The sequence below is a fragment of the Longirhabdus pacifica genome, assembly GCF_004115085.1.
GTDB classification, from domain to species: Bacteria; Bacillota; Bacilli; order Paenibacillales; family DSM-105158; genus Longirhabdus; species Longirhabdus pacifica.
The window spans coordinates 1-57,671 of the sequence record NZ_QXJP01000006.1 but is presented as its reverse complement, the minus strand read 5'-3'; the positions used below and the strand labels follow the sequence as shown (position 1 = coordinate 57,671).

The 57,671-nt window shown below is 37.1% G+C and carries 54 protein-coding genes (1 of these 54 running past the window's edge); 26 read left to right on the top strand and 28 right to left on the bottom strand.

The window, feature by feature from the left end; all coding sequences use genetic code 11:
* The 4 genes from D1Z92_RS06390 to D1Z92_RS06375 all read left to right on the top strand — a co-directional run.
* Window positions 1-553, top strand: the final stretch of a protein-coding gene (locus D1Z92_RS06390; protein WP_128894949.1) for an extracellular solute-binding protein. 695 nt of this gene lie to the left of the window's left edge; 553 of the gene's 1,248 nt are visible here — the last part of the coding sequence; the start codon falls outside the window, past its left edge; the stop codon is at window positions 551-553.
* 113 nt (window positions 554-666) lie between these two features.
* Window positions 667-1,884 carry a carbohydrate ABC transporter permease gene (locus tag D1Z92_RS06385; protein ID WP_128894836.1) on the top strand — a complete coding sequence of 406 codons (1,218 nt, stop codon included), beginning with the start codon at window positions 667-669 and terminating at the stop codon, window positions 1,882-1,884.
* A gap of 13 nt (window positions 1,885-1,897) precedes the next feature.
* Complete coding sequence (locus D1Z92_RS06380) at window positions 1,898-2,728, top strand: carbohydrate ABC transporter permease (RefSeq protein WP_128894835.1); 831 nt, start codon at window positions 1,898-1,900, stop codon at window positions 2,726-2,728.
* Window positions 2,729-2,751: 23 nt separating this feature from the next.
* Window positions 2,752-5,043, top strand: coding sequence for a glycoside hydrolase family 65 protein (locus D1Z92_RS06375; protein WP_128894834.1), 2,292 nt, complete (start codon window positions 2,752-2,754; stop codon window positions 5,041-5,043).
* 154 nt (window positions 5,044-5,197) lie between these two features.
* Here D1Z92_RS06375 and D1Z92_RS06370 read toward each other — a convergent pair whose 3' ends face one another.
* A complete protein-coding gene (locus D1Z92_RS06370) occupies window positions 5,198-5,761 on the bottom strand; it encodes a DNA-3-methyladenine glycosylase I (protein WP_128894833.1) in 564 nt (187 codons plus the stop codon).
* Between the two features lie 145 nt (window positions 5,762-5,906).
* Window positions 5,907-6,722 carry a hypothetical protein gene (locus tag D1Z92_RS06365; protein ID WP_128894832.1) on the bottom strand — a complete coding sequence of 272 codons (816 nt, stop codon included), beginning with the start codon at window positions 6,720-6,722 and terminating at the stop codon, window positions 5,907-5,909.
* A 189-nt stretch (window positions 6,723-6,911) separates the two neighbouring features.
* Between D1Z92_RS06365 and D1Z92_RS06360 the strand changes: the two genes are divergently transcribed.
* Window positions 6,912-7,739, top strand: a complete 828-nt coding sequence (locus D1Z92_RS06360; protein ID WP_128894831.1) for an isocitrate lyase/PEP mutase family protein — start codon at window positions 6,912-6,914, stop codon at window positions 7,737-7,739.
* Window positions 7,740-7,754: 15 nt separating this feature from the next.
* A complete protein-coding gene (locus D1Z92_RS06355) occupies window positions 7,755-8,807 on the top strand; it encodes a bifunctional transcriptional activator/DNA repair enzyme AdaA (protein ID WP_128894830.1) in 1,053 nt (350 codons plus the stop codon).
* Window positions 8,808-9,553: 746 nt separating this feature from the next.
* Here D1Z92_RS06355 and D1Z92_RS06350 read toward each other — a convergent pair.
* Together D1Z92_RS06350 and D1Z92_RS06345 are read right to left on the bottom strand one after the other, a co-directional pair.
* Window positions 9,554-10,279, bottom strand: a complete 726-nt coding sequence (locus tag D1Z92_RS06350; RefSeq protein WP_128894829.1) for a hypothetical protein — start codon at window positions 10,277-10,279, stop codon at window positions 9,554-9,556.
* Between the two features lie 122 nt (window positions 10,280-10,401).
* Window positions 10,402-11,148 carry a hypothetical protein gene (locus tag D1Z92_RS06345; protein WP_128894828.1) on the bottom strand — a complete coding sequence of 249 codons (747 nt, stop codon included), beginning with the start codon at window positions 11,146-11,148 and terminating at the stop codon, window positions 10,402-10,404.
* A gap of 212 nt (window positions 11,149-11,360) precedes the next feature.
* Here D1Z92_RS06345 and D1Z92_RS06340 point away from each other — a divergent pair, with 212 nt between their 5' ends.
* Window positions 11,361-11,609, top strand: coding sequence for a hypothetical protein (locus tag D1Z92_RS06340; protein ID WP_128894827.1), 249 nt, complete (start codon window positions 11,361-11,363; stop codon window positions 11,607-11,609).
* A gap of 156 nt (window positions 11,610-11,765) precedes the next feature.
* Here the strand turns inward: D1Z92_RS06340 and D1Z92_RS06335 are convergent, their stop codons facing one another.
* The 4 genes from D1Z92_RS06335 to D1Z92_RS06320 form a co-directional block, all read right to left on the bottom strand.
* Window positions 11,766-12,914, bottom strand: a complete 1,149-nt coding sequence (locus D1Z92_RS06335; RefSeq protein WP_128894826.1) for a thiolase family protein — start codon at window positions 12,912-12,914, stop codon at window positions 11,766-11,768.
* Window positions 12,915-12,929: 15 nt separating this feature from the next.
* Window positions 12,930-13,790 carry a 3-hydroxyacyl-CoA dehydrogenase family protein gene (locus D1Z92_RS06330; protein WP_276318864.1) on the bottom strand — a complete coding sequence of 287 codons (861 nt, stop codon included), beginning with the start codon at window positions 13,788-13,790 and terminating at the stop codon, window positions 12,930-12,932.
* Window positions 13,791-14,100: 310 nt separating this feature from the next.
* Window positions 14,101-14,397, bottom strand: coding sequence for a hypothetical protein (locus D1Z92_RS06325; protein WP_128894825.1), 297 nt, complete (start codon window positions 14,395-14,397; stop codon window positions 14,101-14,103).
* A 54-nt stretch (window positions 14,398-14,451) separates the two neighbouring features.
* A complete protein-coding gene (locus tag D1Z92_RS06320; RefSeq protein WP_128894824.1) occupies window positions 14,452-14,742 on the bottom strand; it encodes a hypothetical protein in 291 nt (96 codons plus the stop codon).
* 1,249 nt (window positions 14,743-15,991) lie between these two features.
* Between D1Z92_RS06320 and D1Z92_RS06315 the strand changes: the two genes are divergently transcribed.
* From D1Z92_RS06315 to D1Z92_RS06305, 3 genes are all read left to right on the top strand, one after another.
* Entirely contained in the window at window positions 15,992-16,753 is a 762-nt protein-coding gene (locus tag D1Z92_RS06315) for a hypothetical protein (protein WP_128894823.1), read from the top strand.
* A gap of 214 nt (window positions 16,754-16,967) precedes the next feature.
* Window positions 16,968-17,657 (top strand): response regulator transcription factor, encoded by a 690-nt coding sequence (locus D1Z92_RS06310; protein ID WP_128894822.1) that lies wholly within the window; start codon window positions 16,968-16,970, stop codon window positions 17,655-17,657.
* Window positions 17,654-19,471: a HAMP domain-containing sensor histidine kinase gene (locus tag D1Z92_RS06305; RefSeq protein WP_128894821.1), complete on the top strand. Its 1,818-nt coding sequence runs from the start codon at window positions 17,654-17,656 to the stop codon at window positions 19,469-19,471. The genes D1Z92_RS06310 and D1Z92_RS06305 overlap by 4 nt, the downstream gene beginning before the upstream one ends.
* A 112-nt stretch (window positions 19,472-19,583) precedes the next feature.
* Here D1Z92_RS06305 and D1Z92_RS17255 read toward each other — a convergent pair whose 3' ends face one another.
* Complete coding sequence (locus D1Z92_RS17255; protein ID WP_164931479.1) at window positions 19,584-19,748, bottom strand: hypothetical protein; 165 nt, start codon at window positions 19,746-19,748, stop codon at window positions 19,584-19,586.
* A gap of 337 nt (window positions 19,749-20,085) precedes the next feature.
* Between D1Z92_RS17255 and adh the strand changes: the two genes are divergently transcribed.
* From adh to nrdG, 7 genes are all read left to right on the top strand, one after another.
* Complete coding sequence (gene adh, locus D1Z92_RS06300) at window positions 20,086-21,606, top strand: aldehyde dehydrogenase (RefSeq protein ID WP_128894820.1); 1,521 nt, start codon at window positions 20,086-20,088, stop codon at window positions 21,604-21,606.
* Window position 21,607: 1 nt separating this feature from the next.
* The gene (locus D1Z92_RS06295; RefSeq protein WP_128894819.1) at window positions 21,608-21,940 is read left to right on the top strand and encodes a DUF779 domain-containing protein; all 333 of its coding nucleotides are present in this window, start codon (window positions 21,608-21,610) and stop codon (window positions 21,938-21,940) included.
* Between the two features lie 640 nt (window positions 21,941-22,580).
* On the top strand, window positions 22,581-22,964 hold the full coding sequence (nrdI, locus tag D1Z92_RS06290; RefSeq protein ID WP_128894818.1) for a class Ib ribonucleoside-diphosphate reductase assembly flavoprotein NrdI: 384 nt from the start codon (window positions 22,581-22,583) through the stop codon (window positions 22,962-22,964).
* Between the two features lie 7 nt (window positions 22,965-22,971).
* On the top strand, window positions 22,972-25,026 hold the full coding sequence (gene nrdE, locus D1Z92_RS06285) for a class 1b ribonucleoside-diphosphate reductase subunit alpha (RefSeq protein WP_240666597.1): 2,055 nt from the start codon (window positions 22,972-22,974) through the stop codon (window positions 25,024-25,026).
* 15 nt (window positions 25,027-25,041) lie between these two features.
* Window positions 25,042-26,037, top strand: a complete 996-nt coding sequence (gene nrdF / locus D1Z92_RS06280) for a class 1b ribonucleoside-diphosphate reductase subunit beta (RefSeq protein ID WP_128894816.1) — start codon at window positions 25,042-25,044, stop codon at window positions 26,035-26,037.
* A 169-nt stretch (window positions 26,038-26,206) separates the two neighbouring features.
* Window positions 26,207-28,159 (top strand): anaerobic ribonucleoside triphosphate reductase, encoded by a 1,953-nt coding sequence (locus tag D1Z92_RS06275; RefSeq protein WP_128894815.1) that lies wholly within the window; start codon window positions 26,207-26,209, stop codon window positions 28,157-28,159.
* The gene (gene nrdG / locus D1Z92_RS06270; protein WP_128894947.1) at window positions 28,159-28,668 is read left to right on the top strand and encodes an anaerobic ribonucleoside-triphosphate reductase activating protein; all 510 of its coding nucleotides are present in this window, start codon (window positions 28,159-28,161) and stop codon (window positions 28,666-28,668) included. Before D1Z92_RS06275 ends, nrdG begins: the two co-directional genes overlap by 1 nt.
* A 72-nt stretch (window positions 28,669-28,740) precedes the next feature.
* Here the strand turns inward: nrdG and D1Z92_RS06265 are convergent, their stop codons facing one another.
* Complete coding sequence (locus D1Z92_RS06265; protein ID WP_128894814.1) at window positions 28,741-29,547, bottom strand: DUF975 family protein; 807 nt, start codon at window positions 29,545-29,547, stop codon at window positions 28,741-28,743.
* Between the two features lie 235 nt (window positions 29,548-29,782).
* On the opposite strand from D1Z92_RS06265, the gene D1Z92_RS06260 reads away from it, so the two are divergent.
* Window positions 29,783-30,514, top strand: coding sequence for a VanZ family protein (locus D1Z92_RS06260; RefSeq protein ID WP_128894813.1), 732 nt, complete (start codon window positions 29,783-29,785; stop codon window positions 30,512-30,514).
* A 502-nt stretch (window positions 30,515-31,016) separates the two neighbouring features.
* Window positions 31,017-31,769 carry a hypothetical protein gene (locus tag D1Z92_RS06255; protein WP_128894812.1) on the top strand — a complete coding sequence of 251 codons (753 nt, stop codon included), beginning with the start codon at window positions 31,017-31,019 and terminating at the stop codon, window positions 31,767-31,769.
* A gap of 210 nt (window positions 31,770-31,979) precedes the next feature.
* Here the strand turns inward: D1Z92_RS06255 and D1Z92_RS06250 are convergent, their stop codons facing one another.
* The 4 genes from D1Z92_RS06250 to D1Z92_RS06235 are packed head-to-tail and all read right to left on the bottom strand — an operon-like array spanning window position 31,980 to window position 34,962.
* Entirely contained in the window at window positions 31,980-32,738 is a 759-nt protein-coding gene (locus D1Z92_RS06250; protein ID WP_128894811.1) for a LamB/YcsF family protein, read from the bottom strand.
* Entirely contained in the window at window positions 32,725-33,792 is a 1,068-nt protein-coding gene (locus D1Z92_RS06245; RefSeq protein ID WP_128894810.1) for a 5-oxoprolinase subunit C family protein, read from the bottom strand. Before D1Z92_RS06245 ends, D1Z92_RS06250 begins: the two co-directional genes overlap by 14 nt.
* On the bottom strand, window positions 33,789-34,520 hold the full coding sequence (gene pxpB, locus D1Z92_RS06240) for a 5-oxoprolinase subunit PxpB (protein ID WP_128894809.1): 732 nt from the start codon (window positions 34,518-34,520) through the stop codon (window positions 33,789-33,791). Before pxpB ends, D1Z92_RS06245 begins: the two co-directional genes overlap by 4 nt.
* A gap of 43 nt (window positions 34,521-34,563) precedes the next feature.
* The gene (locus D1Z92_RS06235; RefSeq protein ID WP_128894808.1) at window positions 34,564-34,962 is read right to left on the bottom strand and encodes a DoxX-like family protein; all 399 of its coding nucleotides are present in this window, start codon (window positions 34,960-34,962) and stop codon (window positions 34,564-34,566) included.
* Between the two features lie 335 nt (window positions 34,963-35,297).
* Between D1Z92_RS06235 and D1Z92_RS06230 the strand changes: the two genes are divergently transcribed.
* Window positions 35,298-35,738: a DUF3997 domain-containing protein gene (locus D1Z92_RS06230; protein ID WP_128894807.1), complete on the top strand. Its 441-nt coding sequence runs from the start codon at window positions 35,298-35,300 to the stop codon at window positions 35,736-35,738.
* A 141-nt stretch (window positions 35,739-35,879) separates the two neighbouring features.
* Here the strand turns inward: D1Z92_RS06230 and D1Z92_RS06225 are convergent, their stop codons facing one another.
* The 6 genes from D1Z92_RS06225 to D1Z92_RS06200 form a co-directional block, all read right to left on the bottom strand.
* The gene (locus tag D1Z92_RS06225) at window positions 35,880-36,911 is read right to left on the bottom strand and encodes a S66 family peptidase (protein ID WP_128894806.1); all 1,032 of its coding nucleotides are present in this window, start codon (window positions 36,909-36,911) and stop codon (window positions 35,880-35,882) included.
* A gap of 1,001 nt (window positions 36,912-37,912) precedes the next feature.
* On the bottom strand, window positions 37,913-38,989 hold the full coding sequence (locus tag D1Z92_RS06220; protein WP_128894805.1) for a hypothetical protein: 1,077 nt from the start codon (window positions 38,987-38,989) through the stop codon (window positions 37,913-37,915).
* Window positions 38,976-39,431 (bottom strand): anti-sigma factor, encoded by a 456-nt coding sequence (locus tag D1Z92_RS06215; protein ID WP_128894804.1) that lies wholly within the window; start codon window positions 39,429-39,431, stop codon window positions 38,976-38,978. The genes D1Z92_RS06220 and D1Z92_RS06215 overlap by 14 nt, the downstream gene beginning before the upstream one ends.
* Window positions 39,406-39,936, bottom strand: coding sequence for an RNA polymerase sigma factor (locus D1Z92_RS06210; protein WP_128894803.1), 531 nt, complete (start codon window positions 39,934-39,936; stop codon window positions 39,406-39,408). The genes D1Z92_RS06215 and D1Z92_RS06210 overlap by 26 nt, the downstream gene beginning before the upstream one ends.
* Window positions 39,937-40,129: 193 nt before the next feature.
* Window positions 40,130-41,413 (bottom strand): ABC transporter permease, encoded by a 1,284-nt coding sequence (locus D1Z92_RS06205; protein WP_128894802.1) that lies wholly within the window; start codon window positions 41,411-41,413, stop codon window positions 40,130-40,132.
* Window positions 41,410-42,309: an ABC transporter ATP-binding protein gene (locus D1Z92_RS06200; RefSeq protein ID WP_128894801.1), complete on the bottom strand. Its 900-nt coding sequence runs from the start codon at window positions 42,307-42,309 to the stop codon at window positions 41,410-41,412. The genes D1Z92_RS06205 and D1Z92_RS06200 overlap by 4 nt, the downstream gene beginning before the upstream one ends.
* A gap of 287 nt (window positions 42,310-42,596) precedes the next feature.
* Between D1Z92_RS06200 and D1Z92_RS06195 the strand changes: the two genes are divergently transcribed.
* Window positions 42,597-43,001 (top strand): acyl-CoA thioesterase, encoded by a 405-nt coding sequence (locus D1Z92_RS06195; RefSeq protein WP_128894800.1) that lies wholly within the window; start codon window positions 42,597-42,599, stop codon window positions 42,999-43,001.
* 219 nt (window positions 43,002-43,220) lie between these two features.
* Here D1Z92_RS06195 and D1Z92_RS06190 read toward each other — a convergent pair whose 3' ends face one another.
* Together D1Z92_RS06190 and D1Z92_RS06185 are read right to left on the bottom strand one after the other, a co-directional pair.
* Complete coding sequence (locus D1Z92_RS06190; RefSeq protein WP_128894799.1) at window positions 43,221-43,553, bottom strand: helix-turn-helix domain-containing protein; 333 nt, start codon at window positions 43,551-43,553, stop codon at window positions 43,221-43,223.
* 136 nt (window positions 43,554-43,689) lie between these two features.
* On the bottom strand, window positions 43,690-44,262 hold the full coding sequence (locus D1Z92_RS06185; protein WP_128894798.1) for a hypothetical protein: 573 nt from the start codon (window positions 44,260-44,262) through the stop codon (window positions 43,690-43,692).
* 423 nt (window positions 44,263-44,685) lie between these two features.
* Here D1Z92_RS06185 and D1Z92_RS06180 point away from each other — a divergent pair, with 423 nt between their 5' ends.
* Window positions 44,686-44,871, top strand: a complete 186-nt coding sequence (locus tag D1Z92_RS06180; protein ID WP_128894797.1) for an anti-repressor SinI family protein — start codon at window positions 44,686-44,688, stop codon at window positions 44,869-44,871.
* A gap of 68 nt (window positions 44,872-44,939) precedes the next feature.
* Window positions 44,940-45,776 (top strand): protein-glutamine gamma-glutamyltransferase, encoded by an 837-nt coding sequence (locus D1Z92_RS06175; RefSeq protein ID WP_164931478.1) that lies wholly within the window; start codon window positions 44,940-44,942, stop codon window positions 45,774-45,776.
* Window positions 45,777-45,931: 155 nt separating this feature from the next.
* On the opposite strand, the gene D1Z92_RS06170 is transcribed toward D1Z92_RS06175, so the two are convergent.
* The 5 genes from D1Z92_RS06170 to D1Z92_RS06150 all read right to left on the bottom strand — a co-directional run bounded on the left by D1Z92_RS06170 (window position 45,932) and on the right by D1Z92_RS06150 (window position 53,232).
* Complete coding sequence (locus tag D1Z92_RS06170) at window positions 45,932-47,416, bottom strand: glutamate synthase subunit beta (RefSeq protein WP_128894795.1); 1,485 nt, start codon at window positions 47,414-47,416, stop codon at window positions 45,932-45,934.
* Window positions 47,417-47,433: 17 nt separating this feature from the next.
* Window positions 47,434-52,053: a glutamate synthase large subunit gene (gene gltB, locus D1Z92_RS06165; RefSeq protein ID WP_128894794.1), complete on the bottom strand. Its 4,620-nt coding sequence runs from the start codon at window positions 52,051-52,053 to the stop codon at window positions 47,434-47,436.
* A gap of 429 nt (window positions 52,054-52,482) precedes the next feature.
* Entirely contained in the window at window positions 52,483-52,716 is a 234-nt protein-coding gene (locus D1Z92_RS06160; protein ID WP_128894793.1) for a hypothetical protein, read from the bottom strand.
* A gap of 35 nt (window positions 52,717-52,751) precedes the next feature.
* Entirely contained in the window at window positions 52,752-53,003 is a 252-nt protein-coding gene (locus D1Z92_RS06155; RefSeq protein ID WP_128894792.1) for a hypothetical protein, read from the bottom strand.
* A 4-nt stretch (window positions 53,004-53,007) separates the two neighbouring features.
* Window positions 53,008-53,232 (bottom strand): hypothetical protein, encoded by a 225-nt coding sequence (locus tag D1Z92_RS06150; RefSeq protein ID WP_128894946.1) that lies wholly within the window; start codon window positions 53,230-53,232, stop codon window positions 53,008-53,010.
* A gap of 233 nt (window positions 53,233-53,465) precedes the next feature.
* On the opposite strand from D1Z92_RS06150, the gene D1Z92_RS06145 reads away from it, so the two are divergent.
* Window positions 53,466-53,987, top strand: coding sequence for an Hsp20/alpha crystallin family protein (locus D1Z92_RS06145; RefSeq protein WP_128894791.1), 522 nt, complete (start codon window positions 53,466-53,468; stop codon window positions 53,985-53,987).
* A 16-nt stretch (window positions 53,988-54,003) separates the two neighbouring features.
* Entirely contained in the window at window positions 54,004-54,414 is a 411-nt protein-coding gene (locus D1Z92_RS06140) for a hypothetical protein (RefSeq protein ID WP_128894790.1), read from the top strand.
* Window positions 54,415-54,563: 149 nt separating this feature from the next.
* Here the strand turns inward: D1Z92_RS06140 and D1Z92_RS06135 are convergent, their stop codons facing one another.
* Window positions 54,564-56,276 carry a methyl-accepting chemotaxis protein gene (locus D1Z92_RS06135; protein WP_128894789.1) on the bottom strand — a complete coding sequence of 571 codons (1,713 nt, stop codon included), beginning with the start codon at window positions 56,274-56,276 and terminating at the stop codon, window positions 54,564-54,566.
* 307 nt (window positions 56,277-56,583) lie between these two features.
* Here D1Z92_RS06135 and D1Z92_RS06130 point away from each other — a divergent pair, with 307 nt between their 5' ends.
* Window positions 56,584-57,540, top strand: coding sequence for a peptidase G2 autoproteolytic cleavage domain-containing protein (locus D1Z92_RS06130; protein WP_128894788.1), 957 nt, complete (start codon window positions 56,584-56,586; stop codon window positions 57,538-57,540).
* Window positions 57,541-57,671: the final 131 nt, after the last annotated feature.

Below are 57,671 nucleotides of genomic sequence, written 5' to 3'. Positions count from 1 at the left end.
CATGCAAATGTTTACTAAAGCAGATTGGGTGCCAAAAGACATTTTAAATTTCACTGAAGGTGAAACACATGTTGCTTTTGAACAAGGAATGTCCGTATTTGCAAGGAACTGGCCTTACCAGTTTGGTCGTATTAAAGCGCAAGAAGAAGGCGTGACTTTAAGTTTAGATCAAGTAGGTATCGCTCCACTTCCTAACGGTGGTTCCGTAGGTGGATGGTTGCTCGGCATTAGTAAATATTCTAATCATCCTGAAGGTGCTTGGGAGTTTGTAAACTTTGTTTCCAGTCAAGAAGGACAAAAAATCATGTCTACACAGGGCGGATATTTACCAGGGTATAATCCACTACTAGAAGACAGTGAAGTATCTGCATCGAATGAGATGTTAGCTTATGAAGGATTCAAAAACGCCCTTTCTACTACGATCGCTCGACCTGTTTCGACTGAATATTCAAAACTATCTGATCTTATTCAGATTCAAGCTCATAAATATTTAAGCTCTGGAGAAGGTTTAGAAGATACAGTAAAGCAACTAGAACAAGCTTTAAATGAGTAGGCTATTGAACTTTAGTTGAGTAACATGCGCAATGAAGATTTGTGAAGTTAGTTTAGATTAGATTCTAACATTCATCATAAAGACTGGATCTTAAGAGGGAATGAGGTGCCCCTATGAAAGGGATGAGTTTTAGACAATTCGGATTTATTTTACCACTCCTTGTACTCATCAGTGTCTTTTCGCTGTGGCCTGTACTACAATCATTTACTTATACATTTTTTGATTATAAGTTAAACGATCAGCAGAAAGCAGGGCTATATTTCAGTGATCGCTTTAATCTAGAACTTTTTTCAGAATCAGAGCTCTATGTGACACTGCTATTAGAAGAAGATCAAGCATCGGTAACCAATGAAGCGGACTTGAATAAAATCAATCAATTTATAACCAATGTATCCAATCTAGCAAATCAGCTAGGAACAGGACAAGAAGAAAAGGTTATTAAAATTAATGATGAAGAAAAAGAAGCCGTTTTACGTTTATATGAAGAAGGTTTGGCCGTATTAGATGCTCTACAAACATATCAAACACCAAATACGGAGAATTTAACTTTCATCATAGAAGATATACAGAACAGTATCATTCCGCCAAATTTCATTGGTTTGCAAGGATACAAACAAGCCCTGAGCGATACAAGACTTTTCCAATCCATGGGGATCACGCTTATTTTCACGAGTATTTCTGTCTTTTTTGAATTAATTTTAGGTATTATATTAGCACTTATACTCAATCAGTCGCTCAAAGGTAGAGGCATTATACGAACGACTTCACTCATACCATGGGCTATACCTACCGCTGTTGCTGCCTTGCTGTGGATGTATTTATACAACGGCAATAGTGGTATTGTAGCAAACCTTTTTGCGACTGTAGGGTTAATTGAGAGCCCACAAGACTTGCTTTCTACTGGGACTGGAGCGATTTTCGCAACAATATTAGCAGATGTGTGGAAAACAACACCATACATGGCTCTACTATTGCTAGCTGGATTACAGACCATCCCTAAATCTCTCTATGAAGCTAGTGACATTGATGGCGCGAATAAATTACAAGCTTTCTTCAACATTACTCTCCCGCTCTTAAAGCCTTCTATTCTTGTGGCTTTATTATTCAGAACACTGGATGCATTCCGAGTATTCGATCTGGTCTATGTACTAACAGGCGGGGGACCTGGTGGAGCTACAGAAACGGTATCCGTTTACGCTTATAAAGTCATGTTCTCTCAGACAAACTTTGGATATGGTTCCATCATCGTTATGTTTATGTTTTTCTGTGTTGCGATCATCGCTACCATCTTTGTCAAGTTACTAGGAACGAATGTCATGGATAAAAATTAAAGGAGGAAGCGTAATGAAAAAGCGAACCAATTGGAGAAAAGTAACGTTATATAGCAGCATCATCATTTATTTGTTTATCATTATTTTCCCCTTTATTTGGACACTCATTACATCGTTCAAAACATCTGGAGAAATTATGGGTGAGAATGCATTACGTATCATCCCAGAAGTTTTTACGTGGGACAACTACACGGTACTATTTGAAAAAGGGATATTAGGAGCATTAAAAACAAGTTTTATTGTCTCTATGTCCACGACCCTTTACATTGTTGTCGTGGCTACGCTAGCATCTTATGCCATATCTCGCTTTCATTTTAAAGGGAAAAGCTTGTTGATGGGACTCATTTTAGCCGTTTCCATGTTTCCTCAAATGATCACGGTAGGACCTATATATCAGCTTTTCCTGAATCTTGGTTGGACGAACAGCTATGCTGTTGTTCTTCCGTACTCCACCATCACCTTGCCGCTGGCGGTCTGGATTCTAGTCACACATTTCAATCAAATTCCGCACGGGATTGAAGAAGCAGCAAGAATAGATGGGGCTTCGCCATTACAAACGTTAGTGCGTGTCATCTTTCCATTAGCAGCACCTGGCGTGTTTACAACAGGCATTATCGTATTTATATCTGCATGGAATGAGTTTTTGTTAACCATTACGCTCAACATCAACAGAGAGTATCATACCGTGCCCGTATTCATGAGTTTTCTTAAAGAGCAGTTTTCTATTTTGTGGGGAGAAGTAACTGCAGCAACCATTGTTGTTACGATTCCTACCTTAATTATAGTGCTTCTATTCCAAAAGCAAATTGTGTCTGGACTCGTGTCTGGAAGTATTAAAGAATAACGATAGTGGAGTGAAAAAAATACATGGTGACATGGACATTAACGGAGAAAAAACTTAACGCAAATCAGTTGTGGAAAAATGAAAGCTTATACAGTTTGGGCAACGGATATATTGGCGTACGTGGTAATTTTGAAGAAGGATATGAACATGACATGCCTTCTGTGAGAGGAACCTATATGAATGCCTTTCACGATGTAGTAGACATTCCATATGGGGAAAAGTTATACGGTTTCCCTACTACACAACAGACGTTACTTCCTATCATAGACTGTCAGACGGTGCAAATTTACTTAGGTGACGAAATGGAACGCTTCTCTTTATTTACTGGAGAGATTATGCATTATGAGCGAACATTGCACTTAGATCGTGGATGTATAACAAGAAAAGTACATTGGAAATCTCCATTAGGTAAAGAAATCATTGTGAGTTTTCATCGTCTTGTCAGTATGATAACGAAAGAATGTTTTGTCATTCATGTGGAGTTAGAACCAGTCAACTTCTTAGGTAATGTGAAAATATTTTCGTCTGCCAGTATAAGTAGACAGGGAGCATCTACAGTGGATACATCTGATCCAAGAGTCAGCGCTCATGTCTCCAAACTACATACCGAGGAGATTGTACACCAAGACGATATGCATCTCATTATTGCCAAAACGACACAGTCTAACTTGAAAACAGCTTGTGCTGTTCGTCATGAAATAAACACCGTCTACTACAAGGAAATTACGACATTAGAAGACGAGCTAATAAGTACGTTTCAATTCACACTTTCTAAGCCTGTTACGGTGACTAAAAAATGCATATACACGGATACATTGCGACACGGTGACACATTTGTAGACACTGCCATCCAGTTGCAACATGATATCATGGAATTCAATATAGAAGCATTACAACAACAACAGCACATTTATTTTGATCATTTTTGGTCTATGGCTGATATAAAGATTAAGGGAGATAGCAAACTACAACAAGGTATTCGTTTTAACATCTATCACCTTTTACAATCGATAGGACGAGATCCTTACAGCCACATTGCTGCAAAAGGACTGTCTGGGATCGGGTATGAGGGACATTATTTCTGGGATACAGAAATTTATATGTTCCCATTCTTCCTCATGACACATCCACAGATGGCAGAAAGCATTATACGATATCGATATCATACGTTGGAACAAGCAAAAGAAAGGGCAAAAGAGATGGGGCATGGGCAAGGAGCGTTATATCCTTGGCGTACGATCTCGGGAACAGAATGCTCTTCCTTCTTCCCTGCAGGAACAGCACAATATCATATTAGTGCAGACATCGCTTACAGTGTCATTCAATATTATTTAGCTAGTTATAACCAATCCTTCATGGTGCAATACGGTGCAGAAATCTTGTTTGAAACCGCAAGGCTATGGATGGATGTTGGGCATTACTATAATGGAAAATTCAGAATCGACGGTGTGACGGGACCTGATGAATATACTTGTATCGTCAACAACAATTACTATACTAACGTGATGGCAAAATACAACTTGATGTGGGCTGCGAAAGTGTACGATCAATTGTTATCCTCACATGGTGAAGCATTAAAAACGTTATGTGAAAAACTCCATGTAGAGGAAAAAGAAGTGCAACAATGGCGGGACGTTGCTGACAACATGTATTTGCCTTACAACGAGCAGTTAGGCATTAACCCACAAGATGATACGTTTTTGAATAAAGCCATTTGGGATTTTGAATCCACATCTAAAGAGAAATACCCTTTACTATTACACTATCATCCATTAACGTTATATCGATATCAAGTATGTAAACAGGCAGATACTGTCCTCGCTCACTTTCTTGTGGAAGATGAAAGTGATACGGAAACGATGAAGCGTACGTTTGACTACTATGAAACCATTACAACGCATGACTCTTCTCTTTCTTACAGTATTTTTAGCATTATGGCTGCTAAATTGAGAGAACCAGATAAAGCATACGATTATTTCATGGAAACGGCACGTTTGGACATTGATGACCTTCATCATAATACGAAAGATGGACTACATCTCGCTAACATGGGCGGGACATGGATGAGTATCGTTTATGGATTTGCAGGATTGCGATTGAAAGAAAGCGGAATCTCTCTAGCTCCATTATTGCCTAGGAAATGGCAAGGGTTTGAGTTTTATTTTCAATATAAAGACCGCAAAATACAGATTGAAGTTACAAAAACTGAAATGGTGCTTACCCTTATGGAAGGCGATGCATTACCTATTCTCGTGTATGATGAACAATATGTTTTACAGTGCCATAACCCAACAACCATTAACACACAAACTTAAAACAGAGTAACTTACATGAATCTCTCGGTGGTTAAACCAAAAGTTAGAGTTTCATATGATGTAGCTGATTGACTGGATTGAATTCGGTATTTTACCGGACTTATTCCAGTCATTTTATGTTTGATCTTTCCTTGTTTATATGGCATCGTCACTATTACTGTAACTGTTTGTGACGGAAACAATCTGAGGTATGATCATTAACCATGCCCGTTGCTTGCATAAAAGCATAGCATATCGTTGGGCCGACAAACTTAAACCCTTCTCTTTTTAAAGCTTTGCTCATTTTCTCTGATATTGGAGTCATGGCGGGTACTTCTTCTATCGTTTGCCAATGATTTATGATCGGTTTGTGCTGAACGAAACTCCATAGGAAATCATTAAAGCTACCTGCTTTTTCTTTCAGTTGCAGGTATGCCTTTGCATTTGAGATAAAAGCATTGATTTTGAGTTTATTACGGACAATACCTTCGTTGTTCAATAGCTGCTCCAACTTTGCTTGATCGTAATTCGCTATTTTTTCAGGATCAAATTGATCAAAAGCTTCTCGGTAGTTTTCTCTCTTTTTTAAAATCGTAATCCAGCTCAATCCTGCTTGTGACCCTTCTAATAGTAGGAACTCAAATAACTTTAGATCATCATGTAATGGAACTCCCCATTCTTCATCATGATATGTTATGTATATTGGGTCACTACCACTCCAGCTGCATCGTTGACACATACTATACCCTCCACCGTCATTTGCCTCCTATTATAGCACATATGTTCTGTTTTGTTTAGTTTTAATAGAATATCATTTGTTTCCTCATTTAAATGCTAGCTTTAAATTTCTTAGTCTACCTTTTATCTTCGTACATTTCTTCCTGTCATTGTGCTTCCGTTTCTAATTTTATTTCTTCCTGCTTCCACTCTTCCACAAATAAACCGATCTTAAACACGATGGCCCAATCTGCTTCTGCTGCTTGTTGTTCCAAATCTTCTCCTCTTGAAAATTCTATATAACCAGAGCCATCATCATAATATATATAATACCCCATCACGGCCTCATACTGTCCAAAAGGAACGTAAATCGGTTCTTCCACAGATCGATAGGTTTTTATATGATCGTTATCCTTTTTTTCAGCATTTCCTAATTCCATCGGAATAGTTGAAGCTCCATAGCCCGAATTATCCCGAAATACAGTTGTAATCTCTACTTTATCTTCTGACTCCCCAATGGACTTCATCGTAACAGTATATTCACCGTCCAGAACTTCGTTTAATTGCAACGGTTCCGTCGTTAATTCTTGTGATGAACTTTGACCATCTTGCCATATATCGTAGCCGTATTGTAACGTCAAACCTTCTGTATTTTCTAAATATCTCACTGTCATACCTTCCGCAAAAAGAAAGTTCAAGTGTGGCTCAAATTTCTTCAGATCTTCTGTAAAATCTGTAGCTGGTGCAATAAGCATCTTCCCTTGTATTGGCTTTAGTTCTTCCCGATCTGCGTCACTCCAATCATTTGTTGATTTCGATTCTGTTGCATCTTCTGTTGCATCTTCTGTTGCATCTTTAACATCATCTACTAATTTGGATGTTGCATCTTTCACATTATCTAATGGAGCGCGATCTGCCCATACCATACTTATAAATAACAATGAGATGATACATATAAAACCAATTACCTTTACATTTTTCATTAAATAACCCTCCCTATTCACTTCCACATCCATTATTATACAATAAATACTATAAAAGCGAGCTACATATAGGAAGATTTAAAAAAATACAAGAAGAAATAATGAACCTTATATAGGTGTTCATTTTTCGTATGTTCTGTTGCAGTAGATCTTTTATAATCTGACTAAATACAACAAAAGGAGAAAAAAATGAACACTAAACAAAAAGTAAAACACTTTAGGGGTATGCATCAAAAAAATAAACCAATCGTGTTATTGAATATTTGGAGTGTGGAAAGTGCAGAGGCTTTAGCAAGTCATCATATCAAACTAATACCAACCGGAAGTTATGCCATGGCTGACTATTATGGATATGAAGATGGAGAAAACATGCCTTTTGAAGAAATAGTTACTTATATCAAACAAATGCAACCAAGTAAAAATTATATTACAGTAGATATAGAATCTGGGTATGCAAAAAACTTACATGAGTTAGAAAAAAACATAACCACATTAATAGAAAATGGTGTGGTTGGAATCAATATAGAGGATAAAATAAAAGGAACAGGCACTTTACACAGTGCAGCAGATCAATGTGAAAAAATAGCATGTATTCGTGAAGTTTGTAAGAAGATGAACAGTGATATGTTCATCAATGTAAGAACAGACACTTATTTTACAGGTAATATAACGGAGAACAATGCAAACGACGCATGTTTAGAACAAACTTTAAGTAGAATAAGAGCCTACTCAGACGCTGGAGCCGATTGTATTTTCATCCCTGGACTAAACAATTCGAACCATATACTAAACATAACGAATAACTCTACAGTGCCCATTAATGTAATGTTAGATATAAAAAAAGATACCATCATGGATTACTTCAACTTGGGTGTAGCAAGAATTAGCTTCGGACCTTCACTCTACTTTTTATACCAAGAGTACAAAGACAAGAATATGAATTATTTTTATGAGGATATCTTGCGTCATCTAAATCGCTATCAAATAGACAATCAAATAGAGCTTCTAATGACGTAATAGAAGGAGTTTACAATGATTAAAGACGAAACATTAAAAAAGCAATATTACCAAGCATTGTTAGACAGAAATTCAAAATATGATGGTATTTTTTTCGCAGGTATAAAGACAACGGGAGTATTTTGTCATGCTACTTGCCCAGCAAGAAAACCTAAATATGAAAATTGTAATTTCTATGCGTCTGCTGAAGAAGCCCTATTGTCTGGTTTTCGACCGTGTAAAAGATGTCATCCCTTGTCTTACCCGAAAGAAATACCTTCTTTAGTAAAGCAAATGATAAAACTGGTGGAAGAAAATCCAGAAAAAAGATGGAAAGATGCTGATTTTTCAACACTGGGCATTCACGCAGCTACCGCTAGAAGAAAATTCAAAAAAATTTATGGCATGACATTTGTTCAATATGCCAGAGCTAGAAGGATGGGAATAGCGCTTAAGTCCATTAGAACTGGAGAAAAAATTATTCATGCTCAGCTGGATGCAGGGTATGATTCCTCTAGTGGGTTTACGGATGCCTTTTCTATGATTATGGGAAATGCACCAGCTAAGTCGGATAACGTTAAAATCCTATATGCAAACTGGATAGATACAAAATTAGGGCCAATGGTAAGTATTGCGGACGAAGATTTTTTATATTTACTTGAATTTGTGGATCGTAGAGGACTGGAAAAAGAAGTTGAACGCATGCGAAATAGATTAAAGGCAGCTATTATTCCAGGCAAAACGAGCATATCTATACAAATTGAAAATGAATTACAGCAATATTTCGACAAAAAATTAAAGAAATTTGAGACACCTTTAAAATGTTATGGTTCTGATTTTCAGAAAGCAGTCTGGAATGCATTGTTAAAGATAGACATAGGCGAAGTGAGTACTTACAAAAAGCTAGCCGTATCACTAAATAAACCAACATCGATAAGAGCGATTGGAAATGCAAACGGGGCAAACCAGTTATCCATTGTTATCCCATGTCATAGAGTGATACAAACGGACGGAAATTTAGGTGGATATGGCGGAGGACTAGAAAGAAAAGAATGGCTCCTGAATCATGAGAAAAATTATAAATCATAACCTCTTCTGTTGCACAGCTACTTTTGTACTTTGTACTTTGGGACTGGCTTGTATGTTTCACTCCATTGTTCATATGGATGATCCTTGCAATCAGTCCTATTTGGGTATGCTGTTATATCGTTATTTCTATCATTTCTAATGTAATATTTAACTGGATTTACTGAAGAACAATTTCAAACTCATCAAAATCAATATACATTATTAGCACTGACAAACTTTGCGTATATGAACAATAATGTGATACAAGTAGCAGTCACCATGCTAGAAGAAAATGATACAGAAAAGAAACAAACTGGTGGCTATTACTACTTGCAATCGTTAGAAAAATTTCAGCATGAATATAAAATTTACGCCATAGATTAGGACTCCATAAGAATACTAGAGCTGGCCATTTCACCCTTCGATTTTAATTGCTTGTGTCTTTTGTTAACTTCTTTGTTTTTTTGTATTGAACGTAAAAGTTAATCCCCATTACAATTCCTACAACAATACCGTTATAAAGCCATATACTATGGTTGTTGAGAATTAAAATACCAAATAAGTTGTACGGAACAAAAAGAGCACACATAATCATCAAAATGATATACACATTCACAACGCATCCCTCCACTTAAAAGTAATTGATTCACACTAAATTTGATACACGTAACACAAAATATGTTAAATTAAATGAATCTAGTGATCCTTTTAAAGGATATGCTCCTGTCACAGCATTGACTATTTGATCCAAATCATTATGGTTGTGTTTATTTGATAGTTTCATCATCAAATAAGCCAACTTTAAATACGATAGCCCAGTCTGCATCTGCTGCTTGTTCTTCCATAGAATCAGCCACCATAACACTAATCCCGCTGCTGTTAGTATCACCGAAATACACATAATAACCAGCGACAGGTTCATATTGTCCAAGTGGAACGGTAACAGCTTCTTCCAAAACAGATGCTGTACTGGCTCTTTCGTTTTCGCTTTCTGGTATTTCAAGTTGTATGACTGTGGTTGGTGCTCCATAGCCAGAAGAACTATGTACTGCTCTGACAAGTTCTGCTTCATGTTCTGAATTCGGAACAGACTTCAACGTCACCGAAAATTGTCCATTGGATACATTTTTCACACCAGACCCAAAGCCCTCCGTATTCTCTTCTACCTTGCTCCCATCTTCCCACACATCATAAGTAGAGTTTAACAATTTATTTTGCGTAGACTCCAAGTATTCTAAATTTACACTTTCTGCAAACATAAACTTCACATGAGGCTCCACTTTCTCTATGTCCAGTTTAAACTGTTTGTTAGGGGTAATGCGTACTTGCATCTGTTTAGAATCAATATTTGTCGGTTCACTGTTTGCCATTTCTTCGTAATTGGTCTCTTGTATGCGGTGATCTGTAGCTTGATCTCCCCAAACAATAGCAATAAACAAAACGATGCCGATACATAAAAAGCCAACTACACTTAACCTTTTCTTGGCGTTCATAACACTTCTCTCCTTTTATTTGCTCCTAAAACAATCATCATGCATGAAGACTTTATTTTGTTCCTATCTTCACACCATGCTATAGTTGCACTATCATCTATATTTTCGGATTCTGCTTTCTTTCATTCTTTTTCAAATACACCAACTTTAAATACAATGGCCCAGTCCGCTTCTGCTGCTTGTTCTTCCATAGAGTCTGTTGATGTATATTCCATACTACCATCTCCGTTGTCGTAATATAAAAAATAACCCGCTACGGCTTCATACTGCCCAACCGAAACTTGTATTGGTTGTTCAATTGACTTATAAATAGTCAGCTCAGAATCATCTTTCATTCCTGACTTACCTATCTGCATTAATCCTTTTGTCGTAACATAACCAGTATCCGTCGGCATTACTCTTACCAGTTCCACTAGTTCTTCAGGATGGTATGTATTCTTTAATGAAACGGAATATACGCCGTCAATTTCGCCTAATATGGTTGATGAGGATGTACTCCATTCTTTTTCTACTATGCTTCCATCTTCCCAAATGTCCAAACTGTTTAGAATCTGTTTGTTTTCTGCATATACATAATTCAACCTAACACTTTCTGCAAACATAAAATTTAAATGGGCTTTCAGTTCATCATTATCGGCTAAGAATGCTTCACTTGGTGAAATAAGTAACTTTCCTTGTTGTGGTTGTAATGTTGAATTCGTCTCGATGTCATTCATATTATTCTCTTGCTGTGTTTCACTGCTCACTTCATGTAATGCAGGTTCATACTGTACTTCCATCTGATGTGATGAATTTTTATCTGACAAGACTATCCATATAAATACACATGTACTAATACCTATTAGTAAGGTAACTTTAATTTTTCCCACCATACCCCTCCTTATTGACATCTCTTATATTATACAGGAAAAAAATTCAAAAAGGTTAGCCATGTTAAATGTGCAAGTTTGTTTTTTTGATTAATCTTTCGAAACTTTTAATTAAAAAAAGGGTTTAATGTAGTATGTGTCGAATAACGTAATATAAAGGGATATGCTGTAAGTTTATATTTAGTGAAAATCAAGGAGGAATTAGAGTAAAAATGAGTGGAAACGTACAAGTAAATAATAGTCATAGCGAAATGAGTGTAAAAAATTGGTTGCTTACTTTCTTAATTTTAGCCATACCTTTTGTAGGTATCATTATGCTCATTGTTTGGGCTTTTGGAGATAAATCCAATGTAACTAGAAGCAATTATGCTAAAGCAGCTTTAATTATGGCAGCTATTGGAATTGTTCTTTATATTATATTTATAGTTATATTTATGGGTATAATTGGTAGTATGGTTTAGTAGCGGTATGTAAATATTATCTTCACTTTAGCAACACGTTAAATATCCCTAAATATCTCGACCTATTTATATTGTAAAACGTATTCAGTCCAACAAGGTAAATGACTTATTTCACCGTGTTGGACTTTTCCATCTATACCTTAATTATATTATCAATCATATCCGCTCTATAATCATTGCGGTAGACATCCCATGTCCGATACATACTGTTAGCAATCCATAACGCCCTTGTATGCGTTCTAATTCATACAAAAGCGATGTAAGCAATTTTGCACCTGTTGCTCCAAGTGGGTGTCCTAATGCAATGGCACCACCATTCACATTGACCTTCTCTAAGTCTGCATCCGTTTCTTTTTTCCATGCTAATACCACAGGAGCGAACGCCTCATTAATTTCAATTCGATCCATATCTTTTATAGTTAAATTAGCTTTATTTAATACCTTATGGGTAGCAGGGATGACACCATCGAGCATGATGGTAGGATCAGAACCGACAACGGTTTGTGCTACAATTCTGCCTCGTGCTTTTACTCCTAATTGATCTGCCTTTTCCTTATTCATTAGTAACACGGCGGCAGCACCATCACTCACTTGACTGGCATTACCTGCTGTAATGGTGCCATCTTCCCTAAATGCGGGTTGAAGTGAAGCAATTTTATCTAATGTCGTATCCGCTCTTGGTCCTTCATCTTGTGTGACGATGATTTCATTGCCTGCTTTGTCTAAGCCTTTTACGCCTACAATTTCGTCTGCAAAACAACCAGCTTGTATTGCAGCAACGGCCCGCTCATGGCTTTGCAATGCATATCTGTCCATCTCAGCTTTTGTTACGCCATACTTTTCCGCTACTAACTCGGCTGACACCCCTTGATGAACAAAAGTGTACTGTGCATGCAGTTCAGGTGTGATGGTGGATGTATCCCCGTCGCTGCCAATAGGAACGCATGTCATATGTTCGACACCACCGCCAATGGTCACATCCATATCACCGGAGGCAATTTCTTGGCTGGCAAAATGAATGGCTTGCTGACCAGAACCACACATACGATTAATCTGCACGCCTGGGACAGTAACAGGGTATCCTGCTCTCAGTAAAGATAATCTTGCAATGTTCATCCCTTGCTCTTTTAACGGAGATACACATCCCATCACGACATCTTCCACTGCTGCTGCTTCCATGCCTGCTCTGTGTACCACTTCCTTTAACACTGCTGCTGCTAAATCAATGGGGTGCACTTTACGAAATACGCCATTTTTCTTTCCTACTGCTGTTCTTACTGCACTTGCAATAATCACTTCTGTCATAGATTTCACCGCCTATTATTTATCTTCTGGATATTCATAAAATCCTCTACCTGTTTTTCTTCCATAGTGGCCTGCTTCTACTAACTTTTTCAGTATTTGTGGCGGTCTAAACTTTTCACCATAGGTCGCAACCATTCCTTTGCTAGCATGCCATACGGTGTCCAGTCCAACATAGTCTGCTAATTCTAATGGGCCCATCGGATAGTTAAAACCTAATCTCATTGCCTTGTCGATATCCGATGCACTGGCAATGCCTTCTTGCAATATTTCCATCGCTTCATGCATTTGCAACGCCACAGCTCTTGAGGTCACAAAACCTTGGCTATCCTTCACCACAACCGTTTCTTTGCCTACTTCTTCTGATAGTTGTTTTATCTTTTCTATCGTCTCTTCTGACGTATCCATCGCACGTACAATTTCAATCAATGTCATGATAGGCGCTGGATTAAACCAATGCATGCCAACCACTTTGTCCGTTCGCTTCGTTGCTGCTGCAATCCCTGTCACACTGAGTTCCGATGTATTCGTCGCTAGTATGGTTTCGCGCTTCGCATACTGATCTAATTGTGTAAAAATCTCTTTTTTTAAGTCCAGATTTTCCGTTACCGCTTCAATAATCAAATCCGCTTGACTAGCAGCTTGTTGTATATCTTGTATGCACGTAATTCGCTCTAACACTTGATCAGATTGTTCTTCTGTTAATTTGTTTGCTTTAATAAATCGAGCTAAGCTTTTCTGTATCGTCTTCATTCCTTTTTCCAGTGCTTGCTCTGATATGTCATATAGAACGACGCTTTTTCCACCCATAGCAAGGGATTGCGCAATACCACTTCCCATTATTCCAGAACCAATTACCGAAATATTTAGACAACTCACTTAAGCCACCTCTTTCATTTCTACTTTTAACATGGTGATCGCTTTATTTCTTTTATATTTATGCTGTAAAAGTACTATCATACGCTTATAGTCACATCACTATGTTGCTCTATACCTTATTCTGCAAACGCTTACTATTTTCCTTTGTTTAACATAGTTCTGTTTCGGTACGAAGCATATAAAAACAGACTATGCTGAATGATTTCAACATAGCCTGCTTGTTTTCATATATTCATCTTCATTTCCACAGGTGGGTTATTTTCTTTTTCATATAACCACAATGATATGACATGAAAATTAAAATAAAAAATTACGAAGATACAATAAATCCTTTGTAATTAACGGACCATACATTTCCGCTGCTTGTGCAAGTATATCCTAGCTTATTTAATTCTCCCTTGTACCATTTACCCTTATATTTTTCAGCATGAGCAATTTTAGAAGGAATGCTAGCGCAACTAGAATAGTATGATTTGCTAAATGTTTTTGTTACATTTACATACCTCACATCACCATTTGGCGGAACTTCAGGGATAGCGAAAGTAATGGATACACTAGAAAGGAATAAGAAAACTGCAAGAAATACTGTTAAATGTTTTTTCATCATGTATTAACCCCTTATCATTTTAAAATGTAATGAAGTACATAAAATAACTTAATACTAATATATTACTTCTTCGTAAGTCACCCAGCCTGAGTAGCTTGCATGTAAAGAATCACCGCTTATAATACAAAGATCGTTTTTGTATAAATAACCAGTATACAATTTGCCGTTTTGTTCTTTAGTATGATAGATCTTGGTCGGAACACTTTTACAAGTTGAATAATCATCCAGGCTATATGTTTGCTTTACGTTATTTACGTATATGCCGTCTTTAGGAATTGCAAAAGTGATGGACACGCTAGATAAGAACAAAAAAGTTGCAAGAAGAAATGCGAAATGCTTTTTCATTATTTGTCCTCCCTTTTCATTTTGTATTGGTGGTCATTTTTTGTTAGTAAATATGGAGATTAACAACCGCAATTAATTAATTTTTCATAACATATTGCACCAGATTCATTTTTCATAACAAGGATTCTTCCATACCCATGACAATACGATTGCGGTATACAATAATATCTTTGATTAAATCTGCAATTCACATCTGGGACTTTTAAGCCTAACACTTTTTTGACCATATAAATCTCCTCCAATAATCGATTGTTTTGTTCTCATTTATAAATTGCAATACTCGCAATAACAACCAACTATATGTGCGAGTCTACCGTATATTATGAACCTATATACGATAGACCGTCATGTTGTTAGCTACAATTGCAATATTTAGATTAGCAATAGCAACGTAAAGTTCTTTGCCAACATACAAAACCCGCCTTGTGTAATTGCATCATGCAAACATTTAATAAGAACTGAATTCATGTGTTGAGCAGAACTTATGTCTTTAACATTAGACCAACATAAGTTCTGCTGTCATTGTTATTAATTAACACCCGCACCATCTCATAGAGTCATAACATACAAATCCCTGTTTGTCTTCCATTATGTGGTGCGTTCCTTTTCCACCACAAGAACTAGAGTACTTACATACAAATCTTGAATTGTATCTACAATCACTGCTTGGTGGTTTAATTGTGAATTTAAACATATATATTCACCCCCTTTCAAAAAACTAAATTTTCTAATTATTTTTTATAAACAAAGTAAATATTTATTTTTATTGTATTTTCATCATGCAAACATTTAATAAAGAAAAGCTATAACATTATGTTTATCCCTGTTATTAAAATAATGGTTATATCATATCGAAATACTTAACACATAACGAACTAAATAATTATACTTTAAATAATTTAAAAGAATAAATATTTACAACTATTAATTAGGATTATACTTTTTAAATAGTTAAAATTCAATGAAATTTTTGTAAATTAAATAAATTAATTTTAAATTCTGATAATTATTTTTATCAAATGCTTTCTTTCTCTATCCTGCTTCTTTTGTTATTTCTTTTCTTCCTCATTTCCTTTTCACATGAGCTTCACATGAAAGAGATAAGATAGGTTTACAGAAGACAACAAGGAGGTGGACATATAAGAACGACCACCCAACATAACTCAACACATTTCCATACTTGACCATCTAGATAAGACAAAAATAAAGAACTAACTAAATTCAATTCATATTAAAGGAGATTTGAAACATGAATACATTAAAAAAAGCAGGTTTAGCAGGTATTCTTTCTATAACAGCGTTAACAGGTGCAGTAAGTGCGGCAGAAAAAGATGATGCTATTTCTATTTTTTCCATACCGGATGCAGCAGAGAATGTAACCACACAAAGTAATATTACAGAAAGCTATTCGTTTGATGTTTTCAAAAAGCTTTTGAAATCTGATATTACACCAGAACAACTTCAAACAGCACAAGCATTTTATGAAGAAGCAGCTGTGAAAAAAGAAATGGCGCAAGAAAAATGGGAACAACTGTATGCTTTGAATATTTTCAAAGAGGACACACAAAACAGTGTAAGTTTACAAGCCCAAGATCTCACTAGCAAAATAAATATCGACCTTGATGAGGAAACCATCCATGCTTTGAAAGAGAGGATCACTGAGATCCCAAGCAACCTTCATGCTGCTGCAGATCAAGCTAGCAAATTGGACATGATTTTAGACGATGAAACCATCCATGCTTTGAAAGAGAAAGCAGACCACTTTACAGTCAGCTTTGGAAATGATAGTACAGCTACCATCCACTCTGTTTCTGCGTTTGATCGATTTAAAGACACATTAAAAGAAGATATTAGTCTAGATGAATTAAATGAAGCTGAAGCATTATTTAATGAAGCGACAGCACTGGAACAAGAAGCAAAAGCGTTACGTACATCACTTCAGCAGATGGACATATATAATGTAAATATTAGCTCAAATGGTAATACAGCGACGCTTTCTTCAAAGAAATAATACGTTGCATTTTATTTTCAACACCGCTAGAGCATAACTAGACTAAGGAATGAGAGCCTTAGTCTAGTTCATATTTTGTTACACATATAAAAGCGCCAAGAAGATACCGGAGTCAAGCAACTTTGCATTGCTATACATTTCCTATAGAGATCCATTTCGTATCATTTATAATAAAAATATCAAGTCTATCTCTTCATAGAAAGTAGGTAAACCGATGGAAAGTAATAAAACCATACTAGTCGTAGAAGATGATAAGAGAGTAAATGAAATCATTTGCGATTATTTAGAATTAAATCATTTCCAAGTGATCCCTGCCTACGATGGGGCACAGGCATTGTCTCAATTCGAAAACCATCACATTGATGTCGTCATATTAGATATTATGATGCCCAACGTAGATGGTTGGTCTGTGTGCAGAAGGATAAGGATGAATTCCAATGTGCTCATCATTATGCTGAGCGCACGAAGTGAAGAAGATGATAAATTAATGGGGTTCGATTTAGGAGCGGATGAATATGTCACTAAGCCATTTAGTCCCAAAGTGCTTGTGGCCAGAGTGAAAGCTTTACTCAAGCGATGCGATATACAGCCATCTTCCCCTGCTCCCTCTATACTCAAAAAAAATGAAGTAGAAATAAATAAGGAAAGTTATATGGTCAAAGTTTTCGGAGAAAAAGTAAATTTAACGGCCAAAGAGTATGAACTATTACTCAAACTAGTAGAAAATGAAGGTGTCGTTTTCAAACGTGATACGTTAATTCATGAACTATGGGGATATGATTATATTGGTGATGGAAGAGTCATAGACACAAACATCAAAACATTACGCAAAAAACTTGGGAGTTGTGCCCGTTATATCCAAACCTACATCGGGGTAGGATATAAGTTTGAGGTAACACCATGAAAAAATCTTTAACGATAAAAATGTTTGTCATCACGTTTACTTCATTTTTACTCTTCCTAACCGGAATTGTGTTGGTGCAATCTATTTATTTTCATTATTTTTACGAAAGCAACAAAATCAACGGTATCATTTCTAACATCAATGCATTTTCAGCACAATATGAGCAAGAGGAATGGAATGATGAAGAGCTGTTTAGGCAAATGAACAAGTTCTCCGTCCATCACAATAGTAGTATGCAAGTAAGTGAATTAAATTTATCTCATCTCATGGCCTTAGAAACGCCAACGAATGCTGTAGATGATGACACACAGACGGACAAATATATGGTTACCATTTTAGATGATGAGCAACGTTATAGGGATTTATTTTTAGAAGCATCAGAATATCAACTTGTTTTTCATGATGGAACACCCAGCAAAGGAGAAACCATTACACTCAAAGGATATTTAAACGGGGACGAAACCATCATTCCAACTGAAATAAACGAAATCATCCTGCAATCTGCCGATACAGTAAAGGAAGACAATAGAGTCATGTATGAAAATGAAGGTGAAGTCGTGAACATTGTATATATGACATCGAACAACGACAATACCCGAAGTATTAGTACGCAAGCATTGCCACTAACCGCTTTTCAAAGTGATGGAACAGCAGCAACAAGTTCACTTACATCTACTAGTTTAGCTAATATTAGCATGAAGAATGATGTGCACTATGTGATGAGCGACATTCCTTATACGCATTTAAAACAAGTCGATTTTATCAAAATGATGACATTAGCAGACGGTACCCAAAAGTTAATTAAAGTGAATACGTCATTACAATCTGTAAATGAAGCCATGAATATGATGAAAGATTATTTGCCGTACTTTTTCCTTATAGCGGTATTATTATCTTTAACCATTTCTGTCATTTACTCTAGAAGTGTAGCTAAACCGATTAAACATATTACAGGTGTCGCTAATCAAATGTCTACGATGGATTTTAGTCAAAAATCAAACATAAAAAGTGCAAACGAACTAGGTGTTTTGTCTCATAGTCTCAATCAACTGTCCAGTAATTTACAAACAGCGTTAAAAGAACTATCTCAAGCGAATGAGCAGCTAACGATGGATATGCAAGAAAAAGAAAAACAAGAGCAGTCTCGTAAAGAATTTATAGCGAATGCATCTCATGAATTGAAAACACCACTTACCGTGATTAGGAGCTACAGTGAAGGGTTGCAAGATGGAGTAAAAGAAAGTAAACGACATGACTATACGAGTATTATTTTAGATGAAGCAAATAAAATGGAACATCTCATTGCTGAAATGACGGAGTTATCGAAACTTGAATCCAATCAAATTCCATACCATAAAGAAATGACAGAAATACAACCGTTTATTGTGGATACCGTAACGATGATCAAAGAAACAAACCACTTATTTGTAGAAAAATGTCTGCACATTGAAGTGCGTGGTACATTTGGCATAGCGTATGTAGATATTGAAAAAATAAAACAAGCATTCATCAACTTCTTAAATAATGCTATCAAATATGGGGATGCGCATTCCACTATTATCATAGAAGGAATAAGAGAAGCCACTACGACTAGGATTCAAATAACCAATGACTGTCCACCACTGTCAGAAGAACAACGATCCAAAGTGTGGGATCGCTTCTATACGATAGACGGTTCACACAATAAAGAAACCGGAGGATCTGGGTTAGGATTAGCCATTACAAAAAAAATTTTACAGTACCATCCATGTCGCTACGGTGTTAAACATGTAGATCGTGGTGTACAATTTTGGTTTGAACTAAACATGAATTAAAAGCATGGATTAATACAGGATGAGATGATGTGTAATGTACCCAAGGACAGATTTCGATTGCGCTATCCTTGGGAACACACCATGCCTTACCCTCTGTCTTTTGTATACTGCCTTATCCTCTATTCTCTGTAAACCAAGCTAAATAAAGCAAACTATGTTCTATGTCTTCATCAAAAAAGTGTTGTAATAAATCGTTTATTAATTCTCCTTCCTCTCTACCTGTCATTTCGGCGGCTAGCTTTAATTTTGCTGCCACTTCTGGATGTCGTTCGCTCAATATCATTTCCCTCCTTTTTCCACTTTTTAAAGTACGTTTTTTTACTTTTTTACTTTTTTTTACTGTTATTGTATTATCATTTAAGATAACATGAAATAGTCATACGACTTCTCCTATATGAATATCATAATGAAGGTAGGATAGACTGTCCATCATCACTTTCTTTTTATTATAATTTAATTATTCAATTAATTCTGAATAATTAACAAAAGTGTGTGAGATCAAGCAATCTATACCTTATTCCTGATGAACAAGGACAAGAAATTTGACAGCACATCATCATGATTTACGACTATCAAATTCAGAAAAATCAACTTATTTTAAGGGAGGATACATCATGTTATACGCAAAGCCAAATACAGAAGGAGCAAAAGTAGCATTTAAAGACAGATATGATAATTTTATTAACGGAAAATGGGTACCACCTGTAAACGGAGAATATTTCGAAAATATAACGCCTATCACTGGACAAACGTATTGTCAAGCTGCTCGCTCTACAGCCCAAGATATTGAACTTGCGCTAGATGCAGCACATGAAGCGAAACATAGTTGGGGAAAAACGAGCGCAGCACAGCGTTCATGGATATTGCATAAAATTGCTGATCGCATGAGCAATAACATGGAAATGCTAGCATTAGCAGAGTCTTGGGAGAACGGTAAACCAATACGTGAAGCTTTGGCTGGGGACATTCCTCTTGCTATCGATCATTTTCATTATTTTGCTGGTTGTATTCGTGCTGAAGAAGGAAGTTTAGCAGAAATAGATGAAGATACAGTCGCATATCACTTTAATGAACCAATCGGTGTAGTCGGACAGATTATTCCTTGGAATTTCCCTATCCTTATGGCTGCTTGGAAGCTGGCTCCAGCGTTAGCAGCAGGAAACTGTGTCGTATTAAAACCTGCAGAGCAAACACCAGCATCCATTATGGTGTTGATGGAGTTAATTTCCGATCTACTCCCTCCTGGTGTGTTGAACATCGTCAATGGATTTGGAATTGAAGCAGGTAAACCGCTAGCATCTAGTAATCGCATAGGAAAAATCGCATTTACAGGGGAAACAACAACAGGAAAATTAATTATGCAATATGCATCACAAAACATTATTCCCGTTACATTAGAATTAGGTGGAAAGTCACCTAACATTTTCTTTGAAGATATAATGGATCAAGAAGATGAATTTATCGATAAAGCGTTGGAAGGAATTACGATGTTCGCCTTAAATCAAGGGGAAACATGCACATCGCCTTCACGCGCACTCATACATGAATCTATTTATGATGCTTTTATGGAAAGAGCAATTGAGAGAGTAAGAAACATTAAGCAAGGAAATCCGTTAGATACAGATACGATGATAGGTGCACAGTCATCCGTAGAACAAATGGAAAAAATACTTTCCTATATTGACATTGCCAAAAAAGAAGGCGGTGAAATTTTAACGGGTGGAAAACGATGCACAGTATCAGAGGAACTTCAAGGTGGATACTACATTGAACCAACTATTATAAAAGGCGAAAATTCCATGCGATTTTTCCAAGAAGAAATTTTCGGTCCTGTCTTAGCCGTTACCACTTTCCGAACGAAAGAAGAAGCAATGCAAATAGCTAACGACACATTATATGGATTAGGTGCTGGTGTATGGTCTAGAGATATCAATACAGCGTACCGTTTTGGTCGTGGCATTCAATCTGGTAGAGTGTGGACGAATTGTTATCATATCTACCCTGCTCATGCAGCCTTTGGTGGTTATAAAATGTCTGGAATTGGCCGCGAGACACATAAGATGATGCTTTCTCATTATCAACAAACGAAAAATATTATTGTCAGCTATAGTACGAAAGCATCGGGACTTTTATAATATGAAGAAAGTAATAGCAACGCAAGAAGCGATTTCACTTATTGGGTTGCTAAAGCAGAAACATGGAGATTTATTGTTTCACCAATCCGGAGGATGTTGCGACGGAAGCACTCCTATGTGCTATCCTCGAAATGAGTTTATGATTGGAGATAACGATGTGCATCTAGGCGACATTGCGGAAACTCCTTTTTATATAAGTAAGCAACAATATGAATACATGAAGCATACCGTGCTTATTGTTGACGCGAAAGATGGTGTAGGTGGTATGTTTTCGTTAGAAAGCGCGGAAAGAAAGCGTTTTTTTACTCACTCAGAAGTCATCTCTTCCCCATAAAAACCGACACTACTTATAAAAATAAGTCATTAGTACCAATCTAGAGATAACATCGTTGAATATGGTTTCAGCCTGCCACCATCTTGGCAGGCTTTTTTTGTGATAAAAAAATAAAAAAATAACCCCCTATTCCCTCTATATCTTATATATAGCGGAAACTATCAACCTATTACTTTGTCAAAACGGAGAATAGACGAAAAAACGGAAATTCAAATGATTTGATTGATAAATATATTGTTTTTTTTATTGTTTTTCTCTCTCTCTCTATTTTTTACATGTCGAACACAAGTTGACACCAACCATATGTTGTAGTAGATTAACAATCAGCAACTATATATGGTAGTGACATGTTCAATGTTTGTCGATAACCGTCAAACCCTCTCCAGCTATGAGTGCTCGACGATACATGCCTGAAATCTTCCATATGCACCGATGCGGATATACCGCCTACACACCTATCTTCAAAACAACTGAAGAACAACAACACACAAACTACACTTGCTTCCATTCATAACAAACAATATGTTACGAGGCGCGGACCAGCATGCGTAAAAATACAACGGTAAATGAAAGTAACATAGAAAACGGGGTTACATACTGTTTTTTCTTGTGGAAATACATACGAAAATGGTGATATGATATGATGGTTGTCTATGCTTCCAAAACAGGTAATGTAGAAAGATTTATGAGTAAACTTCCAGTACGAAAAATGAAAATTACAAATGAACTGTTCATGCATGAACCTTTCGTTCTGGTTACATACACAACAGGATTTGGACAAGTTCCTACCGAAGTACAGTCTTTTTTGGAACGTAATGATCGTTATTTAAGGGGGGTTGCTGCAAGTGGCAACCAAAATTGGGGCACGTCGTACGGTAAAGCTGGCGATACCATTGCCGCCCAATATCAAGTCCCTATTGTTCATAAATTTGAGCTAAGTGGAACAAAACAAGATGCAGAAAAATTTTTACTAGGAGTTGAACAGATTGAACAATCATGTTTCCAAATGGATCGAGCTCAATAATGAAATCATGATGCAGAAAGACGGGCAATTCCAATTTGATAAAGATAAGGAAGCAGTGAAAAGCTATTTTATCGATTATGTCAACAAAAACACCGTCTTCTTTCATGACTTGAAAGAAAAACTAGACTATCTAGTAGAAAACAATTACTACGAGCAGGAATTGCTCAATCAATATAGCTTTGAAGAAATCAAAAACGTGTACCAATACGTGTATGATCAAAAATTTCGCTTTCCGTCTTTCATGAGTGCATTTAAGTTTTACCATAACTACTCTCTACGCACGAACGAAGGGGACAAGTTTTTAGAAAGATATGAAGACCGTATCGCTATTTGCTCATTAGCGCTCGCACAAGGCGACGGTAAAAAAGCACTAGACATTGCGAATGTGTTAATTACACAGCAGTACCAGCCGGCTACCCCTACGTTCTTAAACGTAGGAAGAAAAAGACGCGGTGAACTCGTAAGCTGCTTTTTACTAGAAGTAGACGACTCCATGAATGCTATCGGATATGCGATCAATTCCGCACTTCAGCTATCTAAAATTGGCGGTGGAGTGAGTCTTAACCTCAGTAAATTACGTGCAGCAGGTGAGCCTATCAAAGAGATCGAAGGCAAAGCAAGCGGTGTATTACCTGTGATGAAAATACTAGAAGATTCATTTTCATACGCGAATCAACTAGGCCAACGTGACGGATCAGGAGCGGTATATCTCAATGTATTCCATCCTGACATCAACGGATTTTTAGAAACGAAAAAAATTAACGCCGATGAGAAAATACGTATTAAAACACTTTCTTTAGGTGTTGTTGCACCAGATAAATTTTTTGAGCTAGCAGAAAAAGATAAAGATATGTATTTATTCTACCCATATTCTGTACACAAAGCGTACGGTCAACATTTAGACGATATGGACATTTCCAGTATGTATGACGAGTTGGTCAACAACCCGGAAGTGAAGAAAAAGAAAATCGCTGCTCGTGACTTGTTGATTAAAATCGCACAACTGCAAATGGAATCTGGTTATCCTTACATTATGTTCTCGGATAACACCAATAAAGACCATGCGTTGAAACAAGTAGGAAGAGTGAAATTCTCTAATCTATGTAGTGAAATTGCACAGCTGAGCGAAGTTTCCAACATTACCGACTATCATTTACCTGATGAGATTGGTAGAGATATTTCTTGTAATCTTGGTTCGTTAAACATTGTTAACGTGATGAAAGAAAACAATATGCAGCAAACCGTACACTTAGCGATGGAAGCACTAACGGAAGTGAGTGATCGCACGTCTATATCCCACGTCCCTTCTGTCGCGAAAGCGAATGAAGACATGCATTCCGTTGGACTAGGTGCAATGAACCTACACGGATTTTTAGCGAAAAATAAGTTGAACTACGAATCCAAAGAAGCAAGAGATTTCGTACGTACATTCTTTATGCTAATGAACTATTACTCCTTAGAGAAATCCATGCTGATGGCAAAAGAACGCGGTAAAACATTCGTGGATTATGAGCGTAGTGAATATGCGAACGGCAATTATTTCGATAAATATAAAACGGAAAATTATCATCCGCAAACCGAACTAGTACAAGCTTTATTTGAAGGATTCGAGCTTCCAAGTATCGAAGATTGGCAGCAGTTGAAGGAGAATGTGATGGAGTACGGAGTGTACCACGCGTATCGTTTAGCGGTTGCACCAACTGGCAGCATCTCTTATTTACAGTCTGCAACAGCTTCCATTTCTCCGATTACGCAAAAAATAGAAGAGAGAGAATACGGCGATTCCAAAACGTATTATCCGATGCCGTACATTGGCGCAGATAACTTCTTCTATTACAAAGAAGCGTATGACATGGATATGTTTAAGGTCATTGACCTCGTTGCGGAGGCGCAAGTACACGTGGATCAAGCAATTTCTACCATTTTATTTGTGAAGGATGATCTCAGTACACGTGATATTGCAAAATACTATATTTATGCCAACAAAAAAGGGCTTAAAACGCTATATTATACACGAACGAAAAAGAAAACGATTGATGAATGCATTTCATGTGCGGTCTAGAAAGGACGATGGAAGATGAACAAAGTGTACGAAGCAGTAAACTGGGATCGACCAAGTAACGATTATATTGAAATGCTATGGAATCAAAACACAAGTCAATTTTGGCTGGATACCGAAATCCCTGTTTCTAAAGACTTAAAAACGTGGGATACATTATCAGACGAAGAAAAGCTCGTTTTCATGCGTGTGTTAGGTGGTCTGACACTACTCGATACGGAGCAAGGAAATGTTGGTATGCCTATGATCGCCATGCATGTGAAAGATCAACAGAAAAAAGCGGTTCTCATTTTCCAAGCCGCAATGGAAGAAATTCATGCGAAAAGCTACAGTACTATTTTCACTACCGTAGCCGATCAAAGTAAAATCGATAACATTTTTCAATGGGTAAAAGAAGAGCCTCATTTGCAGAAGAAGACAAAATGGATCGATGACATCTATAAAAATATTCAACCCAACGACGATTACAGCTTATATCAAGCGATGGTCGCTTCCGTCTTCTTAGAAAGTTTCTTATTTTATTCTGGTTTCTTCTATCCGCTGTACATTTCTGGACAAGGTAAAATGGTTGCCAGCGGTGAAATCATAAAGCTTATTTTACGTGATGAGTCCGTTCACGGCGTATTTGTGGGACTGCTTGCGCAAGAATTATATCAATCGTTCTCTCCTGAAAAACAACAAGAGGCGAAAGAGTTTGTCTACACCTTCCTTAACACCCTATATGAAAATGAAGTGGGGTATACAGAAACAGTGTACGATAGCATCAACCTGACACATGAAGTGAAAAAGTACGTAAGATACAATGCGAATAAAGCATTAATGAACATTGGCATGGAACCTCACTTTGAAGAAGAAGACATTAACCCTGTTGTGCTTAACGGTATTCGTACGGAAACGAGCACACACGATTTCTTCAGTACAAAAGGAAAAGGGTATCAAAAAGGAAAAGTGGAACCACTACGTGATGAAGATTTCGCTTTTGTCAATGAATTGGTAGAGCAATCTTCTAACTAACCTTATAACCTAGAATAAGAGCACTTAAAACGAAACATAACGACCAAAAACAACGATGACGGATGAATGATAATGTTGATCTATTACGCTGAAACGGATAGATCTTTCCTCCTCATCGTTATCATTTACAATACATTGTGAAATAAATCACAATATAGGAGGAGTCATCATGTCTACAGCGGAAAAGAAATTAATAGAGCTCAGCCATGACATTATGCAAGGAGAAAATATTGATGTATTAAACGAAAATGCGAACTTAAATGGAAAATCATTTTCTGGCAAGATGAGTAAGCTCGGCAGCGAATATGCAAGGTGGTATGCTAAACGGTTTATCATGCCGCAAGACGTCACAAAAGCGATAGACGATAACCTCATCTACGTTCACGACCTAGATCATTACGCACTCGGTACAACAAACTGTATCTTTATCCCTTTTCATGACTTGCTTGCAAAAGGCTTTAACACTGGTAATGGCAGTATCCGCACTGCTAACTCGATTTCTAGTGCGATGTCGCTTGTCGCTATCATTTTTCAATCTCAGCAAAATGCACAATTCGGCGGCGTTTCCGCCAATAAGCTGGACTATGACCTTGCTCCCTATGTACAAAAGTCATTCCAAAAACATTTCACTACCGGTTCTCGTTACATAACAGAACAACAAGTACAAGAAGCGAACAATCTCATTCCCTCTATGGACAATGAAGAGGTAAAACAACTTTGCCCAAAAACGTACCAGTATGCGTATGAGCAAACGGTAAAAGAAACGTACCAAGCAGCAGAAAGCCTCGTTCATAATTTAAATACGATGTCGAGCCGTGCAGGTGGACAAATTCCGTTTACTAGTATTAATTATGGCACTTGCACCAGTAGTGAAGGCAGACTTGTGATCGAAGCGATTTTGCAAGCAACGATGAATGGACTTGGTCATGGAGAAACGCCTATTTTCCCTATTCAAATTTTTAAATGCAAGCAGCATGTCAATCAGGAACCACAAGATACAAACTATGATCTTTTTCTCAAAGCCATTTCGTGTGCATCCAAGCGACTGTATCCGAACTTTGCTAATCTCGATGCACCGTTTAATCTGCAACATTACGACCCAGATAACCCAGACAGCGAATTTGCTACGATGGGCTGTAGAACTCGCGTGATTAGCGATCGATTTGGACAACAAGACTTGTCTGGTAAAGGGAATCTATCTTTTAATACCATTAACCTCGTTAAACTTGGTATGGAACATGGCATTTGTCTTGGAGAAAGAAAAGAAGCAGATGAAGTTGGCTTTATGAATGCATTGCAGTCCTCGCTGGAACTTGCTTTTAAAGGGCTGATGCATCGCTATCATTTGCAGTTGTCGCAAAAGGCCAACGCCTCGGACTTCATGATGCGGGAAGGCGTATGGAAAAATGGAGATAAACTCTCCCCTCACGACACGGTAGAAGATTGTTTGAAACATGGTAGTATATCCATCGGCTTTATCGGGCTAGCAGAATGTATGAAAGCCATGTACGGCAAACATCATGCAGAAGATGAAATCATATATCAAAAAGCGCTGTCTATCGTGAAAGTGATGAGGAAATATTGCGACGAACAATCCGAAGCAGCAGACGTAAACCTTACTCTATTTGCGACGCCTGCGGAAGGACTTTCAGGAAAATTCACAAAGAAAGATGCAGCAACGTTTGGCTTCATAGAAGGAATTACCGATCGAGCCTACTATACGAATTCTTTTCACGTACCGGTGTACTATGACTTACCGTGCTATCAGAAAATACAAATAGAAGCCCCTTTCCACGCTCTATGCAATGCGGGAGCCATTTCATATATCGAATTAGATGGGAATGCGAGGCAAAATCAAACAGCATTTCAGTCTATCATTCAGTATGCATTACAACAACATATTAGCTACTTTAGTATCAATCACCCTATTGATCGCTGCATACACTGTGGTTATGAAGGCATTATCGGAGAAACGTGTCCAAAGTGCAGCCGTGCTGAAACGCAAGAACAGCCATTTCATCGTTTACGAAGAGTCACAGGTTACCTCACCGGTTCGTATACCGAACGATTCAATACTGCCAAGCAAGCGGAAGTTCGTGAGCGGGTGAAACACAGCATATGATACACCTCGGTGGATATATTGCAGAAAGTGTGAATGAAGGCACAGGACTGCGAACGGTACTTTTTATTAGCGGCTGTCGTCATTATTGTACCAACTGTTTTAATACAGCGTGTTGGGACTTTCATTACGGACAGCCTTTTACAGACAACTTGCAAGAACATATCATCAACAACATAGCAGAAAATCCTTTAATCGAGGGGATCAGTCTTGTAGGAGGCGATCCTTTCTTTTCTGCTGGAGAAGTTGCTGCTTTTATAAGAAAAATGAAAGCTCAACTTCCACACATCCATATATGGATATATAGCGGATTTACGTATGAAGCCATCATACAGGATGAAGGCATGCTCTCCTTATTATGCTTATGTGACGTGTTAGTAGATGGAAAGTTTATAGAAGCGGAAAAGGATCTCTCCTTACCTTTTCGTGGCAGTCGCAACCAACGCATCATTGATATCAAGCAAAGTCTGGAAAAAAAGAGCGTAATCACCCTGTCAGGTGTTTACGTATAGCAAAGAGGACCACACTCTGTAGGTCCTCCTTCATTACAACAATCATGACTAAACGTAGTTCAGCAATATCGTTTAAAACTCCCTTTTTCCATTATTCAATACAACGTTGCTTCTAGTTTGTTGTTGTGCACCTTGTAATTCTTCGTAAAAGTGAGCCTGTGCCATCGCCATGTATGGAGCAAGCCAGATTATTAACATTCCAAACGTAAAAAATGATAGTGCAAACCATCCTAAAAAGGAAAGATGTAATTTAAAAAGTCTAAATTTATGGCCATACATCATTTCTACACTTTTCTTTAACGCTTGCTTTCCACCATATTGGGGGTTATCTCGCAATATGTAGATGGCCATCACATAACGATACATTAAATACATAGCAACGAGGAAAGGTACAAAACTACCAATAGTAAGGATGACATAAAATGCCTCAACAAATACATAATCAGCACGTTCAGATACATAAATTAAGATCCATATTATAGGTATGCATAAGAGCCCTATAAATTGATATGAGTATATGATAATAGCGGAACCTAGTTTTTTAAAACCGTCAAGAATATATCGCATTTCTTTCTTGTTTCTTATAAACTGTAATGAAAATGAGTGTTGGCCAAACCATAAAGGAAAATAAATGAAATAAGAAATGATTTGAAAAAAAATCATTGATAAGAAAGGAAATATGAAAACAAAATCACTATCATCTGATGGTGTTCCATTAAATCCAATAGCGATGATCAAAACAATGAACCATATAATATAAAACGCCGATAAAACTGCACCCGCAATTATATTACTTATCACAAATGAGCCTAGTACAATCCCCCAGTTCCCCTTCATACTATTTCGTGCTGCTGCACGTATCTCTGCACTGCTTTTCATCTTTTAATCTAACTCCTTTTTTACATTTTATCGTATGGAATATTCATTTATTTAATATACCAAACCCACCGCTATGATCCCAATTAATTTTTGTAAGAATTACATATATATACTTTTTTATTGTCATTCTCACATTTCTATACCTTTGCAACTCTATTTTTGTTACAATAAAGACGTGTTTTTTCTTTATATGACATCATGAGATCCCATCTACATATACGGGAGGTCCTTTGACTTGAAGAGAATACTGGTTGTATTACCAGCTTTATATATATTATTTGAAATGATAGACGCTCGTTATGGTTATAATTTTCATAACCAGTCGTTGTCTTCCAGCGAGATTTTCGACATTGTGCTCAATGTTCTGTTTGTTACCATTCCACTATTTTTTATTGTGTTAAGAAGAAAAAGATATTCGTTATACGATATCGTTGTACATGCCAGTTTTTTTGCTTATGCAGTGATCGTATTTAATTTGACGTTGTACGTTATTCCATTTAGCGATTTTTTCAATATGATTACCCATATCCGATCTTACTCTTGGCAAGATTATTTAGCCACTCGTCTGAATTACGGTATAGGTTTTAATTACACACCGTTTAAGATTTTTACACATTACGATATATGGGACACACAAATTGTAGGCAATTTTTTGATGCTTATGCCACTAGGCGTATATTTTCATCTTATTTATAGGAAAAGGAAAACGTTCGTCCATGCTTTCGCGTTGTTTTTGTTCGTTGCCTTATCTATCGAAAGCTTGCAGTTCGTCTTTTCTTATCTTATTCCTTATGCAGGAATTGGGAGAAGTGCCGATATTGATGATGTCATTTTAAACACACTTGGAGCTTGTATAGCATATATCATTATGGTCTGGCTGACTTATATCTTTAACCGTCAACGTTCTCGCATCACAACACATCGCAGCAATACACACAGTAATGTGAAAGATGGGCATATTTCATAATGAATTCGATCAACTTATACTGCTAATGTATAAGATGGATGAACTTGCTCAACCAACTTATTACCTCTATGCATAAGATGGAGAAATCTCAACATCACACGCTTTACGCCTGGCTACTGAGGCGTATACTTGTATTAGATCATTTCTTCATCTTATATAGATTTCATTATTTTGAAGAAACATACAAAAATCTATTAGCAGTAGTTATGTACAACATTTACGAACATAGTTGGATGCTGTGTTTCTTTGCATTCATAAATGGTAAATATGGTAAAATTTAATCATAATTAAGTATTTTATTTTTTTATACATTTTTGTAAAAACAAACTTGTTGAAAATTCAGATTATTAGTGTAATACTTAAAATTATAAATTATCATTTAATTTATACAATTATTTCTTTAATTTTTTAGGGGGTGTGTGGTTTCAAGTAAAGTTATTTACTTATATTGTTTTAGTCAACTTATTTGCTTTATTTATCCATTCTAACAGGAGGTCTTTTTATGAAAAAAATTACGTTTATACTTGCCATTTTAAGTTTTATGTTATTCCCACTTTCTAGTTTTGCAGAAGTAAGTAATCGTCAATTTAATGTAATGGAAGAAAACAATATGCTTCCTCTTACATGTAATATAGAAAATTACAGGACACCACTTGGGGATTATGATTATGTTGTGCCTAAATCGCATTATGATTATTGTAAAAGTTCTGTTAATCCTATTCCCGGCCCACAAACAGGATGGGAACAATTTCAGAGTTTAACCACGATAGATGCGACTAAACTTTTCAAAACGGAATTGATGCATTATAATTCTCTACCAGAAATTAATCACACTCATATAATTAGTTTGTTAAAAGGTCAATTTTATAAATACAATAAAACGATAACAAAATCAAGCAGCATCAAATTTCATAGTGGATTTAGTCTAGCAGCCAAATTCAAAAAAATCATTAGCTTAAGTTTTGGAGCTGAATTTAATTATGATGGATCATGGAGCGAGACAAAAGAATGGGATTTAGGTTTATATGGACCTGATGAGCATCATTTGAGACGTGATTATTATACAGCAATAGCTTTTGATCGATTTAAAGCATACTATGGAAGCGATTATTATTCTCTTCATATTGATTGGAATGGGAATGGCGGCTGGCCTAACCCTCCTAAAATTCAAACTATGTATGTATACGATATGAAAACGGAATTGATTGATGTTCCCCATCAAATCACAACATATCACGAAACTGTAATCCCTTAAAGCAGGTTAACATTAATCTAGTTATTCACAACATGTAACTTGTTCACATATTTCGTGTTGTAACTAGATCAAATTGCAACCCTTTGTTATATGACAAGCAAGTTGTTTTGCCCATTGTTGAAGGACGAGAGCAGAGCAACTTGCTTTCATTTTCAAGTCTCATACTCCACATATTATCTACATAAGAATTTCCTTATCCTTGCCAGTTACTCAGTCTATTTTTTTTACCCTTATATTTTCCGATTGGAACCGAACCTTCAATGCCTCCACAAACTCAACTGCTTTCATTCCATCACCATGTACACAAATGCTATCTGCTTTTACGTTAATGTCATCTCCATCTATCGTTTTACACGTACCGCTCTGGATCATCGTCAACGCCTGAGATACCGCAGTAGAAGTATCCTTTATCACCGCATCATCTCGCATACGAGAAGTCAAACTGCCATCACTTTTGTACGTTCGATCTGCAAATACTTCATGTGCAAAAGGCACTCCCATCTCTTCACTTGCTTTGGCCAGCATACTTCCTGATAAGCCGTAAACGATAAGATGGGGATCGAAGTCCATGACCGCTCTCGTCACCGCTCTCGCTAAATCCACATCACGGGCTGCCATATTGTACAATGCGCCATGCGGCTTCACATGGTGCAGCGTGCCCCCTTCTGCGCGTACGAAGGCGTGCAAGGCACCAATTTGATACAATACCATATCATAGGCTTCTTGTGAGGAGATTTTCATGTCTCTCCGACCAAACCCTTCTTTGTCTGGCAGTCCAGGATGTGCACCAATTGCTGTTCCCGCTTCCATACATAACCGTACGACTTTTCTCATTTGCGCGGCATCTCCAGCGTGAAATCCACACGCAATGTTGGCAGAAGTAATATGAGGAATGATCATCTCTTCATGTGCCATCCTATATATACCGAATCCTTCTCCTACATCACAGTTCAAATCAATATGCATGATGCTGCATTCCTTTCATTTGTATTGCTAACTTTATTTGCTTCATATTTTTCTCCTGCTGCATAAGTAACTTTTCTGCTTCAGCTAAAGTTACCTCTTTAAACTTCACTACAGTGTGAGGGGCCGCCTGTGCCAGCAATGGTAAATCCGCTAATATGACTTGCGCCATTCTTGGGTAGCCTCCTGTCGTCTGATGGTCGGCCATCAAAATAATGGGATGTCCGTCTGGAGGCACTTGTACGGTTCCGAATGCAACCACATCCGAAATCATCTCTTGCTTATCGTCTACACGTAATGCTTCCCCTTGCAAACGTAAACCCATACGATCGGACTGTGCGCTTATCGTATACGTCTTGGAGAAAAAATGAAGTTGGCTTTGCTTATCGAATTGAGCAAATTCTGTCCCACGTATGCAACGAATACTTAGCACCGATGTAGAAAAAGAGATGGGCGGCCGAACTTGCCACTTACATGCATCATATGTGCGCCGTTTTTTACATTCTGTCCTATTTACGTCATGGTGAGAAGCAGATGGATGTTGCATCACCATCTCATTGGATGCATCAGATGTATCATCACTTGCGTTGGCATCTTCATCGAAGAAGATCTCATCCCCTTTTTCTAATGCTCTTCCATGTAATCCACCTAGTCCTGCCTGCATATTTGTACTTATACTTCCCATCACGGACTGTATCACTAACCGTCTCGAAAAAGCAATGTACGCTCTACATCCATTTGAAATAGCATCTATACTTAACTTTACGCCTTTATCTACCCATATCGGTCTCCATGCTGAAATAGATTCCCCATTTACTTTTGCTTCGACTTCTCCACCACAAATGGCAATCCAACAGTCTTTTTTAAATTCAAGCACCGGTCCAAATAAAGTGACTTCAAGTAGTGGCGCGTTTATTTCATTATGTAATAGCAAATTAGCCGTCTTTGCTGAAATGTGATCCATCACACCACCAACAATGACCCCATATTTTTGGTAACCTACTCTTCCTAAATCCTGTACAGTCGTCAATAAACCAGCTCGATGCAGGAATATACTCATGATGCACCTCCAGTAGTATGACCCCACTCTTCGTATTCACTTGCTGTAATGGGTGTAAACTTCACTTTGTTGCCTGGGCAAATATGCGTAGGAGGATCTTGATCGACATGAAATAGGGAAAGCGGAGTTCTGCCAATGATTTGCCATCCACCTGGCGAAGCAAAAGGATAAATTCCTGTCTGTCTTCCTGCAATACCCACACTTCCAGCAGGGATTTTCTTTCTCGGTGTTGATCTGCGGGGCACAGCAATCCGCTCACTCACTCCACCTAAATAAGGAAACCCGGGCGCAAAACCGATCATATATACAGGATATAGCTTAGCAGTATGTTCTGCTATCACTTCTTCTGGCAGCATACGATGGTAAGCAGCCACCTCACGTAAGTCAGGACCATACTTCCCTCCATAACAAACAGGAATATACACCACTTTCTTAGAAAGATGACGATCATACCAACTTTGTAAAATAAGATGCTCTAAATGCTGATGCACAAAAGCTTCTACTTCTTTACTCTGTTCATAAATACGAAAAACATCATAGTATACGGCAACAGTAGCATACGTCGGTATCGCTTCGATAAATCCTAAGAAAGGATTCGCCTCTATCGCAGCACAAAGATGGTGCACTTTATCATTTATTTCTTCATCCATACTCCGCTCAAAACGCACCACCGATATGCGTTCATTGTAACGTTCTATCGTATAGTTAGGTGACTGTTGTATACCCATTTGTGTTTGTGTCCTCCTTCACCAGTGTTCATCACTTTGAACGTTATCTTTTCTCTTTATATAATGCATAACCGACAAAGGAAAGTACGATTAGACTTAAATTATAATTAAATGGATTGAACGGCTGTACGAAATAGGAAAGATTACCAATGACAGCACCAATCATTAATCCAGCAAAAGCAATGATTTGCAACACATACAAAATAGATTTTCGTGAATAAAATAGCCACAACAAACCAAACAAAATTTCTAACACACCTGTGACCACTACGATCCAATATCCTACATCATAACTCAACGGTATAACATCGGTTATCATCGTAATTTCTTCTTCCTGCATCGTAAGCAGTTTGGGTACTAACCCATGATAAATCCAAACAAATGAAAAGAAATATGCAATCCATGTGTTTAGCGCTATGCCAGCATTACTTTTATTGATCATTCCCTCTCCCCCTATAGTAAGGTAAACGCACTTCTACTCCTCGTGGCTTACCTTTATTGTATGTTTCTTTTATTTTACCAAAGCACTCCGCTTTCCAAAATAGAAAATGCGAGTTGGTTACAGTCTTTTTATCAGAAAGTACTAAATAGTTTTTGTAGTAAATAGATAAAAACGAAAAAGAAAGACCTTTTTTTGTTAGAATTAAGTTATCGCACCACATTCACGAAAAGAGAAATATTTCACAATTTCTAAACAAGTAGATCAACATAAATAAGATTTCTATACAAATAAGCTAACAAGGCATGCTTGCTTAACGTTTAAAGGAGTGGAAGAAGATGAAAGTTAGATCTAACCATATTTATATGATTCTTTTGTTTTGTATTATCACGAGCCTCTTAGGATGTGCTGGTGTACAAGATTACGAAATCGATATAGGAGAAGGATACTTAATTGAGCGACTTTCATCCCATCAAATAGTGATAACAGATGATCATAAGTTTGTAATTTCAGCAAAAGTCATTGAGGTAGGATATAATGAAGAATTCATCATAGCAAAACAAATCGGTTTGATGGATGATCCTGAACTAAGTAATTCATATCAAATTCTTAACGAAAACGATGTACGTTATTGGATAGTCAACAAAAAAAATAAACAAATAATGGGTCCCTTAGTAAACAGCGATTTCCAACAAAAATTAACGGATTTAAATATTAATTTAGAACTAAAAAAAATAGAAGATTTACCAAAGCAGTATGACTTTTTCCGGTCTCAATAGTAATGCAAAATATATCAAACATGGCTCACCTATTTTTACCTTTTGACCTTTGAAAAACATCGTGTCACGATGAAAATAAGACTAAGACTTGTTATTAAAGGATTAGGCGAATTATTCATACAGTTTACGACATTTCATTTATCAACTTACTCCGCTTTCCAAAATAGAAAATGTATGTTGATTACAGTCTATTTCAGCTAAAGCACCATATGGCAGAATACATTTCGGTTCCGTATGCCCAAAATTTAAATTGTACAATATCGGCAAGTCTTGCAGATCATACTCTCTCATCACGCTCAAAATTTCAATCTTATACTCTTCCACATACCTCTCGTCCTGAGGCTTAGCGAAAATCATTCCGTTTGCTTGTTGTAATATGCCCTGTGCGGCATAATTGCGCAGCCAATATCTTATACAATGTGGTTCTGGTTGCTCTTCTGACGTTTCAAAAAAAAGAATACAATCATGCCACATCTTTTCCTCCGGCCATAGCACTGTTCCTTTCGCGAATTCCAACACTTCGATGCATCCACCAAGTAAGTGCCCTTGCACAATCCCCTTACCTTGGAGCAGTTCATACCCTGTATTCGTATGCATTTTTCTCCGTAGGTTTTTGTTTTCCTCTATCCACTCTATACGCTCACTACTCCATGTTTTAGCAGGTTGTATTTCTCCAATTTGCTTACTTTGAAAAAGGGTTCGTTTTACCATCTCTGTTGTATAGGCTGGCATCTCCACGTTTTCAGCAAAATCAGTTAGAACCGCAGGTCCATAAAAAGAAGAAAGTCCCACTTTAAAACAAAACAAGTGAACAATTGTAATATCGGAATACCCCATCAGCACTTTAGGCTGACAACGTATTACATCAAAATCAATATAAGGCAATAATCGAATACTATCTTCCCCACCTATATTCGCGATGATTCCCTTTATGCTAGTATCTTGAAATGCCATCATTAAATCCATTGCACGTGCTTCTGGATTTTCATAATTGTAAGCTGTGCCTTTCAAACTGTTTGGCATAGGGACAACCACTAAACCAAAAACTTCTTCCAGCCTTTTCACTCCTTGTTCGTATCGCCACCTTAGCTCAGTATCTCCTGCTCCTCCCCAAGAAGGACTAACTGTTGCAATACGATCACCACGTTGTAATTTCTTCGGTTTTATTAACATGCTATTTCCACCTCTATAAGCCACCATATCAACAACTTTTCCATAGTACACTCCCTCAATCTATGTAACATACAACACCATCTAAATTAGTTTTATATCGTTATAATTATTATAATATAAACATTTTCGAAAAATAAGGTTTGTCTTCACTCGATGGTATCTGTCTAGACCAAAGTCATTTTCAACGAGAAGTAATCGCAAAAACGATTGTATACATCCATTTAGTTTTGAAAATAAGAGGACTCTAGTGTTTTTTGTATAATCTATAACATATGACGGATTTCTCTAGCTCTACCAAAGACGAACTATACAAACGATGCAAGTAGTACGAACGGAAGATTGCAGAAACGCCTGCTTTAATTACTTGGCAGGAAGAGCAGTTTTTTTAAAAACAACGTCAATCATTCATCACTTGAGGAGAATTAACATGTTCAAAACTAAAAAAATGAATCTAATATATGGAGTTTTATTACTTATTTCATCGATAAGATCACTAGAATATATTTTAAAAGATGATTACGGTATTTGGGGACATCACATTATTGTTTTTCCATCATGTTTAGCTGGAAGTATTTATTTTATTTATACTAATCTTTTCGGTAAGTAAACACTGCTTTTAAGAAACAGGATAACTCAAACATGAAAGAAAAAGCTACTATCAAGGATTACCAGCAAAATAGTTGGTTGACAAACTATAAAGGAGATCCGTAATGAATAAAGTACGGTGTTTTGATCGATGATACTTAATCAATATACACTCCCCCATCATCATGGTTGATAAAAACCCCGAATGATGCACTTTTTAAAAGTGTCTACTATCCGGGGCTCAGTTTAAAATGCTATATTTTGATTGTTCTATTCCATCGTAACTTCAATAGTGTCTGGAACGTACTACGTTAAATCCATGTTCATTTTAGTATAAGATAGACCATATTTGCGGGGAAGTGGATAGCGTCACATACTGCACGTGTTAGTTCCAAACTCTGAACGATGAGATGTTTTTACATGTACGTCGTTTTCGTTCTTTTGCGATTACCTACTAACAATTTTAATCCCCCAAAAAGCAGTAGCACTGCTACAATTAATTCCTGCAAATTGTATCGTAACCACCTTGCGACATCGGGATAACGATCCCACATCACATCAATGACCAGCTCATTAAAAATGAAAAATAAACCAAATAAGACTAATGCGATACCGACCCATTTTTGATGATCGATAACCCAATCCACAAGTGGCTTGTCTAGCATTTCTAACGCATAATGTGTCATATCATTCGCTTTTTGACTAACATCAAAAAAACTATAAAACCAAATCATAGGAACAATAAATAAGAAGAAGGTAATGTTCATGGCATCTAATAAATAAAGCGATAATAGGAAAAGACCCATAAATTGCAGCCCTCTGCGCTTTAATCCTAAATATAAGTGGCCTACTCCTGGAAAAATAGCACATATCATCGCGATCATTTTACTCTTCTCACCAGATTCAACATGTCGCTGTAAATCATCAAAAAACATTCGATCTTCTATTAACTCGCCTCTTTTTCTAGCATCATAAAGTTGTACTGCGTCAAAGAGCGCAACCAACCATATCATAGGCAATAAAAATAAAAACAGCAGAAAGGCACCTTCATCCACAAAAACAATGAGAAAAAAGACGGTCATCATGACTCCGAAGAATGTAACTAAAAAGCTTAGTGCTCGGTATTTCAACTGTAGAAATAAATGTCCAAGTCCTGGGATAATAGAAAGTAAAATCGTTTGCAGCTTCTCATCCTTGGTAACGTAAGCTGGGTTAAGCTCTTGTGTGTCTAATGGGTTCATCGCAGGCTGTCTAGCTGTTACCATCCAAACTAAAATATGCAAAAAATTAATAATATATATAGCAATTGCTGCAATGACACCAAAAAAGAAGCCAACATCGTCAAACGTTATTATACTTAAACCTACTCCCCCAACGAGAGCACCACTACATAATAAAAAATACAAGATGCCTAGTAGAACATTTCCGACGTACATATGTCCAAATCCAGGAATAAAAGAAAATAAAAATGCTGCTAGTTTACTTTTGTTCACGTTGTGTGTCCTCCTTATTATTCATGTCTACCCAGTTAGAAAAATCATTTGTCCATCTTTCTATGTGGGATGATTGATTTAATGTTGTGATGGTATGTTGTATTTGTGAAGTTTGCTGAAACATAAATTCGAACACACCTGATGACAGCAATGCCATCGTAATGCTTGCGGCGATAACATAATGAACGAATGCGAAACGCTTTCTTCTCTTTATGTCCACCTCTTGTTTGTTCATTTCTACTTCTATTATGCTTTCTATTTTTTGTATGGAAGGTAGATCCATCGCTATACTGCTCTGCATACTTTTTTCTACGCATGCGGTATATAACGATAAACACGAATCACAATCATACAGATGAGCTTCTATTTGCTCTCGTTGTTCTATGCTTAATTGATGATGTATGTAATGTTGGAACTCACTTTCGCTGTAATGTTTCTTCATCGTCATCCCTCCAATGGTTCTTTATCCACTTCTTGGCACGGTAAAGCTTTGACTCTACGCTCTTTATTTCTAGTCCATACTCATTTGCAATTTGCTTATATGATTTCTCTTCTATGTAATATGCATGGATGACTTGTCTGTAATGTTCAGGTATGGCGTCTATGTTTGCATATAGTTGTTTTTTCTCTTCTTTCAAAAGTACTTGTTGTTCTATTGTTTGCTCTGATAGCACGCCCTCCATCTCATCAAATTCATCTGTCAACTGCTCATGTTGTCGGGCTCGTTTTCGTTTTAAATCTATCGCCTTATTCACCGCAATTCTAGCAATCCAAGTTTTTAAACCTTGCTTTTTGTACTGCGGTAAAGCACGGTAGATAGTAATGAATACTTCCTGAGTCACATCTTCGGCGTCAGCTTCATGACGGAGAATAGGAATGACAAGATGATAGATATACGTATAATATTTTTCTGTGAAATAGCCAAATGCTTGTTTATGACCTGCCAAGATTAATTCAATTAGTTTTTCATCATGAATAACTTTCGCCTCCTCTCCACTATATAGACGACAGTAAATACAAAAACCCTGCAATACATTTACAATTTTTTTAAAAAAATAGTCTTGAATACAACCACTGTGTACTCAAGACTTTTCTCATAGTATTATTTTAATTTATAAGGTCAATATAGATTTATCATTTTCATTTATTGGTTTTCATTGCTTTTCTGAGTTCGTTCATGGAAGGTCGCTTGCCATACATTAACACCCCTGTTTTGTACACTTTAGCAGCTAAAACACCTATCCCAATTGCTGAAGCCAATAATATAACCCATGACAAGAGAATTTCCCAAAACGAGATATCACTCATAATAATGCGTAAAAACATTACAAATGGAGTGAAGAATGGGAAATAAGATGAGAATACAACAAACGAACTCTCCGGTATATTTAGTCCCCAAATGCTAATATAAAATCCTACAATAACAAGCAACATAACAGGTAACGTCACTTGGTTAATTTCTTCCACTCTACTGACCATCGATCCAAGTGCTCCAAATAGTGTGGCATATAAGAAGAATCCAAGGATGTAGTAAACAAAAGCATAAATAACCAAGAATGGATCAATAGCAGACCAAGCGATGTTTAAACCCTCTATGACCTCTGCATTATGTGGAAGTACAACGTTCAATCCGCCCACCGCTGCGATAATGAGTAATTGAAATAAGGAGATCATAAAAATACCAATAATTTTTCCGAACATTTGCTGCACTGGTGAAGTGCTGGTGATTAAAATTTCCATGACACGTGAACTTTTTTCCGCTGTGATTTCTGATGCAATACTGGTACCAGAGAACGTCACACTCATAAAAATAGTAATGACTAATACATATAGTAATACGATTTGTAGTCCCTTATTTTCATTTTCATCCTCCCGTGATACTTGGTCTGCTTCCTCCAAGGATACTTGTTCTAGTACGATAGGAGAACGAACTTCTATTAACTGATCTTCTGTCAAACCTAGCTGTATACCAATAACCTCAGCTTTAATGATTTCTAGCATAGAACGTATCTGCTCTTGTAAAGCTTCACTTTCGTCATTATAGTAATAGGTGAAGGTAGGAAATACATTTTCAGAGCTAGATTGCTGTTTCACTTGTAAAATAGCATCTAACTCTTTTTCTTCCAAGGTACTTCTCATCCAAGACATATCTTCGTTATCAGGTGATAGCAATACCATGTCGACAGCATCAGCTTGTTGGCCATATTGTTGCAACGATGGCGTTACATCGCTATTTTCTTCTGAAATGATTCCAATACTATATGTCGTCGCTTCATTTTCTTCATCCAATAGAGACAATACATAAGGAATATGAATCATAGCACTAAGGATAAGGGAAAAAATAACGGTCATCGTAATCAATGTTTTGGACTTTGCTTTTTGAGCGATCGTAAATCTTATCGTCGCTAATATATTACTCATCATTGTTCACCTCCAACCGTGTTGACAAATATATCATGTAGTGTTGGTTGCATGATTTCAAAATGATGAATATCTGTTTTATCTAATGCATAATGCAATATTTTTTTCGCCGTTTCTTCTCTATCCATTTTAATTTTATATCCATTTTGCAACTGCTCTACTTTTTGCACCCCGTCAATTTGTTCTAACTTTTTGAGTGGCGCAGCAGTCACTAAGCGAACTTGTTCTTTCGGGAACTGTGCCTTTATCTCTTTTATATTTCCTTGTAGTAACGTATTCGATTGATGTAAGATCAACATCTGCTTACAGAGTTCCTCTACATGCTCCATGCGGTGGGTAGAAAATACAATGCATGTGCCTTCATCTCTTAGTTCTTGCACTGTCTTCTTTAATAGTTCAACGTTAACAGGATCTAATCCACTGAAAGCTTCATCTAAAATAAGTAATGCTGGACGATGCAATACAGCAGCAATAAATTGAATTTTTTGCTGATTTCCTTTTGATAACTCTTCCATTTTACGGTCATAATTTTCTGGTACGCCAAAACGCTCAAGCCATGCCTTTAAATCTTTATCGGCCTGCTTTCGTGACATCCCTTTCAACTGAGCTAAATACGTTAACTGCTCACTAACCTTTACTTTCGGATATAGTCCTCGCTCTTCTGGCAAGTATCCCATTTTTTTTAACAATGTATCATCATATACTTTGCCGTTGTATGTAATATCGCCTGCATCATGAGAAATAAGGCCAAGTATCATCCGCATCGTTGTTGTCTTGCCTGCTCCGTTTCCTCCTAGTAGTCCGAATATTTCACCTCGTTCCACTTGGAAATTAATCTGTTGAACAGCTGTTTTGGTTCCATATTGTTTGCTCACTTGCTCTAGATTTAAATAACTCATGTACTGTACTCCTTTCAACAAAATAGAAATCCGTAAACTTTTAGTCAAATATTTCTCAAACTTATATTAGCTATCATATTTTACCACATGGAATATTTCTATTCTATTATTTCACTTTTATCTATACTATTAGCTTTAACGAACCATACGTACAAAATCATAGAAGTACTTCATTCTCAACTTGGTCTCACTAATACAAATTTAACGCTTCGAATAAACTGAAAATTAAGATATAATAATGAAGAATACTATATAAATCATATAAAACAAGGAGGAAAAATAAACAGATGGAGCATCATACATTTGAAATTGATGTACGTTCAACTGAAATAGACACACTTGGACATGTAAACAACGCGAAATATTTGGAGTATATGGAGTGGGCAAGGTTTGATTGGATACAAAAAGCAGGTTTAACCGTAGAGAAGCTAAGAGAAAAACAAATCATGATCGTACTTGTAAACGTCAATATTAATTATCGAAAAGAGATAAGATTTGGGGATAAAGTGAAAGTCGTAACGAAGCCCGTAAAACCGACTCGTGTAGGAGGAAAAAGCGGCACCATGATACAAGAAATATACAATCAGCACGGCGATTTAGCTACGGATGCGGAAATTACAATAGTCTTTATTGATGCGGTAAAAAGAAAGTCAATTGAAATTCCTGAAGAGATTATTCAAGCTGCAAAATAGTAACAGGTGTGTATAAGTTAAATGTCGCTTAAACGAATTTACGTTTATTGCTGTCGATAAATACTTGAAAACCATAGAGTTCATTTGTTCACTCTGACGCATACAGCTTCTGAAGGCCTTTATCTTCATTATTAAGCATGAAGCTGTATGTGCAAACGATGATGCCATTCTTCGTTTTCATCATAAAGGGAAATGCATGAATAAGGAAGGGAAATCATATTATTTAAAATTAGAATTTCTCCATTTATTAAATTCTAAAAACTCTTTGAATTGCTCTTTACTAATACCCGAATTCATCGCTTCTTTTACAATATCAGTCCACTCTTGGTCTAATTCGGTATCTTCTTTCCATTCATTTTTATCATAAAGCAATTCTTCGACGGAGCAATGAAGCACTTTAGACACTTTTTCTAAAAATTGAATGGAAGGATTTTGCTGAATGCCTCTTTCAATAGAGCTCAAATATGATTTTGCCACATTCGCTCTCTCCGCTAATTCTGTCAGCGATAATCGTTGCTGTTTCCTAATTCTTTGCACCCTGTTACCTATCATGAGTTATCTCCCTCAATCAATTTTATTATGTATGTACTGCCATTATAGCAAATAGATAACGAATTTTCGAATAATACAGCAGATCATGACGAATAAATACAACTTAAATGTAACAATGTATTACATTATACTGCTTTTATTTTATGTTTATTCTATTTTTCAACGTCAACATCGAAATTAATCGATGCAGCATAAAACTACTGAAAATAAGGAATGGAATAATAAAAAAAATGATCATTCCCATTATGGTTTGCATAAAGTTCAATAACGATCCTATATATGGAATGGAATAAACGACAATGGCCATCCATTCTGTATTGATGTCATGGTGCATCATCGTTGAACCTTTGCTCACGTCTTTATCATCATGTACAGCGTCTGAATGACTTGGTTGTTTGTGTATCATCGTGAGGTTTTCTGTACTATTACTCTCGTCTAGGAAGTCCATATCTTGAATAAATTTAATCTGGTTCGATTCATTTTTTGTAGCAATTGTATTATTGTTATTTTCTATCGTCACTTCATTGATTTGTTTCATAATAATCAAGCTACCTTTTTCATAAATGTCGTATTTACCCTCAACAGAATATAAAGAAAGGTCAAAAATGACAATTTTCTCATAGTTAATAAGTAATAAACTTATAGCTAATAACAATCCGCATGATAAAATGATGATGTTATGCAACCCTCGATGCATGTAGCCATTCATAGGATCATCTCCTTCAAAACTGGCGTTCGTTATACAGAATATATAATTGAGTATAAAGCAATCATTCATAATTTTAAAGTTATTTAAAAACTTTTTTACTATATTTTTACTATATATAAAATGTAAATTACAGTATTACAACAGATAACATCTATTGGTGTCGTATTTTGTAAAGTTAATGTTTTTTCTATATTTTATTATTTTTTATTAATTTATAGTTAAAATTAGTTAATTTAAAATGAATTCTTTTTATTTTATAAGATTTTAACAAAAAACTCTGTTTTCTACATAATGTTTTCTTGTTACCCTACAAAAAGTGACAGTGTTTTCTATTACGTATATAGTACAATAAAACTAATCTTTTTTTGGACTTGATTAAATTATATTGTTCTTTATACAGAATTTTTTGGTTAGGAGGAAGCCATGAGAAATAATAATAAGACAAAAGAACCCCCATTTGATCTTGATCCTGAATGGATAGCTCTCATACATGAGGCAAAGCAACATGGACTCACACCAAATGAAATTCGCAAGTTTTTACAGTCTACAATTGAAATTCATGCTGACTCCCATTCAAGTAACAAGCGTATCCATCAACCCAAAGTTTAACCTATGATTAAAGTATTTGCTTCGTATTCTCACTTTGCCACCACAACGATAAAGAGAGGATGATTGGCTTGATTCAGCTTAACGGCGGTTTCAATATGCTGTCATATGATACTTTCTCCTCACAGTACAACCTTGATCCTATAGAGCAACAAATTTTACGGAAGATGATTATGAGTCCTAATGTTTATTATTTTTCTTCTAGACAACAACTATATTTTGAACTTCGCTTTCGTCATGAAACCATTAAAGCTTCCTATGCATTAAATGAGAGTGGCGTCTCCTTCGCTGTATTTTCACAATCTAGATGTAATAGCCAGTACTGGTACAGAACAAATAATGGAGGGTTTCAGTTAAAGCGTGGTGTGCCTTCTAGTATCGCTGTACATGATATATACACAAATGGACACTTATATGCATTTGAATGTGCTACAGCTATTATTATTTTATTGTACAAAGCTACGCTGAATATGATAGGAGAGCTACAATTTAATCGACTATTTGCTAATCTCTACATTCGCGATTGGCAGCATGATCGAGATTTAAGGTTATTGACAAGAAGTTTTCCAGATTATTTCCCTGGTGATGTTCGGTATTTTAAAAATCCAGATGTTGATCCATACCAACCGCAGTGGCAAGGTGAAAATGCAGTGGATCTAGGAAATGGGTTATATTATGGACACGGGATTGGGGTAAGAACGGGGGACGAGATGATTTTTTACTTAAATCAACATCGTATACCGTTTGCAGAACGTTCCGCCTATCTACTAGATCAAGCTACACGTCCTGGATACAAGTACTTATCACGCTATTCTCAATATCGCAGAGCTGCGGCAGCATTTGTTCCCCCTATGCTAGATGATCAAATGGTGATTGGCACAGTAGGTCAACTACGATTTGTAGGCTAAGACTATATATGCATATTGCAAGTAAAAAAAGCTGTCGATCTAAAAGTGAAACCTTGTGTAAAGGACATTTTATGATCGACAGCTCTATTCGTTGTTCTCTGTGAAATTGTATTGTTCAAGTTTTATCGTTCTAGTTCTATTGTTGAGATTGTATGTTATGGTAGCTCGGAAGTTCCCATCAAATATTTATCTACTTCACGTGCAGCTTCTCTTCCTTCATTGATAGCCCAAACGACAAGACTTTGACCGCGTCTAACATCGCCTGCTGCAAATACACCCTCTACATTCGTTTTGTATTTGCCATATTCAGCTTTTGCACACGACCAACGATCTCGCTCTACGCCAAGGTTATCTATCAAATCTCCTTCTGGTCCACTAAAGCCCATGGCAACAAACACTAATTGTGCTGGCCATACTTTTTGCGTACCAGGAATAATTTCGTTATGGCGAGTTCCATCTTTATGCTTCGTACGAATGACTTCTACGGTGTGAAGCTCTTTCACATTCCCTTGATCATCTTTCACAATTTTTTCGGTTAAAATTTTGTACGCTCTTGGATCTTGACCGTATAATGCCTTCGCTTCTTTTTGTCCGTAGTCTAGTCGATACACATTCGGATACTCCGGCCAAGGGTTGCTTGCTAGTCTTTCCACAGCCGTTTCAGGATAAATAACAAACTGTGTCACACTTTTACATTTTTGACGAAGTGCAGTAGCAATACAATCCGTCCCTGTATCGCCACCACCAATGACAATGACATCTTTATTTTCAGCTGAAATAAAGTTACCATCCGCAAAGTTAGAATCTAAATAGCTTTTTTGACTTAATGTTAAATATTCCATCGCGAGATGCACTCCGTTTGCATCTTCACCTTCCACATTTAACTTCCGTCCCTTTTGTGCACCACCACAAAGTACAATTGCATCATAATCTTCTTTCAATTGTTCCTCGGTAATGTCCACTCCCACTTCCGTACTCGTAACAAAAGTAATGCCTTCTTCTTGTAAAATTTGAACTCTACGTTCCACTACAGATTTATCTAGTTTCATTGCTGGAATACCGTACGTCAGTAACCCACCGATACGATCGGCTTTCTCGTATACGGTAACGAGGTGCCCAGCCGTATTTAGCTGTTGCGCACATGATAATCCAGCAGGACCTGAACCAACGATAGCGATACGTTTGCCTGTACGTTGCTTTGGAGGTTGTGCTACAATCCAACCTTCTTCGAATCCTCTATCTACAATCGCTTGCTCGATGTTTTTAATCGTAACTGGATCGCCGTTTAAACCTACAGTACATGATCCTTCACAAGGAGCAGGACAAACCCTTCCAGTAAATTCAGGGAAGTTATTTGTTTTGTGCAGTCGATCTAATGCTTCACGCCATTTGCCTAAATAAACAAGATGATTCCACTCTGGAATTAAATTATGAATCGGACACCCAGCTGTGGTTTGATTAAGCGTACTTCCCGTATGACAGTATGGGACACCACAGTCCATACAGCGTGCACCTTGTTGTTTGAGCTGTTCTTCCGAAAACTGTTGTTGAAATTCATCCCAGTCCTTTATTCTCTCTAACGGATCACGATCGGTAGGAAGCTCTCTTGTATATTCTAAAAAACCGGTTGTTGTTGCCATTTCTCTTCCTCCTCTCTTTATTTAGCACCTACAGGGGTGGCTTGCTTCGTTTGACTACTTTCTACTTCCTTCATATTTTCCACAAAAGCAGCCATTGCCGCTTCTTTATCATTCATCCCGTTTTTCTTTCCTCTTTCAATCGAATTAAACATCCGCTTGAAGTCTCGTGGAATGACTTTGACAAATTTATATTGATTCACTTCCCAATCATGTAAAATTCGGTGTGCAACGTCGCTGCCTGTGAATTTTACTTGGTTACGTATCATTTGCTTCACTTCATTAATCTCGTAATCTTCTTCCAGCGTTTCTAGTAGTACCATCTCCGTATTTACTTTGTCTTTAAACGTGTTGTCTTCGTCATAGACATAAGCAATACCACCTGACATCCCTGCTGCAAAGTTACGACCTGTAGAACCGAGTATAACGACTCTTCCACCCGTCATATATTCACATGCATGATCTCCTACTCCTTCGACGACTGCACGCACTCCACTATTACGAACACAGAATCTTTCCCCAGCGATTCCACGTATATACGCTTCTCCAGCGGTTGCACCATAGAAAGAAACATTACCAACAATAATATTTTCTTCAGCAACAAATGGGGACTTCTCAGATGGGAATACAATCACTTTTCCACCAGAAAGTCCTTTTCCAACATAGTCATTGGCGTCGCCTTCTAAGGACAATGTCATGCCTTTTGGCACAAATGCCCCGAAGCTTAGTCCCGCTGAACCTTGGAAGTGTATACGAATCGTGTCGTGTGGCAGCCCTTCTAAGCCATAACGTTTCGTAATTTCACTACCTACGATGGTTCCTGCTACCCGATTTTGATTGGTGATCGGTAAAATAGCATGCACATTTTCTTTATGATCTAATGCAGGAGCACATAAATCTAGCAACTGCTTTCTATCGATGGATTGATCTAATTTATGGTCTTGTTCTATTTGTTTGTAGGTTCCTGTCCCTTGCGGTACATCTGGACGATAAAACATTGGCGAAAGATCGATATTGTTGCATTTTACATCTTCATCCAGCTTTCTTTGTTCCAATACATCCGTTCTACCTACCATTTCATTTATCGTGCGGAAGCCTAACTCTGCCATCAATTCTCTCGTATGCTGGGCAATGAATTTCAAGTAATTTACGACATAGTCTGGATCACCTGCAAATTTATCACGTAAAGTTGGATTTTGTGTTGCAATTCCAACAGGACAAGTATCCTTCTGACATACACGCATCATCACACAACCTAGTGCAATGAGTGGCGCAGTAGAAAATCCGTATTCTTCTGCTCCTAGTAAAGCTGCAATGATAACATCTCTACCCGTAAGCATCTTCCCGTCTGTTTCTAACACGACACGATCCCTGAGCTGGTTCAACATTAACGTTTGGTGTGTTTCCGCTAATCCAAGCTCCCAAGGTAATCCGGTATGATACAAACTCGTTCTAGGTGAAGCACCTGTTCCACCATCAAAACCACTGATCATAATGATGTCTGCTTTCCCTTTCGCAACACCAGCTGCGATCGTACCAACGCCGACTTCTGAAACGAGCTTCACACAAATTTTTGCACGTGGATTTGCATTTTTCAAATCATGAATGAGCTCTGCCAAGTCTTCAATAGAGTAAATATCATGATGTGGAGGCGGTGAGATTAATCCTACGCCTGGAGTCGACCCCCTTACTTCCGCAACCCATGGATATACCTTTTTAGCTGGCAATTGTCCACCTTCACCAGGTTTTGCTCCTTGTGCAATTTTAATTTGAATTTCATCCGCATTCATTAAATAGTGACTAGAAACACCGAAGCGACCGGATGCAACTTGCTTAATGGCACTGCGTCGAAGATCTCCATTCTCATCTGCAACGAAACGAGCTGGATCTTCTCCTCCTTCACCCGTGTTGCTCTTGCCACCAATGCGATTCATTGCAATGGCTAAGCTTTCGTGCGCTTCTTTACTAAGTGAACCGAACGACATCGCGCCCGTTTTGAATCGTTTGCAAATTTCTTCCACCGATTCTACTTCTTCAATCGGAATTGGGGAACGAGCTGAATCTGTTTTAAATTGCATTAAACTACGCAGTGTAATGTGCTGCTTTCTTTGATCATCTATGAGCGATGCAAAGCGTTTATATTCTTCGTAATCGTTTGTTTTTGTGGAGTTTTGAAGTGCATGTACGGTTTCCGGTGAAAATAAATGCTTTTCTCCGTCTATTCTCCACTGGTGTTCGCCACCACTTTCTAGTCCGTAAGTTTCTAACTGCTGATATGCACTTACATGCTTATCCAGTTGTTCTTTAGCAATAGTATCAAAATCAATGCCTCCAATACGAGATGCCGTTCCCGTAAAATATGCATCAATAACTTGCTTTGAAATACCAATCGCTTCAAAAATTTGCGCACCTTGATAACTTTGTATTGTAGAAATACCCATTTTGGATAATATTTTAATAATGCCTTTCACCGTAGCCTTCACGTAGTGCTCGGTTATCATCTCGTCTGAAGCATTCAGTTGAATGATGCCATCCCGCTTCATCTGCTTTAATGTTTCAAAAGCGACATAAGGGTTAATCGAATCCGCACCGAAACCTAACAACACAGCAAAATGATGTACTTCTCTAGGCTCTCCTGATTCTATGATCAAGCTAACTTGCATTCTATTCCCTTTGCGAATCAAATGATGATGCAATCCAGATGCAGCTAGCAACGTTGGAATAGAAGCACGCTCACGTGACAACCCACGATCGGAAAGAATAAGCAATGATTTCCCGTTGTTCACTGCTTCGTCTGCCTTTTCGAACAAGGTGTCTAGCGCTTGTTTCATACCAGTACTGCCTGTTTCTGCATCAAATAATAAGGATAACGTTTCTGTTTGAAAAGCTGCTTCATCCAGATCACGAATACTTTGTAACTGTTCATTACTTAATACTGGTGATTGAAGTTTAATTTTCTTGGCACTTGCTGCAGTTGGCTGCAATAAGTTGCCCTCTGCTCCTAACAACACCATAGAAGAAGTCACAATTTCTTCTCGAATCGCATCAATAGGAGGATTCGTTACTTGCGCAAATAACTGCTTGAAATAACTGTAGAGCATTTGCGGCTTTTTAGATAATACAGCTAGTGGAATATCTACACCCATGGATGCGGTTGGTTCAATTCCCTCTTCAGCCATCGGTTTTAATATTTTCATCACATGTTCTGTCGTATAGCCAAACGCTTTTTGCAACGATACTAATTGTGTTTCTTCTATTGATGGTACGGAAGTTTTACATGGCAACGCTTCGATAGCAATCTGATGTTGCTGCAACCATTCTCCATACGGATGCGCTGAAGCAATCTCGCTCTTCAACTCTTCATCACTAATCATACGTCCTTGTTCCGTATCTACTAATAACATCTTGCCTGGACGCAAACGTTCCTTCATGACGATATCTTCTTCCGGTATGTGCAATACACCGACCTCGGAAGAAAGCACGATCAAATCATCTTTGGTAACATAGTATCTCGCAGGTCTTAATCCATTACGATCTAAACAAGCCCCAATAACAGAACCGTCAGAAAAACATACCGCAGCAGGTCCATCCCATGGTTCCATTAGCGCACTATGATAAGCATAGAAGTCCCTTTTTTCCTTATCCATGTGCTCATTTTTTTGCCAAGGCTCTGGTATCATCATCATCGCAGCATGCGGTAATGAACGCCCAGATAAATGTAGAAATTCTAGCGTATTATCAAACATTTGTGCATCACTACCTGTTTCATCAAGCAGTGGAAAACATTTGTTCAAATCTTCACCAAATATATCGGATTGGCACATAGACTCTCGTGCTTTCATCCAGTTTACATTGCCTCTTAATGTATTAATTTCTCCGTTATGAATAAAGTATCGATATGGATGTGCTCGTTCCCAACTTGGAAACGTGTTAGTGCTAAATCTGGAATGGACTAAAGCTATCGCTGTTTCAAATTGCGGATTTTTTAAATCAGCATAAAATAAATCTACTTGGTCTGGGGTTAACATCCCTTTATATACGATCGTTTTACTAGAAAGACTAACGACATAAAACTGTGGGATGTTCAATTGCTGAATACGATGTTCGATTCTCTTACGAATCACATATAATTTCCGTTCAAAGTCGATGCCGCTTGGTATATCATGACTTCTTTCAATAAATAACTGACGTACATAAGGTTGACTGTTTCTCGCAGATTGACCTAACATCTCATGGTTACTTGTAGGCACTTCTCTCCACGCTAAAACAGATTGACCTTCGTCCGTAACAATTTCTTCAACAATAGATTCACATTGCTGTTGAAATGATACATCTTGCGGCATAAATATCATTCCTATACCATAGTCTCCTTTTTTAGGAAGTTTGACATGGTCGTTGAATAACTGTTGTTGAAAAAATTGATGAGGTATTTGCATCAAAATCCCTGCACCGTCTCCAGTGTTACTCTCTGCACCCTGACCACCTCGATGGTCTAAGTTACGCAGGACGACTAATGCTTGCTCGACAATATGATGCGAGGGATGACCCTTAATATTGGCAACAAATCCAATACCACAAGCGTCATGCTCGAATTGAGGATCATATAGCCCTTGTTTGTGCGGAAGTCCAAATTGTCTCATTGTATATTCACCTTTCATAGCATAATTTATTTTATCAGAATATTTACCTCCTACGAAGCTGAATCTGGTATTATTAGCACATTCTAACTTCAATTAAAATCAAAGCAAATGTATTAATAAGAAGATATTTTGCACTAATATACAATATGAATGCAACTATTGTTCACATTATATGTTATATAGTTCTTATCTGTAAAGCGAATTTTCTATGAAAAGTTTTCCGAATACATATTCATTTTATTTGCATTAAAATACAAAACGATACTGCGCCAGCTATGAAAGCGCATACAATTTGTAATCAATTGTATATTTAATTGTTAATGCTTAAATCATATAAAAATTGGAGTAATGACAGCACCCTGTCATTTGCGACAGGGTGCTGTTGTTTCATTGCCTATTCTTTTATATGCTTACTCCATACTTTGTTGTTTAAATCACACTTGCCTTTGCGGAAGTAGAATCAATGACATCTGGATCAAAGACGGTGCTAATTGGAACAATGGATACGCTGAAATCTCCTGCATCTTCACCATATCCTTGATTTATTTTTGTCGATAAAAAGAAGTCAATTTGCGTTACACCACCAAAACTAATCGTGGACGCACGATCGATTAGGTTCACTTTAAACCCTACCAAATTGACCAATGTCGGTGCAAAGTTCATTCAATCATCCCTTTCTGTAAATTTAACTACATGGGTCAAATGACACTAACTTTTGAACTCGGTGAATCAATGACATCTGGATCATACACTGTACTGATTGGGAAGATTTGAACGTTGAAATCACCAGCACTTTCTCCATAACCTTGGTTAATTTTTGTCGAGAGGAAGAAGTCGATGTCCACCACTCCACCAAAACTAATCTTCGATGCACGGTCGATAAGGTTGACCTTAAAACCAACTAAATTTACCACTGTAGGCGCAAAATTTACAGGGGGTATACAAACCATTTAATCAATCCTTCCTCATCAAATGTTTCGGGCAGCTAGATTCAAACGTAGCTGGCGAATCGATTAAATCTCTATCGTCAACAAAACTTTTCGGTGCCAAAAAATTTGTGTGATCTGCTTGATTTGAGCCAAACCCTTGATTTCGTTTATCTGAATTATTCCAATCTGCTAATAAATTTTGACCAACATTTAACGCGGATGCATTCTCTATTGCATTCACTTTAATCATAAAAATGTTGATATTGATACATGGTGTGGTCACACACTACACCCCTTTACTTTTTTGTGTACAATATTTTTTAACTTTTTTATGTTTATAAATTCAACTTATTTAGCATGAAAATTAGAAAAATGAAATATGGATAGTAAAGAGACGAATATATTATTTTCCCTCCTCTTTATTAACCAATATATATGCGAAATTAGGGCAATTATGTGCGCTCGCTACAAGGAGGTCAATAAATGGATCCAGATAAATTAAAGCAGTGGCTAGAGATGGCACAGAAATTTCAAGGCGGCAACTTTTGGCAGTCTATGTTCAATACAGATTATGTGAAACAGTTTATGAATGATCCGATGTTCCAACCTGATGGGACTGGAACAGAGAAAAGCAATATGCAGCAATTTTGGGATCAATCTGGACCCGTTCAAACTTCCGCACGCACATCAAGTGAATACCCTCTTGTGGATATTTATATGACACCAGCGAATATGATTGTATTAGCTGAGCTACCAGGTATAAGCAAAAATAACCTTCAACTCACCTTAGCAGGAGATCAACTTACGATTAAAGGCTTTATAGAATCGCACTACGATAATACGACCAAAATACAATCAGAACGATATCATGGTGATTTTGAACGAACGATTCGTTTACCTGAGGCAGCGGATACCAATAAAATGAATGCAAAGTATGGCAATGGAGTATTAGTCATTAAATTGCCGCGCATGGAAAATGAAGAACAGAACATTACTATTGATTAAAAATGTGGAGATGCTTATGTTTAAAAAATGGATAAGCTCTAATTATAGAAAAGTCAATGCATTACAGGAGCAGCTAACGAAAATAGAGGGACAACTGAATAGTTTAGTATACAAAATGGAACAAGGCGTCATCCAACCTCCTGTTAAGGTGGAAAACATTCATGTCGATCATATTTCATTAGATAAATTAGAATTTAACAACAACTTCAAGCAACTTGAAGTCAATGAACTGACAGGAAAACTAAACATTGGGGCAAATTATAGCGATTTAAAAACAACTTCCGAAAATGACTGTCATGATGATCATAAAAGTAATCAAAAAGACGAATTACAAGTAACCAAAGAAAACACGCAAAAAACCAAAGGGAACCACACATCTCAACCAGAGGTGAACATTAGAGCTAAGAAAAAAAAGTACAAGCAATGACATGAAATCATACATCAATGAATGAAAATGAGCTATGCAACTTTAGAAAATAGGCTATACAACTATACAAAAACGGCATCGTCAACAGATCATATCTACTGACGATGCCCACATATGCCTTGTCTTTTTACAATAACATACTTTATTTCTTATTTTATTTTAAAACGATCAACTTGTTTAAATAAAGATTCTGCCAGTTTAGACAGCTGGTGAATTTGTTCCTCCATACTTTTCATTAATTCTTTTTGTTTTGTTGTGTTATTCACGCCTTGTACCGCATGCTCTGCATTGTTAGCAGAAGCGGTTGCAATTTCATTCATGGAAGCAGAGACTTCCTCAAATCCTGCCGAAATTTGTTGTGAGGTCGCAGAAATATCATGCACTTGATTCGCTACTTCTGTCATCGAATCTAATATGTTACGGAATTTTTGATCCCCTGATTTTACAATGGATATACCATCCATAAGACGCGCTTGTAAATCCTTAATAGAAGAATTAGTACTTTTCATTTCAGATAGGATCGTGGTCACCATATTGCCAATCTGCTCTGTGGAACTCGTTGTTTGCACGGCTAAATTCTTCACCTCATCTGCCACTACAGCAAACCCCTTCCCAGCATCGCCTGCTCTTGCAGCTTCTATCGCGGCATTTAAAGACAATAGATTTGTTTGTTCAGCAATTTCTCTAATCAAGGTTGTGGCATCAGAAATTCGCTCCGTATATTTCTCTAAGTTTTTCATTCTTTCGTCCGTAACATGAAAAGATTCATAAATCTCATTCATTTGTTGAACAGACTTTTGACCGAACTTCACACCTTCTTTTGCTAAATCCGTCGTTTCTATCGCAAAGTCATTAACGGAAGAAGCATTTTGAGCAATACGTTGCAACCCAACATTGGATTCTTCCATGGAGACAGCAATCTCCTGTGTAATATTTTTTTGTTGCTTAGACAACTCTGCCACTTCGCTCACCACGGTTGTCATATTATCTGTATATTGACTTGTTTCTTTCACTCCTTGATTCATTTCAATCGATGAACTTGCTACATCTTCTGATGTATTGCGGATGTTTAAAATGATCATGCGGAGTGAATCTGTAAATGTATTAAATGAACCTGCAAGTACACCTAATTCATCTCTATTGCTTACAGTAACTTGTTGTGTTAAATCCCCTGCACCTTTAGATATTTGCCCTAATTGTGTATTAATTTGTTTTAACGGTTTCATAATGGAACGAATCATAAAATAGGAAATAATAGCACCGAAAAGTAACAGTGCAGCATACATCATAATAGTTAAATTATCATTATCTTTTACACGTTGAATTTGCAAATCTTCCCTGTTCTGCACTTCTCGATCCATGGAATCTACTAATGCACGAACGGTTGAATCCAACTGCACATCTCTTATGTATTCCTCTTCATAAAAATGAAGATAAACGGCTTCGTCAATGTCGCCTTGCTGTACTAACCCAATTACAATCTGACTTTGCTCCCACAGTGCATTATAATTTTTTTCCATGTTCGGAAGTGTTTTTTCTGAAAAAGCATGACCAACTGTCAGTGATTTTAACTTTTCAATATGCGCTAATATATCGTCATGTTCTTGCTGAATGTCCGTCAAATTGCTTTCATCTTGTTTTAATAAATATTCTCGCTCGGAATTAGAGAAAGCATTAAGATCAGATTGAAGCTCTCTCATTATTTTTTGGGCTTCCATCATCACCATGAGCTCTTGATAAGAATCGGCCAGGTTATGCTGTCGAATAGAAGAAACATAGCTTGCAGTTGAAGTAAAGACAAAAATAAATACTAGTAACAGAATAAGTTTCATTTTAATGCTAAGTTTTAATAAATACTTCATACATGACCCCCTAAATTACAGCGTGATATAGTAACAAAAATATTTCAGTCTACACAACCACTAGCAATGAAAAGGTAAATACCCTTTTTATTTACATGTGCTTCTTCCAAGTTTTTCTGCTCTATATGTATTTTAACATTTTTTTCTCTGAATTTAATAGATTTGTTGAAATATCATGAATTTTATGTTTTATAAATGTACATTGTCGGATTTTTGAATAAAAAAATCAAGAGAATATTTTGAAGAAAATTGAACGTACAATGCTTTTAAAGCATAAGAATATAGGAGCTGCAAAGGAGGATGAAATGTGGACAATACAAATGATCCAAAACATATAGAAAACGAGAAAAAAAGCGGTAATAACAAAGCGACAGGCTCCAATTCACATGCTGAAGGTTTTCTAACTACTGCTTCTGGGGTGAACGCGCATAGTGAAGGTATGATGACCTATGCTACAGGTGAAAATTCACATGCTGAAGGATCTCATACTTTTGCAAATGGAATAAACTCTCATGCTGAAGGGGAAGGAACGTCGACTAACTATAAAAGAAATGCTCATATCATGGGACGATATGGAAGTGCGACAGCTTCAAATTCCTGGTTTCTAGCTAATGGAACAAGCTTTACGAAACAAAATATTTCCGCTATGGTCAATGGAAATCATGGTGATGTACTCATTGATGGCACTTTTTTTTCATCTGCATCTAGCTACGGTGAGATGTTTGAAACCATCGATGCTCAAAAAATCGAAGCCGGTTATTTTGTCACGTTGTCAGGGAAAAAAGTACGTAAAGCTACGAAAAAAGACAATTATATATTAGGCGTAACATGTTTGCACTGCACCATAAGTGGTAACAGCAGCCCTCTTCATTGGAATCATAAATTTGAAAAAGATGAGTGGGAAAGAAATAAATACAACAACATTAACATTGATGCTCAAAAAAATGAAAAAGGCCAAATCATTTATCCTGAGCAAGAAGAACAAATCCCCATATTCAATTATCAATGGGATCAAAAACAAGTTTATTTTCCCCGTCAGGATAGAGACGAATGGGTTCATGTTTCTCTCGTTGGGCAAGTCATTGTCTTAGATGATGGCAAATGCAAAGTGGACGGCTATTGTATACCCAATAAAGAAGGTGTCGCTACAAAATCAAAGTACGGCTACCGCGTAGTAGAAAGAGTAAGTGATAATAAGATAAGAGTAGTATTAAGCGGACAACAAACGAGGAAAAGATCTTTTTGGTCTCGTTTATTTTATTAAAATACCACACAGTTGAACGACCCACCACTTATCACCCTTTCGGGTTGCTTGAAGTGGTGGATTCCTAAGAACATCAGCGTAACCGCCAATTGTTTATTAGGCTATCCCCGTAGTCCCTACGGTTAAGAGAC

Excerpts from the sequence above, each read along its gene's own strand:
- D1Z92_RS06385 (WP_128894836.1), top strand. The coding sequence starts at position 667 with ATGAAAGGGATGAGTTTTAGACAATTCGGATTTATTTTACCACTCCTT.
- D1Z92_RS06380 (WP_128894835.1), top strand. The coding sequence starts at position 1,898 with ATGAAAAAGCGAACCAATTGGAGAAAAGTAACGTTATATAGCAGCATC.
- D1Z92_RS06375 (WP_128894834.1), top strand. The coding sequence starts at position 2,752 with ATGGTGACATGGACATTAACGGAGAAAAAACTTAACGCAAATCAGTTG.
- D1Z92_RS06370 (WP_128894833.1), bottom strand. The coding sequence starts at position 5,761 with ATGTGTCAACGATGCAGCTGGAGTGGTAGTGACCCAATATACATAACA.
- D1Z92_RS06365 (WP_128894832.1), bottom strand. The coding sequence starts at position 6,722 with ATGAAAAATGTAAAGGTAATTGGTTTTATATGTATCATCTCATTGTTA.
- D1Z92_RS06360 (WP_128894831.1), top strand. The coding sequence starts at position 6,912 with ATGAACACTAAACAAAAAGTAAAACACTTTAGGGGTATGCATCAAAAA.
- D1Z92_RS06355 (WP_128894830.1), top strand. The coding sequence starts at position 7,755 with ATGATTAAAGACGAAACATTAAAAAAGCAATATTACCAAGCATTGTTA.
- D1Z92_RS06350 (WP_128894829.1), bottom strand. The coding sequence starts at position 10,279 with ATGAACGCCAAGAAAAGGTTAAGTGTAGTTGGCTTTTTATGTATCGGC.
- D1Z92_RS06340 (WP_128894827.1), top strand. The coding sequence starts at position 11,361 with ATGAGTGGAAACGTACAAGTAAATAATAGTCATAGCGAAATGAGTGTA.
- D1Z92_RS06335 (WP_128894826.1), bottom strand. The coding sequence starts at position 12,914 with ATGACAGAAGTGATTATTGCAAGTGCAGTAAGAACAGCAGTAGGAAAG.
- D1Z92_RS06325 (WP_128894825.1), bottom strand. The coding sequence starts at position 14,397 with ATGATGAAAAAACATTTAACAGTATTTCTTGCAGTTTTCTTATTCCTT.
- D1Z92_RS06320 (WP_128894824.1), bottom strand. The coding sequence starts at position 14,742 with ATGAAAAAGCATTTCGCATTTCTTCTTGCAACTTTTTTGTTCTTATCT.
- D1Z92_RS06315 (WP_128894823.1), top strand. The coding sequence starts at position 15,992 with ATGAATACATTAAAAAAAGCAGGTTTAGCAGGTATTCTTTCTATAACA.
- D1Z92_RS06310 (WP_128894822.1), top strand. The coding sequence starts at position 16,968 with ATGGAAAGTAATAAAACCATACTAGTCGTAGAAGATGATAAGAGAGTA.
- D1Z92_RS06305 (WP_128894821.1), top strand. The coding sequence starts at position 17,654 with ATGAAAAAATCTTTAACGATAAAAATGTTTGTCATCACGTTTACTTCA.
- adh (WP_128894820.1), top strand. The coding sequence starts at position 20,086 with ATGTTATACGCAAAGCCAAATACAGAAGGAGCAAAAGTAGCATTTAAA.
- D1Z92_RS06295 (WP_128894819.1), top strand. The coding sequence starts at position 21,608 with ATGAAGAAAGTAATAGCAACGCAAGAAGCGATTTCACTTATTGGGTTG.
- nrdI (WP_128894818.1), top strand. The coding sequence starts at position 22,581 with ATGATGGTTGTCTATGCTTCCAAAACAGGTAATGTAGAAAGATTTATG.
- nrdE (WP_240666597.1), top strand. The coding sequence starts at position 22,972 with ATGATGCAGAAAGACGGGCAATTCCAATTTGATAAAGATAAGGAAGCA.
- nrdF (WP_128894816.1), top strand. The coding sequence starts at position 25,042 with ATGAACAAAGTGTACGAAGCAGTAAACTGGGATCGACCAAGTAACGAT.
- D1Z92_RS06275 (WP_128894815.1), top strand. The coding sequence starts at position 26,207 with ATGTCTACAGCGGAAAAGAAATTAATAGAGCTCAGCCATGACATTATG.
- D1Z92_RS06265 (WP_128894814.1), bottom strand. The coding sequence starts at position 29,547 with ATGAAAAGCAGTGCAGAGATACGTGCAGCAGCACGAAATAGTATGAAG.
- D1Z92_RS06255 (WP_128894812.1), top strand. The coding sequence starts at position 31,017 with ATGAAAAAAATTACGTTTATACTTGCCATTTTAAGTTTTATGTTATTC.
- D1Z92_RS06245 (WP_128894810.1), bottom strand. The coding sequence starts at position 33,792 with ATGAGTATATTCCTGCATCGAGCTGGTTTATTGACGACTGTACAGGAT.
- pxpB (WP_128894809.1), bottom strand. The coding sequence starts at position 34,520 with ATGGGTATACAACAGTCACCTAACTATACGATAGAACGTTACAATGAA.
- D1Z92_RS06235 (WP_128894808.1), bottom strand. The coding sequence starts at position 34,962 with ATGATCAATAAAAGTAATGCTGGCATAGCGCTAAACACATGGATTGCA.
- D1Z92_RS06230 (WP_128894807.1), top strand. The coding sequence starts at position 35,298 with ATGAAAGTTAGATCTAACCATATTTATATGATTCTTTTGTTTTGTATT.
- D1Z92_RS06225 (WP_128894806.1), bottom strand. The coding sequence starts at position 36,911 with ATGTTAATAAAACCGAAGAAATTACAACGTGGTGATCGTATTGCAACA.
- D1Z92_RS06215 (WP_128894804.1), bottom strand. The coding sequence starts at position 39,431 with ATGAAGAAACATTACAGCGAAAGTGAGTTCCAACATTACATACATCAT.
- D1Z92_RS06205 (WP_128894802.1), bottom strand. The coding sequence starts at position 41,413 with ATGATGAGTAATATATTAGCGACGATAAGATTTACGATCGCTCAAAAA.
- D1Z92_RS06200 (WP_128894801.1), bottom strand. The coding sequence starts at position 42,309 with ATGAGTTATTTAAATCTAGAGCAAGTGAGCAAACAATATGGAACCAAA.
- D1Z92_RS06195 (WP_128894800.1), top strand. The coding sequence starts at position 42,597 with ATGGAGCATCATACATTTGAAATTGATGTACGTTCAACTGAAATAGAC.
- D1Z92_RS06190 (WP_128894799.1), bottom strand. The coding sequence starts at position 43,553 with ATGATAGGTAACAGGGTGCAAAGAATTAGGAAACAGCAACGATTATCG.
- D1Z92_RS06185 (WP_128894798.1), bottom strand. The coding sequence starts at position 44,262 with ATGAATGGCTACATGCATCGAGGGTTGCATAACATCATCATTTTATCA.
- D1Z92_RS06180 (WP_128894797.1), top strand. The coding sequence starts at position 44,686 with ATGAGAAATAATAATAAGACAAAAGAACCCCCATTTGATCTTGATCCT.
- D1Z92_RS06170 (WP_128894795.1), bottom strand. The coding sequence starts at position 47,416 with ATGGCAACAACAACCGGTTTTTTAGAATATACAAGAGAGCTTCCTACC.
- gltB (WP_128894794.1), bottom strand. The coding sequence starts at position 52,053 with ATGAGACAATTTGGACTTCCGCACAAACAAGGGCTATATGATCCTCAA.
- D1Z92_RS06160 (WP_128894793.1), bottom strand. The coding sequence starts at position 52,716 with ATGAACTTTGCACCGACATTGGTCAATTTGGTAGGGTTTAAAGTGAAC.
- D1Z92_RS06155 (WP_128894792.1), bottom strand. The coding sequence starts at position 53,003 with ATGGTTTGTATACCCCCTGTAAATTTTGCGCCTACAGTGGTAAATTTA.
- D1Z92_RS06150 (WP_128894946.1), bottom strand. The coding sequence starts at position 53,232 with ATGATTAAAGTGAATGCAATAGAGAATGCATCCGCGTTAAATGTTGGT.
- D1Z92_RS06145 (WP_128894791.1), top strand. The coding sequence starts at position 53,466 with ATGGATCCAGATAAATTAAAGCAGTGGCTAGAGATGGCACAGAAATTT.
- D1Z92_RS06140 (WP_128894790.1), top strand. The coding sequence starts at position 54,004 with ATGTTTAAAAAATGGATAAGCTCTAATTATAGAAAAGTCAATGCATTA.
- D1Z92_RS06135 (WP_128894789.1), bottom strand. The coding sequence starts at position 56,276 with ATGAAGTATTTATTAAAACTTAGCATTAAAATGAAACTTATTCTGTTA.